Source organism: Burkholderia sp. LS-044, assembly GCF_004803625.1.
In the GTDB taxonomy this organism is placed as follows: Bacteria; Pseudomonadota; Gammaproteobacteria; order Burkholderiales; family Burkholderiaceae; genus Burkholderia; species Burkholderia cepacia.
Window position 1 is genome coordinate 55955 of sequence record NZ_SSWO01000022.1, and the last position, 56138, is coordinate 112092.

General features: G+C 66.3%; 59 protein-coding genes, 1 tRNA gene and 1 riboswitch (2 of these 61 running past the window's edge). Of the genes, 54 read left to right on the plus strand and 6 right to left on the minus strand.

Annotation, left to right across the window (positions count from 1 at the left end):
- The 9 genes from pilQ to ugpQ all read left to right on the plus strand — a co-directional run.
- Window positions 1–152 carry the final stretch of a type IV pilus secretin PilQ gene (pilQ, locus tag E9536_RS36255; protein ID WP_136472468.1) on the plus strand. 1492 nt of this gene lie to the left of the window's left edge, so the window shows 152 of its 1644 coding nt (coding positions 1493–1644); its start codon lies off the left edge, out of view; it ends in the stop codon at window positions 150–152.
- 40 nt (window positions 153–192) lie between these two features.
- Entirely contained in the window at window positions 193–747 is a 555-nt protein-coding gene (gene aroK / locus E9536_RS36260; protein WP_027788566.1) for a shikimate kinase AroK, read from the plus strand.
- Entirely contained in the window at window positions 744–1823 is a 1080-nt protein-coding gene (gene aroB, locus E9536_RS36265; protein WP_027788565.1) for a 3-dehydroquinate synthase, read from the plus strand. The genes aroK and aroB overlap by 4 nt, the downstream gene beginning before the upstream one ends.
- 66 nt (window positions 1824–1889) lie before the next feature.
- Entirely contained in the window at window positions 1890–3074 is a 1185-nt protein-coding gene (locus E9536_RS36270; RefSeq protein ID WP_205713839.1) for a deoxyguanosinetriphosphate triphosphohydrolase, read from the plus strand.
- A gap of 90 nt (window positions 3075–3164) precedes the next feature.
- On the plus strand, window positions 3165–4499 hold the full coding sequence (gene ugpB, locus E9536_RS36275; protein WP_136472470.1) for a sn-glycerol-3-phosphate ABC transporter substrate-binding protein UgpB: 1335 nt from the start codon (window positions 3165–3167) through the stop codon (window positions 4497–4499).
- Between the two features lie 97 nt (window positions 4500–4596).
- Window positions 4597–5481, plus strand: coding sequence for a sn-glycerol-3-phosphate ABC transporter permease UgpA (ugpA, locus tag E9536_RS36280; RefSeq protein ID WP_027788563.1), 885 nt, complete (start codon window positions 4597–4599; stop codon window positions 5479–5481).
- Window positions 5478–6323 (plus strand): sn-glycerol-3-phosphate ABC transporter permease UgpE, encoded by an 846-nt coding sequence (gene ugpE, locus E9536_RS36285; RefSeq protein WP_027788562.1) that lies wholly within the window; start codon window positions 5478–5480, stop codon window positions 6321–6323. The genes ugpA and ugpE overlap by 4 nt, the downstream gene beginning before the upstream one ends.
- Before the next feature lie 32 nt (window positions 6324–6355).
- Complete coding sequence (locus E9536_RS36290; protein WP_042977269.1) at window positions 6356–7441, plus strand: sn-glycerol-3-phosphate import ATP-binding protein UgpC; 1086 nt, start codon at window positions 6356–6358, stop codon at window positions 7439–7441.
- A gap of 28 nt (window positions 7442–7469) precedes the next feature.
- Window positions 7470–8234, plus strand: a complete 765-nt coding sequence (gene ugpQ / locus E9536_RS36295) for a glycerophosphodiester phosphodiesterase (RefSeq protein ID WP_136472472.1) — start codon at window positions 7470–7472, stop codon at window positions 8232–8234.
- Window positions 8235–8398: 164 nt separating this feature from the next.
- On the opposite strand, the gene E9536_RS36300 is transcribed toward ugpQ, so the two are convergent.
- Window positions 8399–9130: an OmpW family outer membrane protein gene (locus E9536_RS36300; protein WP_059698123.1), complete on the minus strand. Its 732-nt coding sequence runs from the start codon at window positions 9128–9130 to the stop codon at window positions 8399–8401.
- Between the two features lie 193 nt (window positions 9131–9323).
- Between E9536_RS36300 and E9536_RS36305 the strand changes: the two genes are divergently transcribed.
- From E9536_RS36305 to thpR, 5 genes are all read left to right on the plus strand, one after another.
- Entirely contained in the window at window positions 9324–10037 is a 714-nt protein-coding gene (locus tag E9536_RS36305; RefSeq protein WP_006477151.1) for a transposase, read from the plus strand.
- 288 nt (window positions 10038–10325) lie between these two features.
- Window positions 10326–15029, plus strand: a complete 4704-nt coding sequence (locus E9536_RS36315) for a glutamate synthase-related protein (protein ID WP_027788558.1) — start codon at window positions 10326–10328, stop codon at window positions 15027–15029.
- A gap of 85 nt (window positions 15030–15114) precedes the next feature.
- The gene (locus tag E9536_RS36320; RefSeq protein ID WP_021162703.1) at window positions 15115–16581 is read left to right on the plus strand and encodes a glutamate synthase subunit beta; all 1467 of its coding nucleotides are present in this window, start codon (window positions 15115–15117) and stop codon (window positions 16579–16581) included.
- 311 nt (window positions 16582–16892) lie between these two features.
- Window positions 16893–18383, plus strand: a complete 1491-nt coding sequence (locus E9536_RS36325) for an alanine/glycine:cation symporter family protein (RefSeq protein WP_136472474.1) — start codon at window positions 16893–16895, stop codon at window positions 18381–18383.
- Window positions 18380–18958, plus strand: a complete 579-nt coding sequence (gene thpR, locus E9536_RS36330; RefSeq protein WP_136472476.1) for an RNA 2',3'-cyclic phosphodiesterase — start codon at window positions 18380–18382, stop codon at window positions 18956–18958. Before E9536_RS36325 ends, thpR begins: the two co-directional genes overlap by 4 nt.
- 142 nt (window positions 18959–19100) lie before the next feature.
- Here thpR and E9536_RS36335 read toward each other — a convergent pair whose 3' ends face one another.
- From E9536_RS36335 to E9536_RS36350, 4 genes are all read right to left on the minus strand, one after another.
- The gene (locus tag E9536_RS36335; RefSeq protein WP_136472478.1) at window positions 19101–20435 is read right to left on the minus strand and encodes a D-amino acid dehydrogenase; all 1335 of its coding nucleotides are present in this window, start codon (window positions 20433–20435) and stop codon (window positions 19101–19103) included.
- A 25-nt stretch (window positions 20436–20460) separates the two neighbouring features.
- The gene (locus E9536_RS36340; protein ID WP_124919742.1) at window positions 20461–21723 is read right to left on the minus strand and encodes an MFS transporter; all 1263 of its coding nucleotides are present in this window, start codon (window positions 21721–21723) and stop codon (window positions 20461–20463) included.
- A 225-nt stretch (window positions 21724–21948) separates the two neighbouring features.
- Window positions 21949–22725: an SDR family oxidoreductase gene (locus tag E9536_RS36345; protein WP_059698117.1), complete on the minus strand. Its 777-nt coding sequence runs from the start codon at window positions 22723–22725 to the stop codon at window positions 21949–21951.
- On the minus strand, window positions 22722–24491 hold the full coding sequence (locus E9536_RS36350; RefSeq protein ID WP_059698116.1) for an ABC transporter ATP-binding protein/permease: 1770 nt from the start codon (window positions 24489–24491) through the stop codon (window positions 22722–22724). The genes E9536_RS36345 and E9536_RS36350 overlap by 4 nt, the downstream gene beginning before the upstream one ends.
- 269 nt (window positions 24492–24760) lie before the next feature.
- Window positions 24761–24884: riboswitch (TPP riboswitch) on the plus strand.
- A 225-nt stretch (window positions 24885–25109) separates the two neighbouring features.
- Between E9536_RS36350 and E9536_RS36355 the strand changes: the two genes are divergently transcribed.
- The 29 genes from E9536_RS36355 (at window position 25110) to tatC (ending at window position 46686) form a co-directional block, all read left to right on the plus strand.
- Window positions 25110–26246, plus strand: coding sequence for an FAD-dependent oxidoreductase (locus tag E9536_RS36355; RefSeq protein ID WP_124546524.1), 1137 nt, complete (start codon window positions 25110–25112; stop codon window positions 26244–26246).
- 32 nt (window positions 26247–26278) lie between these two features.
- Window positions 26279–26476 carry a sulfur carrier protein ThiS gene (gene thiS / locus E9536_RS36360; protein ID WP_011350713.1) on the plus strand — a complete coding sequence of 66 codons (198 nt, stop codon included), beginning with the start codon at window positions 26279–26281 and terminating at the stop codon, window positions 26474–26476.
- 38 nt (window positions 26477–26514) lie between these two features.
- Window positions 26515–27330 carry a thiazole synthase gene (locus E9536_RS36365; protein WP_021163925.1) on the plus strand — a complete coding sequence of 272 codons (816 nt, stop codon included), beginning with the start codon at window positions 26515–26517 and terminating at the stop codon, window positions 27328–27330.
- Window positions 27327–28451, plus strand: a complete 1125-nt coding sequence (gene thiE / locus E9536_RS36370; RefSeq protein ID WP_063807446.1) for a thiamine phosphate synthase — start codon at window positions 27327–27329, stop codon at window positions 28449–28451. Before E9536_RS36365 ends, thiE begins: the two co-directional genes overlap by 4 nt.
- 84 nt (window positions 28452–28535) lie before the next feature.
- Window positions 28536–29357, plus strand: a complete 822-nt coding sequence (locus E9536_RS36375; RefSeq protein ID WP_014898316.1) for an ABC transporter ATP-binding protein — start codon at window positions 28536–28538, stop codon at window positions 29355–29357.
- Complete coding sequence (mlaE, locus tag E9536_RS36380) at window positions 29354–30121, plus strand: lipid asymmetry maintenance ABC transporter permease subunit MlaE (RefSeq protein ID WP_021164333.1); 768 nt, start codon at window positions 29354–29356, stop codon at window positions 30119–30121. The genes E9536_RS36375 and mlaE overlap by 4 nt, the downstream gene beginning before the upstream one ends.
- 24 nt (window positions 30122–30145) lie before the next feature.
- On the plus strand, window positions 30146–30697 hold the full coding sequence (mlaD, locus tag E9536_RS36385; protein ID WP_060082835.1) for an outer membrane lipid asymmetry maintenance protein MlaD: 552 nt from the start codon (window positions 30146–30148) through the stop codon (window positions 30695–30697).
- 31 nt (window positions 30698–30728) lie between these two features.
- Window positions 30729–31694 (plus strand): VacJ family lipoprotein, encoded by a 966-nt coding sequence (locus tag E9536_RS36390; protein WP_136472498.1) that lies wholly within the window; start codon window positions 30729–30731, stop codon window positions 31692–31694.
- Window positions 31695–31805: 111 nt separating this feature from the next.
- On the plus strand, window positions 31806–32435 hold the full coding sequence (locus E9536_RS36395; RefSeq protein WP_027788545.1) for an ABC transporter substrate-binding protein: 630 nt from the start codon (window positions 31806–31808) through the stop codon (window positions 32433–32435).
- Window positions 32432–32707, plus strand: coding sequence for an STAS domain-containing protein (locus tag E9536_RS36400; RefSeq protein WP_027788544.1), 276 nt, complete (start codon window positions 32432–32434; stop codon window positions 32705–32707). The genes E9536_RS36395 and E9536_RS36400 overlap by 4 nt, the downstream gene beginning before the upstream one ends.
- 192 nt (window positions 32708–32899) lie before the next feature.
- Window positions 32900–33826: an ABC transporter ATP-binding protein gene (locus E9536_RS36405; RefSeq protein ID WP_034189820.1), complete on the plus strand. Its 927-nt coding sequence runs from the start codon at window positions 32900–32902 to the stop codon at window positions 33824–33826.
- Window positions 33823–34677: an ABC transporter permease gene (locus E9536_RS36410; protein ID WP_226113712.1), complete on the plus strand. Its 855-nt coding sequence runs from the start codon at window positions 33823–33825 to the stop codon at window positions 34675–34677. The genes E9536_RS36405 and E9536_RS36410 overlap by 4 nt, the downstream gene beginning before the upstream one ends.
- Before the next feature lie 56 nt (window positions 34678–34733).
- Complete coding sequence (locus E9536_RS36415; protein ID WP_006477131.1) at window positions 34734–34973, plus strand: BolA family protein; 240 nt, start codon at window positions 34734–34736, stop codon at window positions 34971–34973.
- Between the two features lie 14 nt (window positions 34974–34987).
- Window positions 34988–36337, plus strand: a complete 1350-nt coding sequence (gene murA, locus E9536_RS36420) for a UDP-N-acetylglucosamine 1-carboxyvinyltransferase (protein ID WP_136472480.1) — start codon at window positions 34988–34990, stop codon at window positions 36335–36337.
- 8 nt (window positions 36338–36345) lie between these two features.
- A complete protein-coding gene (gene hisG / locus E9536_RS36425; protein WP_027788540.1) occupies window positions 36346–36999 on the plus strand; it encodes an ATP phosphoribosyltransferase in 654 nt (217 codons plus the stop codon).
- Window positions 37000–37023: 24 nt separating this feature from the next.
- The gene (hisD, locus tag E9536_RS36430) at window positions 37024–38340 is read left to right on the plus strand and encodes a histidinol dehydrogenase (RefSeq protein WP_059698110.1); all 1317 of its coding nucleotides are present in this window, start codon (window positions 37024–37026) and stop codon (window positions 38338–38340) included.
- Window positions 38341–38485: 145 nt separating this feature from the next.
- On the plus strand, window positions 38486–39559 hold the full coding sequence (hisC, locus tag E9536_RS36435; protein WP_136472482.1) for a histidinol-phosphate transaminase: 1074 nt from the start codon (window positions 38486–38488) through the stop codon (window positions 39557–39559).
- Between the two features lie 65 nt (window positions 39560–39624).
- Window positions 39625–40212: an imidazoleglycerol-phosphate dehydratase HisB gene (gene hisB / locus E9536_RS36440; protein WP_011350728.1), complete on the plus strand. Its 588-nt coding sequence runs from the start codon at window positions 39625–39627 to the stop codon at window positions 40210–40212.
- A 66-nt stretch (window positions 40213–40278) separates the two neighbouring features.
- Entirely contained in the window at window positions 40279–40899 is a 621-nt protein-coding gene (locus tag E9536_RS36445) for a MarC family protein (RefSeq protein ID WP_136472484.1), read from the plus strand.
- A complete protein-coding gene (hisH, locus tag E9536_RS36450; protein WP_027788537.1) occupies window positions 40896–41537 on the plus strand; it encodes an imidazole glycerol phosphate synthase subunit HisH in 642 nt (213 codons plus the stop codon). The genes E9536_RS36445 and hisH overlap by 4 nt, the downstream gene beginning before the upstream one ends.
- A gap of 163 nt (window positions 41538–41700) precedes the next feature.
- Window positions 41701–42456 carry a 1-(5-phosphoribosyl)-5-[(5-phosphoribosylamino)methylideneamino]imidazole-4-carboxamide isomerase gene (gene hisA / locus E9536_RS36455; RefSeq protein ID WP_021161854.1) on the plus strand — a complete coding sequence of 252 codons (756 nt, stop codon included), beginning with the start codon at window positions 41701–41703 and terminating at the stop codon, window positions 42454–42456.
- A gap of 108 nt (window positions 42457–42564) precedes the next feature.
- Complete coding sequence (hisF, locus tag E9536_RS36460) at window positions 42565–43338, plus strand: imidazole glycerol phosphate synthase subunit HisF (RefSeq protein WP_011350732.1); 774 nt, start codon at window positions 42565–42567, stop codon at window positions 43336–43338.
- A complete protein-coding gene (hisI, locus tag E9536_RS36465; protein WP_039366640.1) occupies window positions 43338–43754 on the plus strand; it encodes a phosphoribosyl-AMP cyclohydrolase in 417 nt (138 codons plus the stop codon). Before hisF ends, hisI begins: the two co-directional genes overlap by 1 nt.
- The gene (locus E9536_RS36470) at window positions 43751–44116 is read left to right on the plus strand and encodes a phosphoribosyl-ATP diphosphatase (protein ID WP_006485344.1); all 366 of its coding nucleotides are present in this window, start codon (window positions 43751–43753) and stop codon (window positions 44114–44116) included. The genes hisI and E9536_RS36470 overlap by 4 nt, the downstream gene beginning before the upstream one ends.
- Before the next feature lie 69 nt (window positions 44117–44185).
- A complete protein-coding gene (locus E9536_RS36475) occupies window positions 44186–44578 on the plus strand; it encodes a membrane protein (protein ID WP_011350734.1) in 393 nt (130 codons plus the stop codon).
- A gap of 31 nt (window positions 44579–44609) precedes the next feature.
- Window positions 44610–44975, plus strand: a complete 366-nt coding sequence (locus tag E9536_RS36480) for a histidine triad nucleotide-binding protein (RefSeq protein WP_021161851.1) — start codon at window positions 44610–44612, stop codon at window positions 44973–44975.
- Between the two features lie 93 nt (window positions 44976–45068).
- Window positions 45069–45299, plus strand: coding sequence for a Sec-independent protein translocase subunit TatA (tatA, locus tag E9536_RS36485; protein WP_021161850.1), 231 nt, complete (start codon window positions 45069–45071; stop codon window positions 45297–45299).
- A 26-nt stretch (window positions 45300–45325) separates the two neighbouring features.
- Window positions 45326–45856: a Sec-independent protein translocase protein TatB gene (gene tatB, locus E9536_RS36490; RefSeq protein WP_136472486.1), complete on the plus strand. Its 531-nt coding sequence runs from the start codon at window positions 45326–45328 to the stop codon at window positions 45854–45856.
- 41 nt (window positions 45857–45897) lie between these two features.
- Window positions 45898–46686: a twin-arginine translocase subunit TatC gene (tatC, locus tag E9536_RS36495; RefSeq protein ID WP_136472488.1), complete on the plus strand. Its 789-nt coding sequence runs from the start codon at window positions 45898–45900 to the stop codon at window positions 46684–46686.
- A gap of 203 nt (window positions 46687–46889) precedes the next feature.
- Here tatC and E9536_RS36500 read toward each other — a convergent pair whose 3' ends face one another.
- The gene (locus E9536_RS36500; RefSeq protein ID WP_021161847.1) at window positions 46890–48095 is read right to left on the minus strand and encodes a Do family serine endopeptidase; all 1206 of its coding nucleotides are present in this window, start codon (window positions 48093–48095) and stop codon (window positions 46890–46892) included.
- Window positions 48096–48116: 21 nt separating this feature from the next.
- Between E9536_RS36500 and E9536_RS36505 the strand changes: the two genes are divergently transcribed.
- The 11 genes from E9536_RS36505 to E9536_RS36555 all read left to right on the plus strand — a co-directional run.
- Window positions 48117–48863: a Nif3-like dinuclear metal center hexameric protein gene (locus E9536_RS36505; protein ID WP_027788534.1), complete on the plus strand. Its 747-nt coding sequence runs from the start codon at window positions 48117–48119 to the stop codon at window positions 48861–48863.
- Between the two features lie 218 nt (window positions 48864–49081).
- Window positions 49082–49702 (plus strand): ubiquinol-cytochrome c reductase iron-sulfur subunit, encoded by a 621-nt coding sequence (gene petA / locus E9536_RS36510; protein ID WP_011350741.1) that lies wholly within the window; start codon window positions 49082–49084, stop codon window positions 49700–49702.
- Window positions 49699–51081: a cytochrome bc complex cytochrome b subunit gene (locus tag E9536_RS36515; RefSeq protein WP_091924937.1), complete on the plus strand. Its 1383-nt coding sequence runs from the start codon at window positions 49699–49701 to the stop codon at window positions 51079–51081. Before petA ends, E9536_RS36515 begins: the two co-directional genes overlap by 4 nt.
- Window positions 51082–51102: 21 nt before the next feature.
- Window positions 51103–51861, plus strand: a complete 759-nt coding sequence (locus E9536_RS36520; RefSeq protein WP_021161843.1) for a cytochrome c1 — start codon at window positions 51103–51105, stop codon at window positions 51859–51861.
- Window positions 51862–51954: 93 nt separating this feature from the next.
- On the plus strand, window positions 51955–52566 hold the full coding sequence (locus E9536_RS36525) for a glutathione S-transferase N-terminal domain-containing protein (RefSeq protein WP_006400565.1): 612 nt from the start codon (window positions 51955–51957) through the stop codon (window positions 52564–52566).
- Window positions 52567–52637: 71 nt separating this feature from the next.
- Window positions 52638–53165 (plus strand): ClpXP protease specificity-enhancing factor, encoded by a 528-nt coding sequence (locus E9536_RS36530; protein WP_027788532.1) that lies wholly within the window; start codon window positions 52638–52640, stop codon window positions 53163–53165.
- An 18-nt stretch (window positions 53166–53183) separates the two neighbouring features.
- A tRNA-Thr gene (locus E9536_RS36535) sits at window positions 53184–53259 on the plus strand.
- Window positions 53260–53438: 179 nt separating this feature from the next.
- On the plus strand, window positions 53439–53639 hold the full coding sequence (locus E9536_RS36540; protein ID WP_136472490.1) for a hypothetical protein: 201 nt from the start codon (window positions 53439–53441) through the stop codon (window positions 53637–53639).
- 3 nt (window positions 53640–53642) lie between these two features.
- Window positions 53643–53849, plus strand: coding sequence for a pyridoxal-phosphate dependent enzyme (locus E9536_RS36545; protein ID WP_136472492.1), 207 nt, complete (start codon window positions 53643–53645; stop codon window positions 53847–53849).
- A gap of 644 nt (window positions 53850–54493) precedes the next feature.
- On the plus strand, window positions 54494–55837 hold the full coding sequence (locus E9536_RS36550; RefSeq protein ID WP_136472494.1) for a virulence factor: 1344 nt from the start codon (window positions 54494–54496) through the stop codon (window positions 55835–55837).
- A 300-nt stretch (window positions 55838–56137) separates the two neighbouring features.
- Window position 56138, plus strand: partial view of a type VI secretion system Vgr family protein gene (locus E9536_RS36555; RefSeq protein ID WP_060194605.1) — a 1-nt sliver only. The gene runs 2750 nt beyond the window's last position; only 1 of the gene's 2751 nt is visible here; the start codon is cut by the window's right edge — 1 of its three bases falls inside, at window position 56138; its stop codon lies beyond the right edge, outside the window.

Genomic DNA, 56138 nt, shown 5'->3' on the forward strand with positions numbered 1-56138 from the left:
AACGCGACCAGCGCAGCGAACTGGTCGTCTTCATCACGCCGACGGTCGTCGATGCGCGCTGCGATGCACGCGGCATGGGCAGCGCGGATGCCGATAAAACGGGGCCGGAAGCCGCCGGCGCAGGCTCGACAAGGCAGCCGCTTTGCCAGTAAGCTGCGCCACACACCAGCAAGATTGAAGCAGAGGAAGCCGTTGCAAGCGCGGGACCCACATGCAAACGTATTTTTCGTCGGCCTTATGGGAGCGGGTAAGACCACCGTGGGCCGTGCGGTCGCGCGTCGTCTCGACAGGACGTTCTTCGACTCCGACCACGAAATCGAGGCCCGTACGGGCGCGCGCATTCCGGTGATCTTCGAGCTGGAGGGCGAGGCCGGGTTTCGCGATCGCGAAACGCAGGTCATCGCCGATCTCACGCAGCGCGAGAACATCGTGCTCGCGACGGGCGGCGGCGCGGTGCTGCGCCCGGAAAATCGCGACTGCCTGAAAAGCAACGGTATCGTCGTCTACCTGCGCGCGAACCCGCACGACCTGTGGCTGCGCACGCGCAAGGACAAAAACCGCCCGCTGCTGCAGACCGAAGACCCGAAGGGGCGCCTCGAAGCGCTATATGAAGTGCGCGACCCGCTGTACCGCGAATGCGCGGATTTCGTCATCGAGACCGGCCGTCCGTCGGTCAACGGTCTCGTCAACATGGTGCTGATGCAACTCGAACTGGCGGGCGTCATCGCCAAGCCGCTACAAGCATGATTACTGTCAACGTCGACCTGGGCGACCGCGCCTACCCGATTCACATTGGCGCCGGCCTGATCGGCCGCGCCGAGCTGTTCGCACCTCACATCAAGGGTTCTTCCGTCACGATCGTCACGAACACGACGGTCGATCCGCTCTACGGCGACGCGCTGCGCGCGGCGCTCGCGCCGCTCGGCAAGCGCGTGTCGACGGTCGTGCTGCCGGACGGCGAGGCGTACAAGAACTGGGAGACGCTGAACCTGATCTTCGACGGCCTGCTGACCGACCGCGCGGACCGCAAGACGACGCTCGTCGCGCTCGGCGGCGGCGTGATCGGCGACATGACGGGCTTTGCGGCCGCATGCTACATGCGCGGCGTGCCGTTCATCCAGGTGCCGACGACGCTGCTGTCGCAGGTCGATTCGTCGGTCGGTGGCAAGACGGGCATCAACCACCCGCTCGGCAAGAACATGATCGGCGCGTTCTACCAGCCGCAGGCCGTGATCGCGGACATCGGCGCGCTGACGACGCTGCCCGATCGTGAACTGGCGGCCGGTGTCGCCGAGATCATCAAGACCGGCGCGATCGCCGATGCGGCATTCTTCGACTGGATCGAGGCGAACGTCGACGCGCTGAACCGTCGCGACCCGGCGGCGCTCGCGCACGCGGTGAAGCGCTCGTGCGAGATCAAGGCGAGCGTGGTGGCGGCCGATGAACGCGAAGGCGGCCTGCGCGCGATCCTGAACTTCGGCCACACGTTCGGTCATGCGATCGAGGCCGGGCTCGGCTACGGCGAGTGGCTGCACGGCGAGGCGGTCGGCTGCGGGATGGTGATGGCGGGCGACCTGTCGGTGCGGCTCGGCCTGCTCGACGAAGCGTCGCGGCAGCGCCTCGATGCGGTGATCGCGGCTGCGCACCTGCCGACCCGCGGGCCCGCGCTCGGCGACGCGCGCTACATGGACCTGATGCGCGTCGACAAGAAGGCGGAGGCCGGCGCGATCAAGTTCATCCTGCTGAAGCGATTCGGCGATACGCTGATCACGCAGGCGCCGGACGAAGCCGTATTCGCTACACTGGCGCAGACGACGCGCTAACGGGCGGCCCGGATGCAACGGCGCCCCTGACATGGAGGAGACGTGAGCGAGACATCCAGCAGCACACTGCCCGAAGCCGGCCGCGTATCCGCTGCGCCGGTGGCCGAGCCGCCGACACTGGCGGCGCTGGAAGCCCATCTCGCTCCGTATGCCGCACACGCGTCGCAGTCGCGCGGCCGCCGCCATCCGGAAACACCACCGGCGGCGCGCACCGAATTCCAGCGCGACCGCGACCGCATCGTCCATTCGACCGCGTTTCGCCGGCTCGAATACAAGACACAGGTCTTCGTCAATCATGAAGGCGACCTGTTCCGCACGCGTCTCACGCACAGCCTCGAAGTCGCGCAGATCGCCCGCTCGGTCGCGCGCAACCTGCGCCTGAACGAGGATCTCGTCGAGGCGATCTCGCTCGCGCACGATCTCGGCCATACGCCGTTCGGCCATGCCGGGCAGGACGCGCTGAACGCCTGCATGCGCGAGCATGGCGGCTTCGAGCACAACCTGCAGAGCCTGGCGGTCGTCGACGAGCTCGAGGAGCACTACGGCGCGTTCAACGGGCTGAACCTGTGCTTCGAGACACGCGAAGGCATTCTGAAGCACTGCTCGCGCGAGAATGCGCGCAAGCTCGGTGCGCTCGGCGAGCGCTTCCTGCAGGGCCGCCAGCCGTCGCTCGAAGCGCAGCTTGCCAACATCGCGGACGAGATCGCGTACAACAACCACGACGTCGACGACGGCCTGCGTTCCGGCCTGATCACGATCGAGCAGCTCGCGGAAGTCGAGCTGTGGCAGCGCCACTACGAGGCGGCGCTCGCCGAGTTCCCGCACCTCGAAGGCCGCCGTCTCGTGCACGAGACGGTGCGCCGCATCATCAACACGCTGATCGTCGACCTGATCGACGAAACGACGCGCAATCTCGCGCGCGTCGCACCGGCGTCGCTCGACGACGTGCGCGCGGCGCCGCCGCTCGTGTCGCACAGCGAATCCGTTGCCGCCCAGGCGGCCGCCCTCAAGCGTTTCCTCTTCAAGAACCTCTATCGCCACTACAAGGTGATGCGCATGGCGAGCAAGGCGCAGCGCGTCGTCACCGGGCTGTTCGATGCGTTCATCGACGATCCGCGGCTGCTGCCGCCGCCGTACCAGTCCGACGACGCCGCGCAGCAGCCGCGCCTCGTCGCGCACTACATCGCCGGCATGACCGACCGCTTCGCGCTGAAGGAGTATCAGCGCCTGTTCGTCATCAACGACAACTGACTGTCACAAACGATCACTAGACTTCGCCGGTTCAATGGCGATGGGAATGTTGCACACGCTGTTGGTAACGTTTTCATAGGAGAGAGGTCGATGAAGAAGAAGCCTGCGGGGACACTGGTTCGTTCGATCGCGCTCGGCGGCGCGCTGATGTTCGGGGTGCAGCACGTGGCGCTCGCCGCGACGGAAATCCAGTTCTGGCATGCGATGGAGGCCGCGCTCGGCGAGCGGGTCAACGCGATCGCCGACCAGTTCAACGCGTCGCAGAGCGACTACAAGATCGTGCCGGTCTTCAAGGGCACCTACGACCAGGCGCTCGCGGCCGGCATCGCGGCCTACCGCAGCGGCAATGCGCCGGCGATCCTCCAGGTCTATGAAGTCGGCACGGCCACGATGATGCAGGCGAAGAAGGCCGTCGTGCCCGTCTACGACGTGTTCAGGCAGGCCGGCGTGCAGCTCGACGAAAAGGCGTTCGTGCCGACCATCGCGAGCTACTACAGCGACGCGAAGACGGGCCATCTCGTGTCGATGCCGTTCAACAGCTCGACGCCGGTGCTGTACTACAACAAGGACGCGTTCAAGAAGGCCGGGCTCGATCCGAACCAGCCGCCGAAGACGTGGGCCGACGTGAAGGACGATGCCGAGAAACTGCGCAAGTCGGGGATGGCGTGCGGCTTCACGACCGGCTGGCAGGGCTGGATCCAGCTCGAAAACTACAGCGCGTGGCATGCACTGCCGTTCGCGAGCCGCAACAACGGCTTCGACGGTACGGACGCCGTGCTCGAATTCAACAAGCCGCAGCAGATCGCGCACGTGTCGTTCCTGCAGCAGATGGCGAAGGACGGCACGTTCACGTACGCGGGCCGCAAGGACGAAGCATCGGCGAAGTTCTACAGCGGCGACTGCGGGATCATGACGACGTCGTCGGGCGCGCTCGCGAACCTGCAGAAGTTCGCGAAGTTCAGCTTCGGCACGGGCATGATGCCGTACGACGCGAACGTGAAGGGCGCGCCGCAGAACGCGATCATCGGCGGCGCGAGCCTGTGGGTGCTGGCGGGCAAGGATCCGGCGACCTACAAGGGCGTCGCGAAATTCCTCGCGTTTCTCGCATCGCCGGCCGTCGCCGCTAAGTGGCACCAGGACACGGGTTACCTGCCGGTCACCAAGGCGGCGTACGACCTGACGCGCGAACAGGGCTTCTACGCGAAGAACCCGAGCGCCGAAACCGCGATCAAGCAGATGCTGAACAAGCCGCCGCTGCCGTACACGAAGGGGCTGCGCCTGGGCAACATGCCGCAGATCCGCACGGTCGTCGACGAGGAGTTCGAACAGGTCTGGGCGCAGAAGAAATCGCCGAAGGACGCGCTCGATTCGGCGGCCTCGCGCGGCAACGAGCTGCTGCGCCGCTTCGAGAAGTCGGGCAGCTGAGCGCGCATCGCGTTCGTGCCGCCGGCCGCGCCGCGCAAGTGCGCGGGCCGGCCGGCGGCGCGGTTTCCTTTCCGTTTCGCCTGACCGGATATCCGCGATGCAATCCCGTTCCCGTTTCGGCACGAGCCTGCTGCCGTACCTGCTGATCGCGCCGCAACTCGCGATCACCGCCGTGTTCTTCCTGTGGCCGGCCGGCGTCGCACTGTGGCAGTCGACGCAGATGCAGGACGCGTTCGGCACGTCGAGTGAATTCGTCGGCTTCGCGAACTTCACGCACCTGTTCGCCGATCCGCTGTATCTCGATTCGTTCCGCACGACGCTCGTGTTCAGCACGCTCGTCACGGTGAGCGGGCTCGTCGTGTCGCTGCTGCTCGCCGCGTGCGCCGACCGCGTAACCCGTGGCGCGCGCACATATCGCACGCTGTTGATCTGGCCGTACGCGGTCGCGCCGACGATCGCCGCCGTGCTGTGGGCGTTCCTGTTCAATCCGAGCATCGGCCTGATCACCTATGCGCTCGCGAAGGGCGGCATCGTGTGGAATCACGCGCTGAACGGCGGGCAGGCGATGTTCCTCGTCGTGCTCGCGTCGGTGTGGAAGCAGGTGAGCTACAACTTCCTGTTCTTCTACGCGGGCCTGCAGGCAATTCCGCGTTCGCTGATCGAGGCGGCGGCGATCGACGGCGCGGGGCCGGTGCGACGTTTCTTCAACCTCGTGCTGCCGCTGCTGTCGCCCACCAGTTTCTTCCTGCTGGTCGTCAACCTCGTCTATTCGTTCTTCGACACGTTCCCGGTGATCGACGCGGCCACCGGCGGCGGCCCCGCGCAGAGCACGAAGACGCTGATCTACAAGATCTACGCGGAAGGCTTCCAGGGGCTCGACATCGGCAGCTCCGGCGCGCAGTCGGTCGTACTGATGATCATCGTCGTCGGGCTCACGGTGATCCAGTTCCGTTTCGTCGAACGCAGGGTGCAATACGCATGATCGAAAATCGCAAGGGTTTCGACCTGTTCTGCCACGCGGTGCTGATCGCGGGCGTCGTGCTGATCGTGTTCCCCGTCTACGTCGCGTTCTGTGCGGCGACGATGAGCGCGCAGGAAGTGCTCACGGTGCCGCTGTCGCTCGTGCCGAGCACGCACCTGTTCGAGAACATCGCCTATATCTGGGGCCACGGCAGCGGCGCCGCGACGGCGCCGTTCGGCCGCCTGCTCGTCAACAGCTTCGCGATGGCGCTCGGCATCTCGGTCGGCAAGATCGCGGTGTCGATCCTGTCAGCGTACGCGATCGTCTATTTCCGCTTCCCGTTTCGCAATACGGCGTTCTGGCTGATCTTCGTCACGTTGATGCTGCCGGTGGAAGTGCGGATCTTCCCGACCGTGCAGGTCGTGTCGACGCTGCATCTGACGAACACCTACGCCGGGCTGACGCTGCCGCTGATCGCGTCGGCCACCGCGACGTTCCTGTTCCGGCAGTTCTTCATGACGCTGCCCGACGAACTGATGGACGCCGCGCGCATCGACGGCGCGGGGCCGATGCGCTTCTTCTGGGACGTCGTGCTGCCGCTGTCGAAGACGAGCATCGCGGCGCTGTTCGTGATCACGTTCATCTATGGCTGGAGCCAGTACCTGTGGCCGATCCTGATCACGACGGAGGCATCGCTGTCGACGGCGGTGGTGGGCATCAAGATGATGATCGCGAGCGGCGACGCCGCGACCGAATGGCAATACGTGATGGCGGCGACGCTGCTGGCGATGATTCCGCCGCTCGTCGTCGTGCTGGCGATGCAGCGCTGGTTCGTGCGCGGCCTCGTCGATTCCGAGAAATGAACCACGGACGGTAACCGGGAGAAGGACCAGGTATGGCTGCGCTGAGCTTGAAGGGCGTCAGGAAATCCTACGACGGCAAGCAGCACGTGCTGCATGGCATCGACGTGGAGATCGCCGACGGCGAATTCATCGTGCTGGTCGGCCCGTCGGGCTGCGGCAAGTCGACGTTGCTGCGGATGATCGCGGGGCTCGAGACGGTGACGGACGGCGAGATCGCGATCGGCGAGCGCGTCGTCAACACGCTGGAGCCGAAGGATCGCGACATCGCGATGGTGTTCCAGAACTATGCGCTGTATCCGCACATGACGGTCGCGCAGAACATGGGCTACGGGCTGAAGATCCGCGGGATCGAGCGTGCGACGATCGACTCGCGGGTGGCGGCGGCCGCGAAGATCCTCGAACTCGAGCCGCTGCTCGCGCGGCGCCCGCGCGAGCTGTCGGGCGGCCAGCGGCAGCGCGTCGCGATGGGGCGCGCGATCGTGCGCGAGCCGTCGGTGTTCCTGTTCGACGAGCCGTTGTCGAACCTCGACGCGAAATTGCGCGTGCAGATGCGGCTCGAGATCCAGCGGCTGCATGCGCGGCTCGCGACGACGAGCGTCTACGTGACGCACGACCAGATCGAGGCGATGACGCTCGCGCAGCGCGTGATCGTGATGAACCGCGGCTACGCGGAGCAGATCGGCGCGCCGGTCGACGTGTACGAGAAGCCGGCAACGGTGTTCGTCGCGGGCTTCATCGGCTCGCCCGCGATGAACCTGATGCACGGCCGGCTGTCGGACGACGGCGCGACGTTTACGGTCGCGGGCGGCGGCCCCGCGCTGCCGGTCGCCGGTTCGCCCGGCATCGGCGCCGAGATCGCCACCGGGCGCGACTGGGTGCTCGGCGTGCGTCCGGAGCACATGACACCGCAGCCGGGCGTCGCGCAGGCGACGCTGCCGGTCGACTCGTGCGAGCTGCTCGGCGCGGACAACCTCGCGCACGGCCGCTGGGGCAACCACGACGTCGCGGTGCGCCTGCCGCACGCGGACCGCCCCGCGCGCGGCACGGCGCTGGCCGCCGCACTGCCCGCGCACCGGCTGCATTTCTTCGATCCGGAGACCGGCAAGCGTGCCGGCTGAACCTGCTGCACCTGCCGGGAGACCGACGATGACAACCCGTACCGACTGGCCCTATCCGCGCGTCGTCGCCCATCGCGGCGGCGGCACGCTCGCGCCGGAGAACACGCTCGCCGCGCTCGACGAGGGCGCGCGCCGTGGCCACCGGATGGTCGAATTCGACGCGAAGCTGTCGGCCGACGACGTGACGTTCCTGCTGCACGACGACACGGTCGACCGGACGTCGAACGGTCACGGGCCGGCGGCGGGCATGCGATACGAGGCGCTGGCCGCACTCGATGCCGGCGCGTGGCGCGACGCGCGCTTCGCGGGCGAGCGGATGCCGACGCTCGAGGCGGCGGCGGCGCGCTGCATCGCGCACGGGCTGGCCGCCAACGTCGAGATCAAGCCGTGCCCGGGGCGCGAGCGCGAGACCGGGCGGCGCGTAGCGGCCGACGCGGCCGCGTACTGGCGCGATGCCGCGGTGGAGCCGCTCTTGTCGTCGTTCTCGTTCGATGCGCTGCAACAGGCACGCGCGACGGCGCCGGCGCTGCCGCGCGGGATGCTTTACGAGGCCGTGCCGGACGACTGGCATGCGCAGGTTGTCGGCGCGCTCGGCTGCGTTTCGTTGCATGCAGACCACAAACGGCTGGATGAACCGCTCGTGCGCGCGATCAAGGCGGCCGGCCTGCGCATCCTGGTTTACACGGTGAACGACCTCGAACGGGCTCGCGAACTTGCGCGCTGGGGTGTCGACGCGGTCTGCACGGACCGGATCGACCTGATTGCCCCCGATGCGCTGGACGACATCGCGTAGCGGAATGCCCCGCGCGACGGCGCGTACGGGAAGACCCTGAGACAAAAAAACGACGCCCCGGCGGGATTTCCGCCGGGGCGTTTTACATCGTGGAGACGTTACGTCAGGAAAAATCCGCTACAAATTGCAGCAGGATTAACCATTCCCCAAATATTCGACTACGCTTAGAAGCGGTAGCCGACGTTCAGGTACGTGACGATCGGGTTCAGCGAGATGTGAGCCTTCGACGTTTCGGTCAGCGTGCCGACCTGGGTCCGCTTGGCCGTCGTGAAGGTCGCGGTCACGCTCACCGGGATGTACGACATCGAGAAGCCGGCGAACCAGTGTTTCGTGAAGTTGTACGTGAAGCCGGCGTTGAAGACGGGCGCCCACTGGTTGCTGGTCTGCGCGTTGGTCGGGCCGCCGAGCACGCCGTTCTCGAATGCGCTGTTCGTGATCTTTGCGCCGGTGAACCAGATATACGAAGCGCCGATGCCGACATACGGACGGAACTTCGCGTTGGCGTCGTTGAAGTAGTACTTCAGGAGGAGCGCGGGGCTCCACTGGTACGCACGGCCGAGCGTACCGAATCGCGAGAACTGGCCCTTGCCGGTGATGTCGAACTTCGGCGGGATGCCGGCGATGAACTCGGTAGCGATGTGGTCGGTCACGAAGTAACCGGTTGCCAGTGCGAGCGTGTCGGCGTCGCTGATGCCTGCGCCGGTGTTGGGAACCGACTGGTTGATCGGCGTGCCGCCTACGCCGTACAGGAACAGCGGGTCGCTGCTGTCCTGCGGCGCAAGGTGCAGCCAGCCGGTGCTGACGTAGAAATCACCTGCGGATTGTGCATGTGCCGTACCGCCCGCAAACGTAAATGCGAGCGCTGCAGCCCCCGTAATGGCCAGTTTTCGTTTCATTGTGTCTCCTCCGATCTAAGGCGTGCTCATTATGACGACTGCGTTTAAAACCAAACAAGCTCGTAAGTTAGAGTTTTCACCCTAGGATTAGTACGACCGTACGCATCCGCGCACCGACAGGACGGGCATTCTGTGCAAGTGCGCACTTCCGGACCCTCGGGTATTTCCTAACGCGTTCAAACGGACATTCAGCATGGCACGGTTAGCACGACTCTACGTTCCCGACCAGCCGCAGCACGTGATACTGCGCGGCCTGGATCAGCAACCCGCGTTCGTCGACGACCAGGACTACGAACTCTTCATCGATTGCCTGAAGGCCGCCGCGCGCGATCATCACCTGTCGGTGCACGCCTACGTGCTGCTGCCGCGCCAGGTGCAACTGCTCGTCACGCCGAGCGACGAGGCGAGCCTGCCGAAAGCGATGCAGGCTGTCGGCCGCCGCTACGTCGCGCATTTCAACCGGCGCTATTCGCGGCGCGGCACCCTGTGGGAAGGCCGCTATCGCGCGACCGTGATCGAAGGCGAGCGCTATTTCCTGCTCGCGAGCCGCGTCGTCGAGATGAGCCCGGTGCGCGCGCAGCTGGTCGCGACGCCGGAGGCCTATCGCTGGTCGAGCTACCGGCATCACGTCGGGCTCACCGTCGACAGCCTGATCACCGACCATCCGCTCTACTGGGCGCTCGGCAATACGCCGTTCGACCGCCAGCGCGCGTACAAGGAGCTGTGCGAGCAGCCGCTCGACGAGCGGCAGGCCGACCAGTTGCAGCAGGCGACGCTGAAAGGCTGGGTGCTCGGCGGCGAGAACTATCGCGAATGGGCGGCGCGCACGGCGAACCGGCGCGTGTCGCCGCTGCCGCGCGGACGCCCCAGAAAGGTGCGCGAGAACACGCCGCCGATCCAGCAGTAACGCGGGAAAGGCGGGCCAGAAGCGGCGCTGCGGGCGCCGCTTCTTTTTGCACCAAAACGATGCGGCCCCAATAAAATGGCACCAGATCGAAGCATCCATTTAATTGGGGTTCGATCAAGCGGTTTTTGTTGCTATTCCCTTGATTCGTCGCGTATATTCCGAATTCCGGTGGCCCGGGCGAAGCATGCCCATCCACTGTCGGCCGCGCCGTCTCCCGTCGGGAGCGGGATCGACGGCAACAAGAAAATGGTTCAACGGCCTCCAGGCCCCCTTTACGACGGTGTCCCCATGAACGACCACCAGCAGCCGCTCGCCGCGGTGCCCGCCGCACAAGGTCTGTATGACCCGCAAAACGAACACGACGCCTGCGGCGTCGGCTTCGTCGCTCACATCAAGGGCAAGAAGAGCCACGAGATCATTCAGCAGGGTCTGAAGATCCTCGAGAACCTCGATCACCGTGGCGCGGTCGGTGCCGATCCGCTGATGGGCGACGGCGCGGGCATCCTGATCCAGATTCCGGACGCGTTCTATCGCGAGGAAATGGCGAAGCAGGGCGTGAACCTGCCGCCGGCCGGCGAATATGGGGTCGGCATGATCTTCCTGCCGAAGGAAAACGCATCGCGTCTCGCGTGCGAGCAGGAGCTCGAGCGCACGGTGAAGGCCGAAGGTCAGGTCGTACTCGGCTGGCGCGACGTGCCGGTCGACCACGCGATGCCGATTTCGCCGACCGTGAAGGCGAGCGAGCCGCTGATCCGCCAGATCTTCATCGGCCGCGGCAAGGACATCATGGTGACGGACGCGCTCGAGCGGAAGCTGTACGTGATCCGCAAGACGGCCAGCCACCGCATCCAGGCGCTGAAGCTCAAGCACGGCAAGGAATACTTCGTGCCGTCGATGTCGGCGCGCACGATCGTCTACAAGGGGCTGCTGCTTGCGGGCCAGGTTGGCGTGTACTACCGCGACCTGCAGGACGCGCGCGTCGTGTCGGCGCTCGCGCTCGTGCACCAGCGCTTCTCGACCAACACGTTCCCGGCATGGGAACTGGCTCACCCGTACCGGATGATCGCGCACAACGGCGAGATCAACACCGTGAAGGGCAACGTGAACTGGCTGAACGCGCGTACCGGCGCGATCGCGTCGCACGTGCTCGCCGACGATCTTCCGAAGCTGTGGCCGCTGATCTACCCGGGCCAGTCCGATACGGCCTCGTTCGACAACTGTCTCGAACTGCTGGTGATGGCCGGCTACCCGCTCGTGCACGCGGTGATGATGATGATCCCGGAAGCGTGGGAACAGCACACGCTGATGGACGAGAACCGCCGCGCGTTCTACGAATACCACGCCGCGATGATGGAGCCGTGGGACGGCCCGGCCGCGATCGCGTTCACCGACGGCCGCCAGATCGGCGCGACGCTCGACCGTAACGGCCTGCGTCCGGCGCGCTACATCGTCACCGACGACGACCTCGTCATCATGGCGTCGGAAGCCGGCACGCTGCCGATCCCCGAATCGAAGATCGTCAAGAAGTGGCGCCTGCAGCCGGGCAAGATGTTCCTGATCGACATGGAACACGGCCGCATCATCGACGACAAGGAGCTCAAGGACAACCTCGCGAACGCGAAGCCGTACAAGAGCTGGATCGACGCGGTGCGCATCAAGCTCGACGAGATCGAGCCGAAGGCCGAGGAAGTCGCGGCCGGCCGTACGCAGGGCGCCGCGCTGCTCGACCGCCAGCAGGCGTTCGGCTATACGCAGGAAGACCTGAAGTTCCTGATGGCGCCGATGGCGCAGCAGGGCGAAGAGGCCGTCGGTTCGATGGGCAACGACTCGCCGCTCGCGGTGATGTCGAACAAGAACAAGACGCTCTATCACTACTTCAAGCAGCTGTTCGCGCAGGTCACGAACCCGCCGATCGACCCGATCCGCGAGAACATGGTCATGTCGCTCGTGTCGTTCATCGGCCCGAAGCCGAACCTGCTCGACACGAACAACATCAACCCGCCGATGCGTCTCGAAGTGTCGCAGCCGGTGCTCGACTTCAAGGACATCGCGAAGATCCGCGCGATCGACCAGTACACGGGCGGCAAGTTCAGCGCATACGAACTGAACATCTGCTATCCCGTCGCCTGGGGCAAGGAAGGCATCGAGGCGCGTCTCGCGTCGCTGTGCGCGGAAGCCGTCGACGCGGTGAAGTCGGGCTACAACATGCTGATCGTGTCCGACCGCAAGACGGACGCCGAGCATGTCGCGATCCCGGCGCTGCTCGCCACGTCGGCGATCCACACGCACCTCGTCCAGCAAGGGCTGCGCACGAGCACGGGCCTCGTCGTCGAGACGGGCTCCGCACGTGAGACGCACCACTTCGCGCTGCTCGCGGGCTACGGCGCGGAAGCCGTGCACCCGTACCTCGCGATGGAAACGCTCGCGAAGATGGCCGAAGGCCTGCCGGGCGACCTGTCGCCGGAGAAGGCCGTCTACAACTTCACGAAGGCGGTCGGCAAGGGCCTGCAGAAGGTGATGTCGAAGATGGGCATCTCGACGTACATGTCGTACACGGGCGCGCAGATCTTCGAAGCGCTCGGCCTGTCGAGCGACCTCGTCGAGAAGTACTTCAAGGGCACGGCGTCGAAGGTCGGCGGCATCGGCCTGTTCGAAGTCGCGGAAGAAGCGATCCGCCTGCACCGCGACGCATTCGGCGACAACCCGGTCCTGCGCGACATGCTCGACGCGGGCGGCGAGTACGCGTACCGCGTGCGCGGCGAAGACCACATGTGGACGCCGGATTCGATCGCGAAGCTCCAGCACGCGACGCGCAGCAACTCGTACCAGACGTACAAGGAATACGCGCACCTGATCAACGACCAGACCAAGCGTCACATGACGTTCCGCGGCCTGTTCGAGTTCAAGGTCGAGCCGACCAAGGCGATTCCGATCGACGACGTCGAGCCGGCGAAGGACATCGTCAAGCGCTTTGCGACGGGCGCGATGTCGCTCGGTTCGATCAGCACCGAAGCGCACGCGACGCTCGCGATCGCGATGAACCGGATCGGCGGCAAGTCGAACACCGGCGAAGGCGGCGAGGACGAGAAGCGTTACCGCAACGAGCTGCGCGGCATTCCGATCAAGTCGGGCGAGACGCTGAAGTCGGTGATCGGCGACGAGATCGTCAGCGACATTCCGCTGAAGGACGGCGATTCGCTGCGCTCGAAGATCAAGCAGGTCGCGTCGGGCCGCTTCGGCGTCACCGCCGAGTACCTGGCATCGGCCGACCAGATCCAGATCAAGATGGCGCAGGGCGCGAAGCCGGGCGAAGGCGGCCAGCTGCCGGGCCACAAGGTGTCCGAGTACATCGGCAAGCTGCGTTACTCGGTGCCGGGTGTCGGCCTGATCTCGCCGCCGCCGCACCACGACATCTACTCGATCGAGGATCTGGCGCAGCTGATCCACGACCTGAAGAACGTGAACCCGAGCTCGAGCATCTCGGTGAAGCTCGTGTCGGAAGTGGGCGTGGGCACGGTCGCGGCCGGTGTCGCGAAGGCGAAGGCCGATCACGTCGTGATCGCCGGCCATGACGGCGGCACGGGTGCGTCGCCGCTGTCGTCGGTCAAGCACGCGGGCACGCCGTGGGAACTCGGCCTGGCCGAAACGCAGCAGACGCTGGTGCTGAACCGCCTGCGCGGCCGGATCCGCGTGCAGGCCGACGGCCAGATGAAGACGGGCCGCGACGTCGTGATCGGCGCGCTGCTCGGCGCGGACGAATTCGGCTTCGCGACGGCACCGCTCGTCGTCGAAGGCTGCATCATGATGCGCAAGTGCCACCTGAACACGTGCCCGGTCGGCGTCGCGACGCAGGATCCGGTGCTGCGTGCGAAGTTCAAGGGCCAGCCCGAGCACGTCGTGAACTACTTCTTCTTCGTCGCCGAGGAAGTGCGCGAGATCATGGCGCAGCTCGGCGTCGCGAAGTTCGACGACCTGATCGGCCGTGCCGACCTGCTCGACACCCGCAAGGGCATCGAGCACTGGAAGGCGAAGGGCCTCGACTTCTCGCGCGTGTTCTACCAGCCGGAAGAGTGCGAGGACGTCGCACCGCGTCACGTCGACGTGCAGGATCACGGCCTCGAGCGCGCACTCGACCACGTGCTGATCGAGAAGGCGAAGGCGGCGATCGAGAACGGCGAGCACGTGTCGTTCATCCAGCCGGTGCGCAATGTGAACCGCACGGTCGGCGCGATGCTGTCGGGCGTGATCGCGAAGAAGCACGGCCACGAAGGCCTGGCCGACGACGCGGTGCATATCCAGCTGAAGGGCACGGCCGGCCAGAGCTTCGGCGCGTTCCTCGCGAAGGGCGTGACGCTCGACCTCGTCGGCGACGGCAACGACTACGTCGGCAAGGGCCTGTCGGGCGGCCGGATCATCATCCGTCCGACCAACGACTTCCGCGGCAAGTCCGAGGAAAACATCATCTGCGGCAACACGGTGATGTACGGCGCGATCGAAGGCGAATCGTTCTTCCGCGGCGTCGCGGGCGAGCGCTTCTGCGTGCGCAACTCGGGCGCGACGGCGGTCGTCGAAGGCACGGGCGACCACGGCTGCGAATACATGACGGGCGGTACGGTCGTCGTGCTCGGCGAGACCGGGCGCAACTTCGCGGCCGGCATGTCGGGCGGTCTCGCGTACATCTACGATCCGGAAGGCACGTTCGCGGCGAAGTGCAACAAGTCGATGGTCGCGCTCGAGCCGGTGCTGCAGCAGGCCGAGCAGGAGCGCACGGTCGACCGCGCACTCTGGCACGCAGGCACGACGGACGAAGCGCTGCTCAAGGGGCTCGTCGAGCGTCATTTCCAGTTCACGGGTTCGCCGCGCGCGAAGTCGCTGCTGGAAAACTGGGACGCGGCGCGCCGCCAGTTCGTGAAGGTGTTCCCGCACGAATACAAGCGCGCGCTGGGCGAGATCGGTGCGAAGAAGGCGGCGAAGGAAGAACTGGCCGCCTGAGCGACGAACGACATAGCGAATGCCGCGCGCGCCTGACGGCCGCGCGCGGCTCCCCCACCCGATACACCGAACAGAAGAGCACCTTATGGGCAAGGCAACCGGTTTTCTGGAGTTCGAACGCCGCCACGAGGCGTACGAAGCACCGCTCACGCGCGTGAAGCACTACAAGGAATTCGTCGCGGCACTGACCGACGCGGACGCGAAGGTCCAGGGCGCACGCTGCATGGATTGCGGCATCCCGTTCTGCAACAACGGCTGCCCGGTCAACAACATCATTCCGGATTTCAACGATCTCGTTTACCGCCAGGACTGGCAGCAGGCGATCGAAGTCCTGCACTCGACCAACAACTTCCCGGAGTTCACGGGCCGCATCTGCCCGGCGCCGTGCGAGGCGGCATGCACGCTCGGGATCAACAACGATCCGGTCGGCATCAAGTCGATCGAGCACGCGATCATCGACAAGGCCTGGGCGGAAGGCTGGGTGAAGCCGCTGCCGGCCGAGCACAAGACGGGCAAGAAGGTTGCGGTCGTCGGTTCGGGCCCCGCGGGCCTCGCCGCCGCGCAGCAGCTCGCGCGCGCGGGCCACGACGTGACGGTGTTCGAGAAGAACGATCGTGTCGGCGGCCTGCTGCGTTACGGGATTCCCGACTTCAAGCTCGAGAAGTGGCTGATCGATCGCCGCATGCGCCAGATGGAAGCGGAAGGCGTGACGTTCCGCACCAGCGTGTTCATCGGCAAGGATCCGCTGCCCGAGTCGATCGGCAGCCTCGCGAAGGAAACCATTTCTCCGGACACGCTGAAGGAAGAATTCGACGCGGTCGTGATCGCGGGCGGTTCGGAAACGCCGCGCGACCTGCCGGTGCCGGGCCGCGAGCTCGCCGGCGTGCATTACGCGATGGACTTCCTGCCGCAGCAGAACCGCGTGAACGCGGGCGACAAGCTCGCCGACCAGCTGCTCGCGAAGGGCAAGCACGTGATCGTGATCGGCGGCGGCGATACGGGTTCGGACTGCGTCGGCACGTCGAACCGTCACGGCGCGAAGCAGGTCACGCAGTTCGAGCTGCTGCCGCAGCCGCCGGAAGAGGAGAACAAGCCGCTCGTGTGGCCGTACTGGCCGATCAAGCTGCGCACGTCGTCGTCGCACGAGGAAGGCTGCGAGCGCGACTGGGCGGTCGCGACGAAGCGTCTCGAAGGCAAGAACGGCAAGGTCGAGAAGCTGATCGCCGCGCGCGTCGAGTGGAAGGACGGCAAGATGCAGGAAGTGCCGGGCTCCGAGTTCGAACTGAAGGCCGATCTCGTCCTGCTCGCGATGGGCTTCACGCAGCCGGCGGCGCCGGTGCTCGAAGCGTTCGGCGTCGCGAAGGACGCGCGCGGCAACGCGCGTGCGGCGACCGAAGGCGATCGCTCGTACTACACGTCGGTCGACAAGGTGTTCGCCGCGGGCGACATGCGTCGCGGCCAGTCGCTCGTGGTGTGGGCGATTCGCGAAGGCCGCCAGTGCGCGCGCTCGGTCGATGCGTACCTGATGGGGCATTCGAACCTGCCGCGCTGAGCTGAATATCGCGAGCGGGTTTCGACGAAAGCCGGGCGTCCGAAAGGGCGCCCGGTTTTTTTATGGCCGGCGCCAGCCGGGGCGCGCCGGTTTCGCGTGCGAGACGGCGCCGTCCGATCGGGCTGCCTTGCCGTGCCGACACGCATCATTTTCGCGAAGCGTCGTCTAACCTGATGACATCCGGATGCGATTTCTCGTCATCCCAAATCCTTTCGTTTTGTAATGTTCCTTGGAAACTGTCATATCATGTCGCCCCTCGGGCCGCGTTCGCGGTCGATGCTCATGACTGACCCTATTTACAAGGAAACCGGATGGAAGCACTCCTGCATGGGCTGATCGACGCCGTCAACGGCGTGTTGTGGAACTACGTGCTGATCGCGCTGCTGCTCGGCGCCGGTGCGTGGTTCACGTTGCGGTTCCGGATGATCCAGCTGAAGGCGCTGTTCCTCAGCATGAAACTGGTCGGCAGCAAGGGCGAGCCGGGCAGCATCTCGTCGTTCCAGGCGTTCGCGACCGGGCTCGCGAGCCGTGTCGGCACCGGCAACATCGCGGGCGTCGCGGTGGCGCTGACGGTCGGCGGGCCGGGCGCGATCTTCTGGATGTGGATGACGGCGCTGGTCGGGATGTCGTCCGCGTTCGTCGAGGCGACGCTCGCGCAGATCTTCAAGGTGTCGCACCCGGATGGCAGCTATCGCGGCGGCCCCGCGTACTACATCCAGACGGGCCTGCGCTCGCGCGGCTTCGGCGTGCTGTTCTCGCTGTCGCTGATCCTCGCGTTCGGTTTCGTGTTCAACGCGGTGCAGGCGAACGCGATCGCCGACGCATTCCATACGTCGTTCGGCTGGAGCCGCGAGACGGTCGGCCTCGGCCTCGTGCTGCTGTCCGCGCCGATCATCTTCGGCGGCATCCGCCGCATCGCGACGGTCGCGCAGGTGATCGTGCCGCTGATGGCGATCGGCTATCTCGCGCTCGCGGTCTATGCGGTCGCGACGCACATCGCGCTCGTGCCGGACGTGATCGCGCTGATCGTGAGGAGCGCATTCGGTCTCGAGCAGGCGGCAGGCGGCCTGGCCGGCTACGCGGTCAGCCAGGCAATCGCGATCGGCGTGAAGCGCGGGCTGTTCTCGAACGAAGCGGGGATGGGCAGCGCGCCGAACGCGGCCGCGACCGCGAGCACGCGGCACCCCGTCACGCAGGGGCTGATCCAGATGCTCGGCGTGTTCGTCGACACGATCGTGATCTGTAGCGCGACCGCGTTCGTGATCCTGCTGTCGGGCCAGTACGAAGTCGGCACGGGAATGGAAGGCGCGGCGCTCACGCAGCGCGCGATCTCGAGCCACGTCGGCGACTGGGGCGGCATCTACATGGCCGTCGCGATCTTCTTCCTCGCGTTTTCGTCGGTGATCGGCAACTACGCGTATGCGGAGGGCAACGTCGAATTCATCACGAAGCGGCGCGGCGTGCTGCCGTTGTTCCGTGTCGCGGTGCTCGGCATGGTGATGTTCGGCAGCGTCGGGCAACTGCCGCTCGTCTGGGCGATGGCCGATACGAGCATGGGGTTGATGGCGATCATCAACCTGATCGCGATCCTCGCGCTCGGCAAGCATGCGCACGCCGCGTGGGCCGACTATCGTCGCCAGCGCGCGGCGGGCATCGCCGATCCGGTGTTCACGCGCAACACGATCCCCGAACTCGCGCGTGTGCTGCCGGCCGACGTGTGGGGCGAGCACGGCCCGCTGCCGCAGCGTCCCGCTTCGGCTCAAACGGCACGCGCCCCGCGTGCCGCGGTGAGCGAGTCATGAACGGCGACCGGCTCCGTGCGTTCGTCGCGCTGATGCCCGATGCGGCTTCGCGCGACGCGCTGCACGCGTTGCCGGTCACCCGCGGGGCGCGGCGCACGCAGTCCGCGCAACTGCACATGACGCTCGCGTTCATCGGCGCGATCGAACGGGACCGATGCGAGGCGCTGGCCGCGCATCTGCCCGCGCTCGCGGCCGCCCATGCGCTGCCGTTGCTGCCGGTCGAGCGGATCGCGTGGTGGCCGAGCCTGCCGCGCGCGAGGCTGATCGTCGCGGAGCTCGCGGCCGATCCTGCCTGCCTGGCGCTGTATGCCGGGCTGGTCGCGCTGCTGGGCGAATTCGGCGTGCCGGCCGACCGGCGGCCGTTCCGGCCGCACGTGACGCTCGCGCGGCTGCCGCGCGATGCGGTCGGCCAGCCCGCGCACGGCGGTGCGCCCGGGCGGGCGGTCGCGGTGCGTGTCGAAGCGCTGACGTTGTTCGAAAGCCGGCTGTCGCACGAGGGCGTGTCGCATCGGCCGGTCGCGTCCGCGCCGATCGCATGGGCGGACGGTGAGGCGGACGGTCCGGCGCCGCAGTGAGCGGCTTGCGCGCCGCGGTGTGATTGCCGGACGCGATGTGTATCGCGTCGGCGATATCGTCCGGCCAGCCGGGCCAGCCGGGCCAGCCGGGCCAGCCGGGCCAGCTGGGCCACCGCGCCACCGCGCCACCGCGCCACCGGCCCTACCGGCCGTAGCGCGCGAGCGTCAGGCCCGACAAGTCGATCTCCGGTTCCCGCCCCGTGACGAGATCCGCCACCACCTTCCCCGACCCCATCGACATCGCCCAGCCCGTCGAGCCGTGGCCGACGTTGAGCCAGAGCCCGTCGATCCCGCTCGCGCCGAGCAGCGGCGGCCCGTCGGGCGTCATCGGCCGGCGGCCGACCCAGAAGCGCGCCGATGCGCGATCGGCCGCGTGCGGGAACCAGTCGTCGAGCACCTTCATCAGCGTATCGAGCGCCTGCCGGCGCAGCGCTGCGTGCCGGTTGCCGAGTTCCGCGGTACCCGCGACGCGCAGCGTCGGGCCGAAGCGCGTGATCGCCGTCTTCAGCGATTCGTCCATCAGCGCGGCGTGCGGCGCTTTTTCGTCGTCGACGACGGAGAGCGTCGCCGAGTAACCCTTCACCGGATAGAGCGGCACGTCGATGCCGTGCGGCCGCAGCAGTGCGGCGCTGTCGACGCCGAGCGCGACGACGATCGCGTCGGCGGCGAGCCGCGCGTCGCGTTGCTTGCCGCCGGCGTTCGATGCGAGCGGATGCGCTCGTGCGCGATCCGGCGTATCGCCATCCTCGTTGCCGTTACCGACGATCCGCACGCCGCGCACCCGGCCCGCTTCAACGTCGAGCGTCTGCACGTCCGTGTGAAAGCGGAACGTCACGCCGTTTGCTTCGCACAGCGCCCGCAGTTCACGCGTAAAGCGCGCGCAGTCGCCCGCTTCGTCGTCGGGCAGGTAGATGCCGCCGACGGGCGCCTGCCGCGCCCAGCGCAGTCCCGGCTCGATCGCCGTGCAGCCGGCCGCATCGAGCTCGCGAAACGCGATGCCGGCGTCGCGCAGCACCTTCAGCGCGGGCTGCACCATCTGCACGTCGAACGCGCCGCGCAGCAGCTGGAGGTAGCCCCGGCTCGCGCCGTAGTCGAACGGATGCCGGTCGCGAAACGCGTGCAGGCATGCGCGGCTGTAATAGGCGATGCGCTGCATCCGCTGCTTGTTCACACGAAACCGCTCGAATTCGCATTCGCGCAGCCAGCGCGCGATCCAGCGCCACTGCGCGGCTTCGAGCGTCGGCCGGAAGATCAGCGGCGACGCGGGCTCGAACAGGTACTTGAGGATCTTGCCGGGCATCCCGGGGGCGGCCCACGGCGTCACGTAGCCGGGCGCGATCACGCCCGCGTTGCCGAGGCTCGTCGCCTGCGCGACATCGGCCTCGCGTTCGATCACGGTGACCTCGCAACCGGCTTCGCGCAGGTGCCAGGCAGTGGTGACGCCGATCACGCCGGCGCCGAGAACGATCACATGCATGCGGGTTCCGGAACGTGGCGGTTGCTCAGGACGCGACGGCCGGATCGTCGACGAGCGACTTGCCGCGCGTTTCCGGCAGGACGAGCGCGGCGACGACCACGAGCAGGTAGCCGCCGCCCGCGACGAGGCCGATCGCCTTCACGAGCGACATCGACTGCGACAGCGAGCCGACGAGGATCGGGAAGAACGAGCCGAGCCCGCGCCCGAGGTTGTAGCAGAAACCCTGGCCCGAGCCGCGGATCGCACCGGGATACAGCTCCGACAGGTACGCGCCGACGCCCGCGAAGATCCCTTGCACGACGATCCCGAGCGGGAAGCCGAGCAGCAGCATTGCGGTGTCGGTGATCGGCAGCATCGTGTACGCCATGCCGAGCGAGAACGAGCCGATCGCGAACAGGATGAACGACGCGCGGCGGCCGAGGCGGTCGGACAGGATCGCGCCGACCACGTAGCCCACGAACGAGCCGACGATCAGCACGACGAGATAGCCGCTCGTATTGAACACCGACAGGTGGCGGACGGTTTTCAGGTAGGTGGGCAGCCACGTCGTGATCGCGTAGTAGCCGCCCAGCATCCCGGTGCACAGCGCGCTGCCGAACAGCGTCGCGCGCAGGTGCGGCGGCGAGAAGATCTCGAGGAAGTGGCCCGACACGCGGCCTTCGTCGCGCGCGCGGCGGGTGGCCGTGTAGATGTCCGGATCGCTGACGTTGCGGCGGATGTACAGGATCCACAGCGCGGGCGCGATGCCGATCCAGAAGCATGCGCGCCATGCGACCTGCTCGGGCAGCAGCGCGAAGAACGCCCAGTAGAGGATCGCGGCCGCGCCCCAGCCGAACGACCAGCTGCTCTGCACGGTGCCGACGGCCTTCGCGCGGTGTTCGGGCGAGCGGATCGTCTCGGCCATCATGATCGTCACGACCGACCATTCGCCGCCGAAGCCGAAGCCCTGCAGCGTGCGTGTCGCGAGCAGTTGCCAGAACGAATGGGTGAAGCCGGACAGGCACGTGAACAGCGCGAACGTCGCGATCGTCCACTGCAGCACGCGCACGCGGCCGTAGCGGTCGGCGAGGATGCCGGCGACCCAGCCGCCGAGCGCCGACGAGATCAGCGAGCTCGTCGCGATCATCCCGGCCTCGCTCTTCGTCATGCCCCAGGCTGCGATGAGCGTCGGAATCAGGAACGAATAGATCATGAAGTCGAACGCATCGACCGCGTAGCCGCCGAATCCGGCATACAGCGTCCTGCGTTCGCGTGTCGACAGCTCGTCGAACCACTGGAATGCCTGCATGCTTGCCGTCCCCCCTGTTGTCTCGTCCTGTCTCGCGCTGCCGCGTGGCGGTTATTTTACGGGCGGGGAGCGGGGCGCCAAAAAGACGGGAGCGAGAGCGCGATGGCGCGGCGGGCGGCGAGGGCGGCGGCGTGGAACGGCGGGTGTTCCGGGAACGTGCGAGCGCCACGCCAACGTCGGTGGCAGCGACGTCCCGCGCATCCGCACGACGTACGGCCGCTCGATTCAGAGCGTCAGGCCGCCGTCGATGTGGACGATCTGCCCGGTGATCTGCCGCGCCGCATCCGACAGCAGGAACGCGATCAGCGCGGCGACGTCGTCGGGTTCGGCGATCCGGCCGAGCGGTGTCGCCTGTTCGGCCTGCGCCCACGCGTCGGCGTTGCCGGCGCTCGGCCCGTGGTCCTTGCGCGTGAAGCCCGGCGCGACCGCGTTGACGGTGATGCCGCGCGCGGCGAATTCGGCGGCGGCGGTGCGCACGAGCGATTCGAGCGCGGCCTTCGCGGCAGCGGTGGCCGCGAACGGCGCGTCGGCGCGGTAGCGGTGCGCGACGAACGAACTGACCGCGACGATCCGCGGCGCGGCCGACGCCTCGAGCAGCGGCCGCGCGCGGCCCGCGAGCGCGGAGAACGCGCCGGGCATCGCCGCGAAGGCGGACGCGAGCGCGTCCGTGGAAAGACCGGAAAAGGATTGCCGCGCGGCGAAGCCGGCGTTGGCGACGAGATGATCGAGCCCGCCGAAGCGCGTGGCGGCGGCATCGACGAGCGAGGCGGCCACGCCTGGCTCGCCGAGATCGCCGGTGAGCGTGACGCACTCCGCGCCGGCCGCCGTGCACGCGCGGGCGACTTCGGCGAGCCGCGCGCGTGCCGCTTCGTCCGCGCCGCGTGCGTGCAGCGCCAGCGCGATGCCGGGCGCCGCGAGCCGCCGCGCGAGCGCCGCGCCGATCCCCGAACCGGCGCCGGTGATCAGCGCGATCCGGGCGACGTGCGCGGCGCGTGGCTTCACGCCGCGACCTTGTCGCTGTCGTTCACGCGCTCGACGTTGATCGTGCCGGCGTGGAACGCGGCCAGCGACTCGCGGTGCGCGATGCTGACGATCGCGGCCTTCGGCAGCCGTTCGGCGAACAGGTGGTACAGGCGCGCCTCGTTGTCGGCGTCGAGCGCGCTCGTCGCTTCGTCGAGGAACAGGAAGTCGGGCTTGTGCAGCAGCACGCGCGCGCCGGCAAGGCGCTGCTGTTCGCCCGGCGACAGCACGCGGGTCCAGTGCGCGGTCTCGTCGAGGCGCTCGGCATAATCCTCGAGGCGGCATGCGCGCAGCGCGTCGCGGCAGGCTTCGTCGCTGAACGCGTCGGCGGTCGCCGGATAGGTGAGCGCGGCCTTCAGCGTGCCGATCGGCAGATAGCTCGTTTGCGGCACGAACATCATCCGCGCGCCGACCGGCGCGTCGATCGCGCCGTCGCCGAACGGCCAGAGCCCCGCGAGCGCGCGCATGAACGTGCTCTTGCCGGAACCCGACTTACCGATCACGAGCCAGCGCGAGCCGGGCTCGATCGTGACGCTGCCGATGTTCGCGAGCGCGTTGCCGTTCGGCAGCGCGAGCTTGAGCGACGACGTCGACAGCTTCGCGCCGTCGACGTAATGCAGGTTGATGCCGCCGTGCTCGGTCGCGGGCGACAGACTTTCCTTCAGGTGCGACGTGCCCATCACGCGCTTGAATTCGCGCAGACGGTTGACGGTGGCGCGCCATTCGACGAGGGTCGAGTAACTGTTGATGAACCACGAGAACGAATCGCTGACGGTGCCGAACGCGGACGAGATCTGCATCAGCACGCCGAACGAGAACGCGCCCGCGAAATAGCGCGGCGCGGCGACGACGAGCGGGAAGATGATCGCGATCTGCCCGTAGAAGCTCAGCACGAACGTGAGCCGCTTCGTGTACTTCATCACGCGCCACCAGTTGTCGCGGATGCGCATGAAGAGGTTTTGCGCGTTGCCGGTCTCGGTCTTCTCGCCGTCGTAGAACGCGATCTGCTCGGCGTTCTCGCGCACGCGGATCAGCCCGAAGCGGAAGTCGGCCTCGACGCGCTGCTGCTGGTAGTTGATCGACACGAGCGGGTGGCCGACCTTCTGGATGATCAGCGAGCCGACCACCGCGTACAGCGCCGCCGCCCACACCATGTAGCCGGGGATCGTGATCGGCGTCGCGCCGAGCGAGAACGTCAGCGCGCCGGCGAGCGACCACAGGATCGTGATGAACGACACGAGCGTGACGACCGTCGACAGCAGGTCGAGCGACAGCGCGAGCGTGGTCGTCGAGAACGACTGAAGGTCGTCGGTGATCCGCTGGTCGGGGTTGTCGGCGAGACGGTCACGTTCGATCCGGTAGAACGCGCGATCGCCGAGCCACTGGCCGAGAAAGCGGTCGGTGAGCCACTGGCGCCAGCGGAAGCCGAGCATCTGCCGCAGGTAGCGGCCGTACACGGCGAGGATGATGAAGGCGAACGCGAGCGCGGAGAACTGCATCAGCAGGTTCGGGAAGTCGTGGACGTCCTTCGACTGCAGCGCGTTGTAGAACTCCGCGTTCCACTTGTTGAGCCGGACGTTGATCCAGACCACGCAGAGGTTGATCGCGATGATCGCGACCAGCAGGCCCCATGCGATTTTCCATTCGGACGATACCCAGTAGGGCTTGATGAGGCTCCATGCGGATACCGGGCGCTCGTCCTGCGGCGCGTCGGAGGCGGAGCGGACGGGATCGATCGATTGGGTCATGTGCTTCCTGATGAGTAGCCGGCGCGCGGGCCGGGCGAAGCCGGGCGCGCGCCGCGATACGGCATGCCGGGACGCGGCGCCGACTGACGGCGGGCGTCCGGATGGTCGCCCGCGTGTCTTAAACGGCACTTAAGGCCGGCGGTGACGCGGCAACCGGCCGCTCGCGCGGCCGGCCTGCGGGCATTGTGCCAGAGCGGCGCGGCACGACGGCGAATTTGCCGCAAGGGGGACAGTTTGCGGCGCTTTCCGCTTTTATGGTCTAATGGCCGACGACGAAACAGGGGTGCTTTGTAGCGCGGCCGGCGGATGTTCCGGGCAGCGCAATGAGGCTGAGAAAGACCCTTCGCACCCGATCCGGGTAATACCGGCGAGGGAAGTTTCTGATCCCGCCGGGTCGCGCTGGCTGCCATCCCACATGGTCAGCGCCCGAGTCCCGCCCGGCCGGCCTTTGCTGCCGGTTTCGTCCTTTTGGGTACGCGCATTGCGCGTTACGGAAGGAATGATGACCGCACAATCTTCAGTCTTTTGCATGGTTCCCGGCCCGATGTCGCGTGCATTCGCATGCGGCGGCGCGTGCGCGTCGACGTTCGTCGAGCGCGCCCGTGCGGAGGGGGCGCGATGAACGTCCGGGACACCCGCCCCGATTTCGCGGTGCTCGGCGGCGGCCTTGTCGGCCGCCTGATCGCATGGCGGCTCGCAGGCGACGGCCATCGCGTCGCGCTTTACGAGCGCGGCGGCCCGGACGGCGAGCAGTCGGCCGCGTGGATCGCTGCCGCCATGCTCGCACCGCTCGCGGAAGCGGCGAGCGCGGAGCTGCTGATCACCGAGCTCGGCGCCGCGTCGCTCGCGCGCTGGCCGCAGTGGCTCGCGGAACTGCCCGAACCCGTTTTCTTCCAGCATCACGGCACGCTCGTCGTCTGGCATCACGCGGACCGCGCGGAGGCGCCGCTGTTCGAGCGGCGCGTGCGCGCGAACGCGCCGGCCGGCCTGTTCGACAGCGGTTTCGTGACCCTCGCCGGCGCGCAGGTCGACGCGGCCGAGCCGGTGCTCGCGGGCCGTTTCGCGCGCGGCCTGCTGCTGCCGAACGAAGGCCAGCTCGACAATCGCCAGGCGTTGCGCGCCCTCGCGGCCGGCCTCGCCGAGCGCGGCGTCGACCTGCACTGGCACGTCACGATCGACGATGCGAACCTGCCCGCCGCGCATTTCACGATCGATTGCCGCGGCCTCGGCGCGAAACCCGCGCTGCCCGCGTTGCGCGGCATCCGCGGCGAAGTCGCGCGCGTGCACGCCCCCGGCATCGGGCTCACCCGGCCCGTGCGGCTGCTGCATCCGCGCTACCCGCTCTACATCGCACCGAAGCAGGACGATCTCTACGTGATCGGCGCGACCGAGGTGGAGGGCGAGGACATGTCGCCCGTCAGCGTGCGCTCCGCGCTAGAACTGCTGAGCGCGGCGTTCTCCGTGCATCCGGCGTTTGGCGAGGCGCGCATCCTCGAACTCAATGCGCAGTGCCGGCCGACGCTGCCCGATCATCGCCCGGCGGTGATCTGGGATGGTGCGTCGACGCTCGCCGTCAACGGCCTGTACCGGCACGGCTTCATGATCGCGCCGGAAGTCGCGCACGCGGCCGTCGCGCTTGCCGAAGCCGCGCTCGGCGGCGCGTTCGGCGATCCCGACGCGTTCGCCGCGTGGCGCGACGCCGAGCGCTGGCCGACGCTCCTTCATCACCGCAACGACGCGCGCCAGCCGGCCTGACGCGCACCGCCGACCGAATTCGACGAAGCCTCATGGACATCCAGATCAACCAACAGAACCTGACGTTGCCCGACGGCGCAACGGTGGCCGACGCGCTCGCCGCGTACGGCGCGCGTCCGCCGTACGCGGTCGCGCTGAACGGCAACTTCGTCGCGCGCACGCAGCATGCGGCGCGCGCACTCGCGGCGGGCGACAAGCTCGACGTCGTGCACCCGGTCGCGGGCGGCTGAGCGCCGCCGGTTCGTCCCCGCTCTTTCAGGAAAACGACATGACGTCCCTCACCTCCGCCGACGCGCTGACGCTGTACGGCGAAACCTTCGCAAGCCGCGTGCTGATCGGCACGTCGCGCTATCCGTCGCTGCAGTCGCTGTCCGATTCGATCGCCGCGTCGCGCCCCGGGATGGTGACGGTCGCGCTGCGCCGCCAGATGACGGGCGGCACGGCCGAAGCCGGCTTCTTCGACCTGCTCAAGCGTCACGCGGTGCCGCTCTTGCCGAACACGGCCGGCTGCCAGACCGTCGCGGAAGCCGTGACGACCGCGCACATGGCGCGCGAGGTCTTCGGCACCGACTGGATCAAGCTCGAGCTGATCGGCGACGACTACACGCTGCAGCCCGACCCGGTCGGCCTGATCGAGGCGGCCGCGCAACTGGTCAAGGACGGTTTCAAGGTACTGCCGTACTGCACCGAGGATCTCGTGATCGGCCGGCGCCTGCTCGACGCCGGCTGCGAGGCGCTGATGCCGTGGGGCGCGCCGATCGGCACCGGCAAGGGCGTCGTGAACCCGTACGGGCTGCGCGTGCTGCGCGAGCGCCTGCCGGACGTGCCGCTGATCGTCGACGCCGGGCTCGGCGTGCCGTCGCACGCGTGCCAGGTGATGGAATGGGGCTTCGACGGCGTGTTGCTGAACACGGCCGTGTCGCAGGCCACGCACCCGGAGATCATGGCGCGTGCGTTCGCGCAGGGCGTCGAGGCCGGCCGTGCCGCGTATCTCGCCGGGCCGATGGACGCGCGCGAGACCGCGCACGCCAGCACGCCGGTCGTCGGGATGCCGTTCTGGCACCAGGACGGGGGCGGCGCATGAGCGTGCGTTTCGCCGATGCATTCTGGCCGCCGGCCGACGAACTGGCCGAAGCGGCCGAACGGATTCGCGCCCGGCTGGGCGACTGGCCGGACGCCGCCGCGCCGTGGCGGCTTTGCGTCGCGGTGCCCGACGCGCCGGCCGACGGCGACGTGCTGATCGTATCGGCCGGCGACCGCGCCGCGCAGGCACGCGCGTCGGCCGCGTCGCGGCCCGCGGCGCCGGGCGCGGTCGCGATCGAATTCGACGAGCAGGGCGCGGTGCTGCACACGGCGGGCGCGCGCTACGCGCTCGACGCCGCGCATCCGCTCGCGGACGACTGGATTGCCGCGCTCGCCGCGTTCCTCGACTGCGGCTTTGCGCCGGTCGACGCGCTGGTGCTGGCGCTGGCCTGGCGCGACGGCGACGAAACGCGCGCCGCCGATGCGTGGCCGGTCGACGCCGCGCGGTTCCCGCGTGTCGCCGGGCTGCCGGCCGCGCCGGAACCCGCGTTCGCGCCGTGCCCCGCGCAGCTCGGCCTCTATCCGGTCGTGCCGGACGCCGAATGGGTCGAGCGCGTGCTCGATTGCGGTGTGCGGACCGTGCAACTGCGCGTGAAAGGCGCGACGCCGGACACGTTGCGGCGGGAAATCGCACGCGCGGTCGCGGCCGGGCGCCGCCATCCCGATGCGCGCGTGTTCATCAACGATCACTGGCAGATCGCCGTGGAAGAGGGGGCGTACGGCGTTCATCTGGGCCAGGAAGACCTCGAAACGGCCGATCTGGCCGCGATTGCGCGCGCGGGCCTGCGGCTCGGACTTTCGAGCCACGGTTATTACGAAATGTTGCGGGCATTGCACGAGCGCCCGAGCTACCTCGCGCTCGGCCCCGTGTATGCGACCGCGACCAAGGCCGTCGCCGCGCCGCCGCAGGGCCTGGCGCGGATTGCCCGCTATGCGCGCTTCGCGGGGGCGCGGGCGCCGCTCGTCGCGATCGGCGGGGTGGGGCTCGACGCGCTGCCGGCCGTGCTGGCGACGGGTGTCGGCAGTGTCGCGGTGGTCAGTGCGGTGACGGGCGCGGCCGACTATCGGGCTGCCGTTGTTGCGTTGCAGCAATGTTTTCCCGGACAATTTGACAATCATTGACCGCAGGGCCCGGAACGGCGTCACGACATCATTCCAATGCAGGCCCTATAATTCGGCGTTCTGCGTAAAAGGACTGTCAGCTCCGTGAGCCCCACTCCTACCGAGACCCTGCTGGAACTTCGCGACGTCGACTTTGGCTACGGCGACCGCCTCGTCCTGTCCAACCTGAACCTGCGCTTCGGGCGTGGGCAGGTCGTCGCGGTCATGGGCGGGTCGGGTTGCGGCAAGACGACCGTGCTGCGCCTGATCGGCGGCCTCGTGCGCGCGCGCCGAGGCCAGGTGCTGTTCGACGGCGCCGATGTCGGCGCGCAAACGCGCGACGGCCTGTATGCGCTGCGCCGCAAGATGGGCATGCTGTTCCAGTTCGGCGCGTTGTTCACCGACATGTCGGTGTTCGAGAACGTCGCGTTCGCGCTGCGCGAGCATACCGACCTGCCCGAAGACCTGATCCGCGACCTCGTGCTGATGAAGCTCAACGCGGTCGGGCTGCGCGGCGCGCGCGACCTGATGCCGTCCGAGGTGTCGGGCGGGATGGCGCGCCGCATCGCGCTGGCACGCGCGATCGCGCTCGATCCGCAGCTCATCATGTACGACGAGCCGTTCGCCGGCCTCGATCCGATCTCGCTCGGCATCACCGCGAACCTGATCCGCACGCTGAACGAGGCGCTGGGCGCCACGTCGATCCTCGTCACGCACGACGTGCCCGAATCGTTCGCGATCGCCGACTACGTGTATTTCCTGGCCAACGGCGGCGTGCTCGCGCAGGGGACGCCCGACGAGCTGCGCGCGTCGACCGATCCGAGCGTGCGGCAGTTCATCGACGGCGCGCCGGACGGCCCGTTCAAATTTCATTACACGAGCCCGCCGCTGGCGGCGGATTTCGGGCTCGGCGGAGGGCGCGCATGATCAGCGCGATCGGACGTTACGTCATCGGCGGCCTCGAGCGCGCGGGCTACGGCACGCGGCTGTTCGTGCGCCTCGTGCTGGAATTCTTCCCGCTGCTGCGCCGGCCTCGGCTGGTCACGAAGCAGATCCATTTCCTCGGCAACTATTCGTTCGTGATCATCGCCGTGTCGGGGCTGTTCGTCGGCTTCGTGCTCGGCCTGCAGGGGTACTACACGCTGAACCGCTACGGTTCAGAGCAGGCGCTCGGCCTGCTGGTCGCGCTGTCGCTCGTGCGCGAGCTCGGGCCGGTCGTCACCGCGCTGCTGTTCGCGGGCCGCGCGGGCACGTCGCTCACGGCCGAGATCGGTCTGATGAAAGCCGGCGAGCAGCTCACCGCGCTCGAGATGATGGCGGTGGACCCGATCAAGAACGTGATCGCGCCGCGCCTGTGGGCGGGCATCATCGCGATGCCGCTCCTGGCCGCGATCTTCAACGCGGTCGGCGTGCTCGGCGGGTACTTCGTCGGTGTCGTGCTGATCGGCGTCGATCCGGGTGCGTTCTGGTCGCAGATGCAGGGCGGGGTCCAGGTCTGGGCCGACGTCGGCAACGGCGTGATCAAGAGCATCGTGTTCGGGTTCGCCGTGACCTTCATTGCACTGTTTCAGGGGTATGAAGCGAAGCCCACGCCCGAGGGCGTGTCGCGCGCGACGACCAAGACGGTCGTGTTCGCGTCGCTCGCCGTACTCGGCCTCGATTTCCTGCTGACCGCGCTGATGTTCAGCTAAGCCTCAGCCAAGCCAAATTTTGGGATGACGATGAAAAAGACTGCTCTCGACTTCTGGGTCGGCCTGTTCGTGGTGGTGGGCTTCCTTGCGGTGCTGTTCCTGGCGCTGAAGGTCGGCAACATGAGCTCGTTTTCGTTTCAGCCGACCTACTCGGTGAAGATGAAATTCGACAATATCGGCGGGCTGAAGCCGCGCGCGGCCGTGAAGAGCGCGGGCGTCGTGGTCGGCCGCGTGAAGGCGATCGGTTTCGACACGAACACGTACCAGGCGCTTGTCACGATCGATGTCGACGGCCAGTATCAGTTCCCGAAGGATTCGTCGGCGAAGATCCTGACGTCGGGCCTGCTCGGCGAGCAATATATCGGCCTCGATCCGGGCGGCGACACCGAAATGCTGAAGTCGGGCGATACGATCACGATGACGCAATCGGCGATCGTGCTCGAGAACCTGATCGGCCAGTTCCTTTACAGCAAGGCCGCCGATGCGGGCGGTGCGAAGCCGGCAGCCGGCGCGCCGGCCGCGCCTGCACCGGTGGCGGTGCCGGCGTCGGCGGTGTCCGGTTCCGCGGCCCAATAACCACACGAGAGAATAGAAGAGGGTAATGACCATGCAGACGATCCGCATCAGGCACGCCGCGCTGGCGGTAGCGGCAGTCGCCGCGTTGAGCGGCTGCGCGACCGTGCAGACGCCGACCAAGGGCGATCCGCTCGAAGGCTTCAACCGGACGATGTACAAGTTCAACGACACGGTCGACACGTATGCGCTGAAGCCGGTCGCGAAGGGCTACCAGTACGTGGTGCCGCAGCCGGTGCGCGACAGCGTGACGAACTTCTTCTCGAACATCGGCGACGTCTACATCGCGGCGAACAACATCGTGCAGCTGCGGATCGCGGACGGCGTCGGCGACATCATGCGCGTCGTGATCAACACGGTGTTCGGCGTCGGCGGCCTGTTCGACGTCGCGACGATCGCGAAGCTGCCGAAGCACACGGCCGACTTCGGCATCACGATGGGCCGCTACGGCATGCCGTCGGGCCCGTATCTGGTGCTGCCGCTGCTCGGCCCGAGCACACTGCGCGACACGGCCGGCCTGGGCGTCGACTACGTCGGCAACCCGCTCACCTACGTGAAGCCGGATGGCCTGAGCTGGGGCCTGTTCGGCGTGAACCTCGTCAACACGCGCGCGAACCTGCTCGGCGCGGGCGACGTGCTGGATGCCGCGGCACTCGACAAGTATTCGTTCGTGCGTAACGCGTACCTGCAGCGTCGCCAGATGCTGATCAGCAACGCGCGCGGCGAGGCGGCCGCGACGTCGAGCAACGACGCGCTGCCGAAGTACGACTTGCCGGAAGACGGCGCGGCACCGGCGGCAGCCGGCGCGGCCGGTACGGCGGGCGCGGCAGCGGTGGGCGGCGCGACGGCGCCGGCAGGCGCATCGGGCGCGACGGTGGCCACACCGGCCTCGGGCACGGCCGAATCGCCGAACCCGGCCAGCGAAACGAACGTGCCGCCGATGCAGGTGGCGCCGCCGTCGCCGGGCGGGTTCCGCTTCCCGAGCATTCGTCTGCACTGACGGATTTACATTCGTTACAGCCAGAAACGATTCAGTCGGTAGCGTGCGCGAACTTGCGCGTAAGCTACCTGCTCCAACCTTCGCATCGACATATTCATGCAGGTCACTATGATGAAAAAACTGTTCCTGATCCCCGTTTTCGCGGCGCTGTTCTCGTTCGGCAGCGCAGCCCACGCGCAAGTCGACCAGTCGAACCCGCAGGCGCTGATCAAGACGGCGACGCAGCAGGTGCTCGACGAAGTCAAGCAGCAGACGATCAAGCAGGGCGACACCAACCGCATCATCACGATCGTCAACAAGGACATCCTGCCGTACACCGATTTCCGCCGCACCACGCAGCTCGCGATGGGCCGCAACTGGCGCGCGGCGACGGCCGAACAGCAGCAGCAGGTTCAGGAGCAGTTCAAGCTGCTGCTGATCCGCACGTATTCGGGCGCGCTGGCGCAACTGAAGCCGGACCAGCAGATCCAGTACCCGCCGTTCCGCGCCGATCCGGCCGATACCGACGTCGTGGTCAAGACGGTCGCGATGAACAACGGCCAGCCGGTCCAGATCGACTACCGCCTGTACAAGACGTCGAACGGCTGGAAGGTGTATGACCTGAACGTGCTCGGCGCATGGCTGATCCAGACGTACCAGCAGCAGTTCAACGAGAAGATCCAGCAAAGCGGCGTGGAAGGGCTGATCCAGTTCCTCACGCAGCGCAACCAGCAACTTGCCGCCGGCAAGCAAGCGTCGTGAGCGGCTTCGAAGCCGGCTCCTCGCTGACCGTCGCGAGCGCGAAGTCCGCGCTCGCGGACGGTCTTGCGCGCATCGGCGCGGGCGCGACCGCCGTCGATTGCGCGGCGCTGACGCAGTTCGACTCGTCCGCGCTCGCCGTGCTGCTCGCATGGCAACGTGCCGCCAAGGCGCGCGGCGCGACCCTCGACATCCTCAATCTCCCCCCGAAGCTCGCCAGCCTCGCGCGCGCCTACGGCGTCGACGCGCTCATCGAAGGCACCGGGCGACATTGACCCTGTCCGACCGGAGCCTGCCGCGCCAGCCGGCGCGCGCACGCTTCAGGCCGCGTGCCTCCGGCACCGGCTCCACCAGCCGGTTTGCCCTATAATCAAGCGTTTTGCGGGGCAGCCAATCGGCGTCCGGCCCCCATTTTCATTCGCAGCAAGCACAGAATAGGCGTCGCGGCCCTTGCGCCGCGCACAGTCATGTCAGCCATAGAAATCCGTCACGTCAAGAAGCGCTACAAATCGCTTCAGGCGCTCAAGGGCGTCAGCCTGTCGGTCGAGGAAGGCGAGTTTTTCGGTCTGCTCGGCCCCAACGGCGCAGGCAAGACCACGCTCATCAGTATCCTCGCCGGGCTCGCCCGGGCCGACGAAGGCAGTATCTCGGTGCGCGGTCACGACGTCGTCAAGGACTTCCGTGGCGCGCGCCGCGCGCTCGGTGTCGTGCCGCAGGAACTCGTGTTCGACCCGTTCTTCACCGTCCGCGAGACGCTGCGGATCCAGTCCGGCTATTTCGGGCTGCGCCGCAACGACGACTGGATCGACGAAGTGATGGCCAATCTCGACCTCACCGAGAAAGCCGACGCGAACATGCGCGCGCTGTCCGGCGGGATGAAGCGCCGCGTGCTGGTCGCGCAGGCGCTCGTGCACCGGCCGCCCGTGATCGTGCTCGACGAGCCGACCGCCGGCGTCGACGTCGAATTGCGCCAGACGCTGTGGAAATTCATCTCGCGCCTGAACCGCGAAGGTCACACGATCGTGCTGACCACCCACTACCTCGAGGAAGCCGAGTCGCTGTGCGACCGCATCGCGATGCTGCGCCGTGGCGAAGTCGTCGCGCTCGACCGCACCGACGCGCTGCTGCGCCGCTTCGCGGGGCTGCAGCTGTACCTGCGGCTGGCAACGGGCGCGCTGCCCGCCGAGCTGCGCGGGCTGGAGACCGATCCGGCCGCGCGCGCGCCGGGCGAGCACCTGCTGCGCCTGACGAGCTACGACGATGTCGAGCGGATCCTTGCGCAATGCCGCGCGGCGGGCTGCACATTCGACGAGATCGAGGTCCGCAAGGCCGACCTCGAGGACGTGTTCGTCCAGGTGATGAACGGGGCCGAGGTGATCGAGGGACTGGCATGAATCAACAACCCCCACGCGAACTGCGTTCGCTCGGGGGGGCGAAGCCCCCCCGTTCCCTCCAAACTCCTGAGCCGGGCGCTATCGGGCGAGTGTCGGGTAGCGGTTTTCAAACGCTGTTCTACAAGGAACTGCTGCGTTTCTGGAAGGTGTCGTTCCAGACGGTGCTCGCGCCGATCGTGACGGCGCTGCTGTACCTGACGATCTTCGGCCACGCGCTGTCGGGCCGCGTCGAGGTCTATCCGGGCGTCGAGTACGTGAGTTTTCTCGTACCGGGCCTCGTGATGATGAGCGTGTTGCAGAACGCGTTCGCGAACAGCTCGTCGTCGCTGATCCAGTCGAAGATCACCGGCAATCTCGTGTTCGTGCTGCTGCCGCCGCTGTCGTACCGCGACATCTTCGGCGCGTACGTGCTCGCGTCCGTCGTGCGCGGCCTCGCGGTCGGCACGGGCGTGTTCGTCGTGACGATCTGGTTTATCCCGATGCATTTCGCGGCGCCGCTGTTCATCATTGCGTTCGCGCTGCTCGGCTCGGCGATCCTCGGCACGCTCGGCCTGATCGCCGGGATCTGGGCCGAGAAGTTCGACCAGCTCGCCGCGTTCCAGAACTTCCTGATCATGCCGCTGACGTTCCTGTCCGGCGTGTTCTATTCGACGCACTCGCTGCCGCCCGTGTGGCGCGAGATCTCGCGTCTCAATCCGTTTTTCTACATGATCGACGGCTTCCGTTTCGGGTTCTTCGGCGCGTCCGACATCAACCCGTTCGCGAGCCTCGCGATCGTCACCGGTTTCTTCGTGCTGCTCGCGCTGATCGCGATGCGGCTGCTCGCGACCGGCTACAAACTGCGTCATTGATATCGACAGGCAGCGGCCGCCATGCAGGCGGCGCGCGCCGACAGGAGCCTTACACCATGTTGCCGACTCCCGAACAGGTCAAGCAATACATCGCCGGCGGTCTCGCCTGCACGCATCTAGAAGTCGAAGGCGACGGCCAGCATTTCTTCGCGACGATCGTGTCGGCGGCCTTCGAAGGCAAGCGGCCGATCCAGCGGCACCAGCTCGTCTATGCGGCGCTCGGCGATCGCATGAAGCAGGAAATTCACGCGCTCAGCATGAAGACGCTGACGCCCGCCGAATGGCAGAACGCATAACCGGAACTCACTGAGTGCAAGTCACCGTCAACGAGCGCGACGCCGTCCAGAGCGTCGCCACGGCACACCCGGCCGCCAACGGGGAATCGCATGGCCATGGGATGGACAAGCTCGTGATCGAAGGCGGCCACCGCCTGTCGGGCGAGATCGTCGTGTCGGGTGCGAAGAATGCCGCGCTGCCGATCCTGTGCGCGGGGCTGCTCACCGCCGATCCGGTCGACCTCGACAACGTGCCGAACCTGAAAGACGTGCGCACCACGCTGAAGGTGCTGAACCAGATGGGCGTGAGGAGCGAGACCGACGGCTGCCGCGTGCAGCTCGACGCGTCGCGTGTCGACAACCTCGTGGCGCCGTACGAGCTCGTCAAGACGATGCGCGCGTCGATCCTCGTGCTCGGGCCGCTGCTCGCGCGTTTCGGCGAGGCGAAGGTGTCGCTGCCGGGCGGCTGCGCGATCGGCGCGCGTCCGGTCGACCAGCACATCAAGGGCCTGCAGGCGATGGGCGCCGAGATCAGCATCGAGCACGGTTTCATCGAAGCCCGCGCGAAGCGCCTGAAGGGCGCGCGCATCGTGACCGACATGATCACGGTGACGGGCACCGAGAACCTGCTGATGGCCGCGACGCTGGCAGACGGCGAGACGGTGATCGAAAACGCGGCGCGCGAGCCGGAAGTGAGCGATCTCGCACACTTGCTGGTCGCGATGGGCGCGAAAATCGACGGCGTCGGCACCGATCGCCTCGTGATCCAGGGCGTCGAGCGGCTGCACGGCGCGCGCCATTCGGTGATCCCCGATCGCATCGAGGCCGGCACGTTCCTGTGCGCGGTCGCGGCGGCGGGCGGCGACGTGATGCTGACGGGCGTGCGCCCGCACATCCTCGACGCGGTGATCGACAAGCTGCGCGAAGCCGGCGTGTCGATCGAGGAAGGCGACAGCTGGCTGCGCGTGAAGATGGACCGCCGGCCGTCGGCGGTCACGATCCGCACGTCGGAATACCCGGCGTTCCCGACCGACATGCAGGCGCAGTTCATGGCCCTCAATACGGTCGCGACGGGCACCGCGCAGGTCGTCGAAACCATTTTCGAGAACCGTTTCATGCACGTGCAGGAGCTGAACCGGCTCGGCGCGAACATCACGATCGACGGCAACACCGCGCTCGTGACGGGCGTCGAGAAGCTGTCGGGCGCGAACGTGATGGCGACCGACCTGCGTGCGTCGGCGAGCCTCGTGATCGCCGGGCTGCGTGCCGACGGCGAAACGCTCGTCGACCGCATCTATCACCTGGACCGCGGCTACGACCGCATGGAAGCCAAACTGACCGCCGTCGGCGCGAACGTGCGCCGCCTTTCCGGGAGCCAAGCATGACCGCACCGCTGACCCCGCCGTTGACCCTTGCGTTGTCGAAGGGCCGGATTTTCGAGGAAACCCTGCCGCTGCTCGCCGCCGCCGGCGTGCAGGTGACGGAGGATCCGGAAACGTCGCGCAAGCTGATCCTGCCGACGACGAACCCGGACCTGCGCGTGATCATCGTGCGCGCGAGCGACGTGCCGACCTATGTCGAATACGGCGCGGCCGATTTCGGCGTGGCCGGCAAGGACGTGCTGGTCGAGCACGGCGGCTCGGGCCTGTACCAGCCGATCGACCTGAACATTGCGCGTTGCCGGATGTCGGTGGCCGTATCGGCCGGCTTCGATTACGCGAGCGCCGTGCGCCAGGGCGCGCGGCTGCGCGTCGCGACGAAGTACGTCGAAACGGCGCGCGAACACTTTGCCGCGAAGGGCGTGCACGTCGACCTGATCAAGCTGTACGGCTCGATGGAACTCGCGCCGCTGGTGGGGCTGGCCGACGCGATCGTCGACCTCGTCAGCTCGGGCGGCACGCTGAAGGCGAACAATCTGGTCGAGGTCGAGGAGATCATGGCGATCTCGTCGCGCCTCGTCGTGAACCAGGCTGCGCTGAAGTTGAAGCGCACGGCACTCAAGCCGATCCTCGACGCGTTCGAACGCGCGTCGCAGAATGGCGGTTGAGCGCATCACCGTAACGGAACTCCCATGTCCATCACCATCCGCAAGCTCGATTCGACGAGCGAAGGCTTCGGCGCCGAGCTGCGCGCGCTGCTCGCATTCGAGGCAAGCGAAGACGCGGCGATCGAGCAATCGGTCGCGCAGATCCTCGCCGACGTGAAGTCGCGCGGCGACGCCGCGGTGCTCGAGTACACGAACCGCTTCGACCGGCTGAGCGCGAACAGCGTCGCCGCGCTGGAGCTGCCGCAGGACGCGCTGCAGACGGCGCTCGACGGCCTCGCGCCGAAGGCGCGCGCGGCGCTGGAAGCGGCGGCTGCGCGGGTGCGCGCGTACCACGAGAAGCAGAAGATCGAGTGCGGCACGCATAGCTGGCAGTACACGGAAAGCGACGGTACGGTGCTCGGCCAGAAGGTCACGCCGCTCGACCGCGTCGGCCTGTACGTGCCGGGCGGCAAGGCCGCGTATCCGTCGTCGGTGCTGATGAACGCGATTCCCGCGCGCGTCGCGGGCGTCGGCGAGATCGTGATGGTCGTGCCGACGCCGGACGGCGTGAAGAACGACCTCGTGCTCGCCGCGGCGCTGCTCGGCGGCGTCGATCGCGTGTTCACGATCGGCGGCGCGCAGGCGGTCGGCGCGCTCGCGTACGGCACGGCGACGGTGCCGGCCGTCGACAAGATCTGCGGCCCCGGCAATGCGTACGTCGCGTCGGCGAAGCGCCGCGTGTTCGGCACGGTCGGCATCGACATGATCGCCGGGCCGTCGGAAATCCTCGTGCTGTGCGACGGCACGACCGACCCGAACTGGGTCGCGATGGATCTCTTCTCGCAGGCCGAACACGACGAGCTCGCGCAGTCGATCCTGCTGTGTCCGGACGGTGCGTTCCTCGAGCGCGTCGAGAAGGCGATCAACGAACTGCTGCCGTCGATGCCGCGCCAGGACGTGATCCGCGCGTCGCTCGAAGGCCGCGGCGCGCTGATCAAGGTGCGCGACATGGCCGAAGCCTGCCGGATCGCGAACGACATCGCGCCCGAGCACCTGGAAATTTCCGCGCTGGAGCCGCAGCAATGGGGCCAGCAGATCCGCCATGCGGGCGCGATCTTCCTCGGCCGCTACACGAGCGAGAGCCTCGGCGACTACTGCGCGGGCCCGAACCACGTGCTGCCGACGTCGCGCACCGCGCGTTTCTCGTCGCCGCTCGGCGTGTACGACTTCATCAAGCGCTCGAGCCTGATCGAGGTCAGCGCCGAAGGCGCGCAGACGCTCGGCGAGATCGCATCCGAACTCGCGTACGGCGAGGGGCTGCAGGCGCACGCGAAGAGCGCCGAATTCCGGATGAAGAACTGAGCGCACGCAGCGCGGGGCCGGGGCAGGCGCGAATGTGCCGCCCGGCCCGCACCCCGAAGGCCGGGGCTGGAGACACCTGTGCAGGGCGGCGGCCGCCGCCTTGCCGATCATTTGACGCCGGCGCGACGCACGCCGGCTTGAGATCATGACGACGCCACAAGACATCATTCGCCGCGACGTGCTCGCGATGACGAGCTATCCGGTGCCGGACGCGAGCGGATTCGTGAAGCTCGACGCGATGGAGAACCCGTACCCGCTGCCCGAACCGCTCGCCGCGGCGCTCGGCGAGCGTCTCGCGCAGGTCGCGCTGAACCGCTACCCGGCGCCGCGCCCGGCCGCGCTGATCGACAAGCTGCGCCACGCGATGGGCGTGCCGGCTGCCTGCGACGTGCTGCTCGGCAACGGCTCGGACGAAATCATCAGCATGATGTCGGTGGCCTGCGCGAAGCCGGGCGCGAAGGTGCTCGCGCCGGTGCCGGGCTTCGTGATGTACGAACTGTCCGCCAAGCTCGCGCAGCTCGAATTCGTCGGCGTGCCGCTGAAGGCCGACCTGACGCTCGACGTCGACGCGACGCTCGCGGCGATCGCCGAGCATCGTCCGGCGCTCGTCTATCTCGCCTATCCGAACAACCCGACCGGCACGCTGTACGACGATGCCGACATCGAACGGATCGTCGCCGCCGCGCGGCACAGCCTGATCGTGATCGACGAGGCGTACCAGCCGTTCGCCGGGCGCTCGTGGCTGCCGCGCGCCGCCGAATTCGACAACGTCGTCGTGATGCGCACGGTGTCGAAGCTCGGCCTCGCGGGCATCCGCCTCGGCTATCTGGTCGGTTCGCCCGCATGGCTGACCGAATTCGACAAGGTGCGCCCGCCGTACAACATCAACGTGCTGACCCAGGCGACCGCCGATTTCCTGCTCGACCACCTCGGCGTGCTCGACGCGCAGGCGGCCGATCTGCGGGCGGAACGCGCGCGTCTCGCGCAGGCCGTGGCCGCGCTGCCGGGCGCGACGGTGTTCCCGAGCGCCGGCAATTTCCTGCTGGTGCGGGTGCCGGACGCGGCCGCCGTGTTCGACGCGCTGCTCACCGAGCGGGTTTTGGTCAAAAACGTGAGTAAAATGCATCCGTTGCTGGCTGAATGCGTGCGGCTCACCGTCGGTTCTCCCGACGAAAACGCGCGCCTGCTGGCCGCTTTGAAACTCGCGCTGCCCGGTTGAGCCTGCGGGCGCCGCAGTGCGAAACGATCAATCCCCATTTACATCGACTCAGTCAAGGAATTGCCATGCGTGTGGCGGAAGTCGTTCGCAATACCAGCGAAACGCAGATCCGTGTGAAGCTCAATCTCGACGGCACGGGCCAGCAGAAGCTGGCTACCGGCGTGCCGTTCCTCGACCATATGCTCGACCAGATCGCTCGACACGGTCTGGTCGATCTCGAGGTTGAAGCGCATGGCGATACGCATATCGACGACCACCACACGGTCGAGGATGTCGGCATCACGCTCGGGCAAGCCGTCGCGAAGGCGATCGGCGACCGCAAGGGCATCCGTCGCTACGGCCATTCGTACGTGCCGCTCGACGAGGCGCTGTCGCGCGTCGTGATCGACTTCTCCGGCCGGCCGGGCCTCGAATTCCACGTGCCGTTCACGCGTGCGCGGATCGGCACGTTCGACGTCGACCTGTCGATCGAGTTCTTCCGCGGTTTCGTGAACCACGCGGGCGTCACGCTGCACATCGACAACCTGCGCGGGATCAACGCGCACCATCAGCTCGAGACCGTGTTCAAGGCCTTCGGCCGTGCGCTGCGCGCGGCGGTGGAACTGGACGAGCGTGCGGCGGGGCAGATCCCGTCGACGAAGGGCAGCCTCTGAACCTGAACTGACCGGACGGAGCGTCAAGGACAACCTCACGGCTTCGGCGCGCGGCGCCGGCTTGCGATGGATCTGCTCAAATCGTTCATTTCGCTGCTGGCGCTGATCAACCCGATCGGTGCGGTGCCGTTCTTCCTGAGCCTGACGGCGCAGCAGACGGACATCGAGCGGCGGCGTTCGATCCGGATCGCATCGGTGTCGGTGTTCTGCGTGATGACGGTGACGGCGCTGCTCGGGCAGCAGATCATCGACTTCTTCGGCATTTCGGTCGGGTCGCTCGAGGTGGGCGGCGGGATCATCATGCTGCTGATGGCGATCAACATGCTGAACGCGCAGATCGGCAACACGCGATCGACGCCGGAGGAGCGCCACGAGGCCGAGCTGAAGGACAACATCGCGGTCGTGCCGTTGGCGATTCCGCTGCTCACGGGCCCCGGCTCGATCAGCACGGTGATCATTTACGCGGCGAACTCGCGTCACTGGTATGAGCGGGCCGGGCTGGTCGCGATCGGCGCGGCCCTGGCTTTTCTGTGTTTCGTCGCGATGCGGCTCGCCGAGCCGATCGCGAACTGGATCGGCCGCACGGGCATCAACATCGCCACGCGGCTGATGGGTCTGATGCTGTCGGCGCTGGCGGTGGAATTCATCGTCAATGGACTGAGGGCGCTACTGCCTGCACTGAGATGAAAACTTCGATTGCGATTGTGGATTATGGGATGGGCAACCTGCGCTCGGTCGCGCAGGCGCTCAAGAAGGCCGAACCGGCCGCCGACGTGGCGATCGTCGACACGCCGGCCGCGATCCGCGCGGCCGACCGTGTCGTGCTGCCCGGCCAGGGCGCGATGCCCGACTGCATGCGCTGCCTCGGCGAGTCGGGCTTGCAGGAGGCCGTGATCGAGGCCTCGCGCACGAAGCCGCTGCTCGGCGTGTGCGTCGGCGAGCAGATGCTGTTCGACTGGAGCGCGGAGGGCGACACGAAGGGCCTCGGCCTGTTGCCCGGCAAGGTCGTGCGCTTCGAACTCGACGGCCGCGTGCAGGACGACGGCTCGCGCTTCAAGGTGCCGCAGATGGGCTGGAACCGCGTGCACCAGTCGCAGCCGCATCCGCTGTGGGACGGCGTGCCCGACGACGCGTATTTCTACTTCGTGCACAGCTACTACGTGACGCCGGACAACCCGGCGCATACGGTCGGCGAAACGGCCTACGGCGCGCCGTTTACGTCCGCGGTCGCGCGGGACAACCTCTTCGCGACCCAATTCCACCCCGAGAAAAGCGCGGAGGTCGGGTTGCGTCTGTATCGCAACTTCGTACACTGGAAACCGTGAACGTCGCGTGCGTGCCACAGTCGGCGGGCCGCAGAGGCCCGTCTTACGGGGCTCGCGCGCCTAAGCGCCGAAAGAGTTGTACTAAACTAGCGAGACGGCGCGGTACCGGATTGGCCGGTACGCGCCGGATTCTTTTCTTTTTCCACGACGACACCCGATTGCTATGTTGCTGATTCCGGCCATCGATCTCAAAGACGGTCAGTGTGTGCGCCTCAAACAGGGCGATATGGACCAGGCCACGATTTTCTCCGAGGACCCGGCGGCGATGGCCCGCAAGTGGGTTGATCTCGGCGCCCGGCGGCTCCATCTGGTCGACCTGAACGGCGCGTTCGCCGGCAAGCCGAAGAATCTCGAGGCGATCGAAGCGATCCTCGACGAAGTCGGCGATGAAATCCCCGTACAGCTCGGCGGCGGCATCCGCAGCCTCGAGACGATCGAGAAGTATCTCGACGCGGGCCTGTCCTACGTGATCATCGGCACCGCGGCCGTGAAGGATCCGGGCTTCCTGCAGGACGCGTGCACCGCGTTCGCGGGCAACATCATCGTCGGGCTGGACGCGAAGGACGGCAAGGTCGCGACCGACGGCTGGAGCAAGCTCACGGGCCACGAAGTGGTCGATCTCGCGAAGAAGTTCGAGGACTACGGCGTCGAATCGATCGTCTACACGGACATCGGCCGCGACGGGATGCTGCAGGGCATCAACATCGAGGCGACCGTGAAGCTCGCGCAGGCGGTCGGCATCCCCGTGATTGCCAGCGGCGGCCTGTCGAACCTCACGGACATCGAGAACCTGTGCGAAGTGGAAGAGCACGGCGTCGAAGGCGTGATCTGCGGCCGTGCGATCTACTCCGGCGATCTCGATTTCGCGGCCGCGCAAAAGCGCGCGGACGAACTGAACGGCGAACTCGACAACGCATAAGCGCGCGGTTGTCCCGCTCGCCGGGGCTGCCAGCAGGCGGCCCCAACGGAAGCCTCGCGCGAGGCTTTCCGCAACCGGCCGTCCCATCGCGGCATTTGGCGCAACATCATGGCTCTAGCTAAACGCATCATCCCCTGCCTGGACGTGACTGCCGGGCGTGTCGTCAAGGGCGTCAACTTCGTCGAACTGCGCGATGCCGGCGACCCCGTCGAGATCGCCCGCCGCTACGACGACCAGGGCGCCGACGAACTGACGTTCCTCGACATCACCGCGACGTCCGACCAGCGCGACCTGATCCTGCCGATCATCGAAGCCGTCGCGTCGCAGGTCTTCATTCCGCTGACCGTCGGCGGCGGCGTGCGCGCCGTCGAGGACGTGCGGCGCCTGCTGAACGCGGGCGCGGACAAGGTCAGCATGAATTCGTCGGCGGTCGCAAACCCGCAGCTCGTGCGCGACGCGGCCGACAAGTACGGCTCGCAGTGCATCGTCGTCGCGATCGACGCGAAGCGCGTGTCGGCCGACGGCGAGACGCCGCGCTGGGAAGTCTTCACGCACGGCGGCCGCAAGAACACGGGCCTCGACGCGATCGAATGGGCGCGCAAGATGGCCGAGCTTGGCGCGGGCGAGATCTTGCTCACGAGCATGGATCGCGACGGCACCAAGTCGGGCTTCGACCTCGCGCTCACGCGCGGCGTGTCGGACGCGGTGCCGGTGCCGGTGATCGCGTCGGGCGGTGTCGGCTCGCTGCAGCACCTGGCCGACGGCATCAAGGACGGCCGCGCCGATGCGGTGCTGGCCGCGAGCATCTTCCACTACGGCGAGCACACGGTCGGCGAGGCGAAGCGCTTCATGGCCGACCAGGGCATCCCGGTGAGGCTGTGATGAATACGGAAACGAATGCATTGCCCGCGTGGCTCGACAAGGTCCGCTGGGACGACAACGGCCTCGTGCCGGTGATCGCGCAGGAGGCGTCGACGAACGACGTGCTGATGTTCGCGTGGATGAACCGCGAGGCGCTGGCGAAGACGATCGAGACGCAGCGCGCGGTCTATTATTCGCGTTCGCGCAAGCGCCTGTGGTTCAAGGGCGAGGAGTCGGGCCACGTGCAGCACGTGCACGAAGTGCGGCTCGACTGCGACGAGGACGTCGTGCTGCTGAAGGTCGAGCAGGTGTCGGGCATCGCGTGCCACACCGGCCGGCATTCGTGCTTCTTCCAGAAATTCGAAGGCACCGTCGACAGCGGCGACTGGGTCGCGGTCGAACCGGTGCTGAAAGATCCCGAACACATCTACAAATGACGCAATCGACCGAAGACACGCTGCTGCGCCTCGCGGCCGTGATCGATAGCCGCAAGGGCGGCGACCCCGATCAATCGTACGTATCCCGCCTGTTCCACAAGGGCGACGACGCGGTGCTGAAGAAGATCGGCGAAGAGGCGACGGAAGTCGTGCTGGCCGCGAAGGACGTGCGCCAGGGCGGCGCGCCGACCGCGCTCGTCGGCGAGGTGGCCGACCTGTGGTTCCACTGCCTCGTGATGCTGTCGCATTTCGACCTGAGCCCGGCCGACGTGATCGCCGAGCTCGAGCGCCGCGAAGGGCTGTCGGGGATCGAGGAGAAGGCTCTGCGCAAGCGTCGCGAGCGCGAGGAAAACGGCGGGTGACAGACCCTTGTCGCGGGATGGCCACAGTGCGGTAAGCTGTAAGAATTGTCATCTAACGGGGGTAGCATCATGACCGATACGCCAAGTCAGTTTCCGCCGCCGTCGGTGCCGGGGGCCGCGGACGCCGAACGCTTGAACGGGCTGCGCACGTTGACTCACGTGCTCTACGGCCTCTACGCGTTTCATTGGCTCACGGGCGGCGTCACGGGCATCATCGCGATCATCATCAACTACGTGAAGCGCGACGATGTGGCCGGCACGCCGTATGCCGCCCACTTCGAGTGGCAGATCCGCACGTTCTGGCGCGCGCTGATCGCGTACGTGATCGGGTTCGCGCTGATGTTCGTGGTGATCGGATTCGCAGTGATGTTTGTCACGTGGATTTGGACGCTGTACCGTATCATCAAGGGTTGGCTGTACCTGAACGACAACAAGCCGCTCGATCCGCAGGCCTGGTTCTGACCGGCCGCGTTCGGGCGTCTGCAGGAGCAACATGAGTCACGATCCGAATTGCCTGTTCTGCAAGATCGCGGCAGGCGAGATCCCGAGCACGAAGGTGCACGAGGATGACGAATTCGTCGCGTTCCGCGACATCCGCCCGGCGGCCGAGACGCACGTGCTCGTGATTCCGCGCCAGCACCTGCCGACGCTGTCGGCGGCGAGCGAGGCCGATGCGCCGATGCTCGGCCGGCTGATGCTGCTCGTCTCGCGTCTCGCCGGCCAGCTCGGCGTCGCCTATACGGGCGGCGAAACGGGTTTCCGTACGGTGATCAATACAGGCCCGGGCGGCGGGCAGGAGGTCTACCACCTGCACGCGCATATCCTGGCCGGCCCGCGCCCCTGGCAGCGGATGGGTTGACGGCGCGGGGCGTTTCCCCGCATCGATAGTCGAAGCCGGCACGTTGCCGGCGATTTGCGCCGCGTAGCGGCGTGGTTGAGGAGAGGTTTCATCATGGGTGGATTGAGCATTTGGCACTGGCTGATCGTGCTGCTGATCGTCGCGCTGGTTTTCGGTACGAAGAAGCTGCGCAATATCGGCAACGATCTCGGCAGCGCCGTGAAGGGTTTCAAGGACGGCATGAAGGACGGCGAAGCACCGGCTGACGCGCAGCAACTGCCGCGCTCGGGCTCGGTCGACGTCAACGCGAAGGAAACGACGCGTTCCGATTCGAACAAGGCGTAACGCCGGCACGCTGACAGGCATTCGCGATGCTGGATCTCGGTCTTTCGAAGATGGCGCTGATCGGCGTCGTCGCGCTCGTGGTGCTCGGCCCCGAGCGCCTGCCGCGCGTCGCGCGTACGGCAGGCGCATTGTTCGGCCGCGCGCAGCGGTACATCAACGACGTGAAGGCCGAGGTCTCGCGCGAAATCGAACTCGACGCGCTGCGGACGATGAAGACCGATTTCGAATCGGCTGCGCGCAATGTCGAGACGACGATTCACGACAACCTGCGCGAGCACGAAAAGGAACTGAACGACACGTGGCATTCCGCGGTTGGCGGCCTTGACGAAGCGTCGGGCAGCATCGGGTCCCATGAGTCCGACACGCCCGCGGCGCCGTCGTGGCGCGGCAGTACGGCCGCGCTCGCGCCCAAGCGCCGCAACTGGCGCGTCAAGCAGGCGGCTGCGCCTGTCTGGTACAAGCGCGCGACCATCCGCCGCACGCACGTGCAGTCGGGCGCCGCGCGCGTCGCGCGCCACCAGCCGGCCAGCCTGCGCCGGCCGACGCGCTTCTTCTGAGCCGAGCGCATGCTCGCTCGTCAATCCTACCGAGGGCCGGTGTGAGCGACCCCCAGCAGAACCCGGGCGACGCCCCGGAAGAAACTTTCATTTCCCATCTCGTCGAGCTTCGCGATCGCATCATACGCGCGGGGGCGGCCGTGATCGTCGTGTTCCTCGGGCTCGTCTACTGGGCGCCCGACATCTTCCGGCTGCTTGCGCGGCCGTTGATGGAGAACCTGCCGAAGGACGGCAAGATGATCGTCACCGACGTCACCGGCTCGTTCTTCGTGCCGATGAAGGTCACGATGCTCGTCGCACTGGTGATCGCGCTGCCGATCGTGCTGTACCAGATCTGGGCGTTCGTCGCGCCGGGGCTGTACCAGCACGAGAAAAAGCTCGTCGCGCCGCTCGTCGGCAGCAGCTACTTCCTGTTTCTGTGCGGGATGGCATTCGCGTACTTCCTCGTGTTCCCGACGATCTTCCGCGTGATGGCGCACTACAACGCGCCGCTCGGGGCGGAAATGACCACCGACATCGACAACTACCTGAGCTTCGTGCTCGGGATGTTCATCGCGTTCGGGGTCACGTTCGAGGTGCCGATCGTCGTCGTGCTGCTCGTCCGGATGGGCGTGCTGTCGCTGAGGAAGCTCAAGGAGATGCGGCCGTACGTGATCGTCGGCGCGTTCATCGTCGCGGCGGTCGTTACGCCGCCGGACGTATTCTCGCAACTGATGCTCGCGTTGCCGCTCATCGTGCTGTTCGAGATCGGGTTGCTGGCCGCGCGGTTCTTCGTGCCGAAGAAGCCGGCCGAGGAAGGCGAGGCGGGGAACGGCGAAGCCGCCAGCTGATGGCGGCGTGCCGGGCGATGCACGGCAGGCGGGCTTCCGGCCAGGCCTGAGCGGCCGGGTGGCGTGGCCGGCCGGAACGCGTGCGGCGAGGCCGCCATCCCGGAAAGAAGGTCCTTCGATGCAAAGCAAAAGGGCAGCCATGCGGCTGCCCTTTTTCGTTTCCGGTGGAGTTCGGCACGCGGCTGCGCGCCGCCCGCCCGACGTCATTCGGTATCGCTGTCCTGCTCGTCGAGCGTCTGCTTCGGCGGCGGCGGGCGCTTGCCGATCACGACGTTCATGTCGAACTCCTTGCCCTTGCGGACGACGTGCACCTTGGTCGGCGTGCCCGGCTTGATCTGCGCGACCGTGTTCAACAGCTTCGTCGTGTCGGTGATGTCCTCGCCGTTGACCGAGACCAGGATATCGCCCGGCTTGATGCCGGCCTTGTCGGCCGGGCCGCCCTGCAGCACGCCGGCGACGATCGCGCCCGATTTCTGCTGAAGCCCGAACGATTCGGCGATCTCCGGCGTGACGTCCTGCGGCTCGACGCCGATCCAGCCACGCGTGACCGAGCCCGTCGTGATGATGCTTTCGAGCACCGTGCGCGCGGTCGACACGGGAATCGCGAAACCGATGCCGAGCGAGCCGCCCGAGCGCGAGTAGATCGCGGTGTTGATGCCGAGCAGGTTGCCGTTCACGTCGACCAGTGCGCCGCCCGAGTTGCCGGGGTTGATCGGTGCGTCGGTCTGGATGAAGTTCTCGAACGTGTTGATGCCGAGGTGGTTGCGGCCCAGTGCGCTGATGATCCCCATCGTGACCGTCTGGCCGACGCCGAACGGGTTGCCGATGGCGAGGACGACGTCGCCGACCCGCGACTGGTCGGAGCGGCCGAGCGTGATCGTCGGCAGGTTCGTCATGTTGATCTTCAGCACGGCGAGGTCCGTTTCGGGATCGCTGCCGATCACCTTCGCGGTAGCCGTGCGCCCGTCGGCGAGCGCGACCTCGATCTGGTCGGCGCCGTCCACGACGTGCTGGTTCGTTAGAATGTAACCTTCCGGGCTCACGATAACGCCCGAGCCGAGGTTGGCGGCCGGTTCGTCCTGCTGCTTGCGGGCGTTGCGGTCGCCGAAGAAGTAGCGGAACAGCGGATCTTTCGCGCGCGGATCGGGCGGCAGCGAGCCGTCCTTGCTGGAGAAGACGTTGACGACGGCCGGCATCGCCTTCTGCGCGGCTTCTGCGTACGACGTGGTCGCCGGCGCGCCGCCGATGCCCGGCGCGACTTCCCGCAGCGCAACGATCGGCGTGGCGAGCTGCTTGCCGAGCTGTCCTTGCCGTTGCAGCCATTGCGGCTTGAGCGTCACGACGATGAACATCAGCGCGAGCAGCACGGTAACCGCCTGCGCGAAGAACAGCCAGAAGCGTCTAAGCATCTGAATGGATTAGAGGTTTATATGGATCGGATCGAACTTGAATTGTACTTGAACAATACCCTTGAAACCGCGCGCTTCAAGGACTATTGCCCGAACGGCCTGCAGGTCGAGGGGCGTCGCAAGATCGAGAAGATCGCCACCGGCGTGACGGCGTCGGTCGCGTTTCTTGAAGCCGCGCTCGAATGGGGGGCGGATGCCGTACTCGTCCATCACGGCTATTTCTGGCGCAACGAGCCGCCGCAGATCACGGGCCGCAAGTATCAGCGCCTGAAGCTGCTGCTCGCGAACGACCTGAACCTGTTCGCGTTCCACCTGCCGCTCGACGCGCATCCCGAATTCGGCAACAACGCGCAGCTCGGCGAGCGGCTCGGGCTGATCGGCGAGCAGCGTTTCGGCGAAGGCGACCTCGGCTGGATGGCCACGCTGCCGATGCCCGTCTCGCTCGAGCACTTCGTCGCGAAGGTCGAGCGCACGCTCGGCCGCACTCCGCTCGTGCTCGGCGATCCGGACATGCAGCTGCGGCGCATCGCGTGGTGCACGGGCGCCGCGCAGAGCTATTTCGACGCGGCGATCGATGCCGGCGCGGACGTGTTCCTGACCGGCGAGGTGTCCGAATACGTGACGCACACGGCCGCGGAGAGCGGCGTCGCGTTCGTTGCGGCAGGGCACCATGCGACCGAACGCTATGGAATCCAGGCACTCGGCGCTCACTTGTCCGAAGAATTCGGTATCGAACACCTTTTTATCGATATCCATAACCCGGTCTGAGTGCCGGAATTGCGGCAGCGCATCGAAATTTCTCAATGTAGCGAATGCTTAATAGAGAAATGACTTAATCGCTCCGATAGTGGGGGGAAACCCTTAACTATCAATCACTTCGAAGGGATTTTCATCTCCGGGCCTTGTAAATGGCGACTCCATTCGAGCAAACTAGCGGCGGAATGGAAAGTCGTGACGGAAAATCCAACTCAGAAGTGGGGCGTGTGATGCGAGACAAGGAAGAGAAACGCGTCGACAGCGGCCGCCGTACCTGGCTGATTGCGACATCCGTAGCAGGTGGCGTAGGAGGCGTCGCCACCGTCATACCTTTCGCGGCGTCGCTTGCGCCGTCCGCGAAAGCGAAAGCGGCCGGAGCACCGGTCGAAGTCGACATCAGCGGGCTGAAGCCCGGTGAAATGGTGACCGTGCCGTGGCGCGGCAAGCCGGTGTGGATCCTGAACCGCACCGACGCGATGCTTGCCGACGTGGTCAAGGCAGACAAGGAAGTGGCCGATCCGACCACCGAAAAGCCCTATACGATGCCGTTGCCCGCGTATTGCGCGAACGAATATCGCTCGCGGGCCGATCGCAAGAACATTCTCGTCGTGATGGCCGTGTGTACGCACCTCGGCTGCACGCCAAGCCAGCGCTTCACGCCGGGTCCGCAGCCGAACCTGCCGGACGACTGGCCGGGCGGTTTCCTCTGCCCGTGCCACGGTTCGACCTACGACCTCGCCGGCCGTGTGTTCAAGAACAAGCCGGCGCCTCAGAATCTCGACATCCCGCCCTACATGTTCACGTCGGCGACGACCCTCGTGATCGGCAAGGACGAGAAAGGAGAAGCGTGATGGCCGACAACAAGGAAGTCTCCACGACAGGTCTCACCGGCTGGATCGATCAGCGCTTCCCGCTCACGTCCACCTGGAAAAAGCACGTTTCCGAGTACTACGCGCCGAAGAACTTCAACTTCTGGTACTTCTTCGGCTCCCTCGCGCTGCTGGTGCTCGTCAACCAGATCGTCACCGGCATCTTCCTGACGATGAACTACAAGCCCGACTCGACGCTCGCGTTTGCGTCGGTCGAGTACATCATGCGCGAGGTGCCGTGGGGCTGGCTGATCCGCTACATGCACTCCACGGGCGCGTCGATGTTCTTCGTGGTCGTCTACCTGCACATGTTTCGCGGGCTGCTTTACGGGTCGTACCGCAAGCCGCGCGAACTCGTGTGGATCTTCGGCTGCGCGATCTTCCTGTGCCTGATGGCCGAGGCGTTCTTCGGTTACCTGCTGCCGTGGGGCCAGATGTCGTTCTGGGGCGCGCAGGTGATCGTGAACCTGTTCTCGGCGATCCCGTTCGTCGGCCCGGACCTGTCGCTGTGGATTCGCGGCGACTACGTCGTGTCGGACGTCACGCTGAACCGCTTCTTCGCGTTCCACGTGATCGCGATTCCGCTCGTGCTGGTCGGCCTCGTGATCGCGCACCTCGTGGCGCTGCACGAAGTGGGGTCGAACAACCCGGACGGTATCGAGATCAAGGCGAAGAAGGACGAGAACGGCGTTCCGCTCGACGGCATCCCGTTCCACCCGTACTACTCGGTGCACGATTTCCTCGGCGTGTGCGTGTTCCTGATGGTGTTCGCGCTGATCGTGTTCTTCTCGCCGGAGATGGGCGGCTACTTCCTCGAGGCGAACAACTTCGTCCCGGCGAACCCGTTGCAGACGCCGCCCGAGATCGCGCCGGTCTGGTACTTCACCGCGTTCTACGCGATGCTGCGCGCGACCACCGACCCGTTCAAGATCGTCCTGATGATCGTCATCGCGCTGCTCGGCGTGCTCGCGCTGATCCGCGCGCGCGGCAAGTGGAAGGCCGGGTTGCCGGTGCTGGCCGCGGCGATCGTCGTCTTCATGTACCTGACGGAGTCGAAGTTCTGGGGCGTCGTCGTGATGGGTTCGGCGGTGATCACGCTGTTCTTCCTGCCGTGGCTCGACCGCAGCCCGGTGAAGTCGATCCGCTACCGGCCGCTGTTCCACAAGGTGTTCCTCGGGATCTTCGTCGCGGCGTTCCTGACCCTCGCGTTCCTCGGCACGCGGCCACCATCGCCGGCGGCCACGCTGATCGCGCAGTGTTGCGCGCTGATCTACTTCGCGTTCTTCCTCGGCATGCCCGTCTGGACGCCGCTTGGCACGTTCAAGCAGCCGCCGGAGCGGGTGCGCTTCAAGCCCCATTAACGTGAGCGAGGAGAGAACGACATGAAGAAACTGCTTTCGACACTCGCGCTGATCGGGGCGACCGCGTGTGCGCTGCTGGTGGCGCCGGCGGTGCGGGCGGAAGGTAATTTTCCGCTCGACCGGGCGCCCGATAACACGGAAAATCTCGTTTCGCTTCAGCACGGCGCGCAATTGTTTGTAAACTATTGCCTGAACTGCCACAGCGCGAACCTGATGCGCTACAACCGTCTGACGGATCTGGGCATATCCCAGAAGGAGATCGAAAAGAATCTCCTGTTCACGACCGACAAGGTCGGCAACACGATGTCCGTCGCGATGCGGCCTGAAGACGCGAAGAACTGGCTCGGCACCTCGCCGCCCGACCTGTCGGTCGAGGAGCGCGCGCGCGGCCGCGACTGGCTGTATACGTATCTGCGCAGCTTCTACCGCGACGATACGCGGCCGACCGGCTGGAACAACGCGGTGTTCGAGAACGTCGGCATGCCCCATGTACTGTGGCAGCTGCAGGGGCAGCGCACTGCCAAATTCGAAGACAAGACGGACGAGGAGACGGGCGAGAAGGTCCATACGCTCGTCGGCTTCCAGCAGGTCACGCCGGGGACACTGTCCGCGGTGGATTATGATGCTGCGGTTGCCGACCTGGTGGCGTACATGACCTGGATGTCCGAGCCGGCTCAGCAGACCCGCAAACGCCTCGGCGTATGGGTGCTGATCTTTCTCGGTGTCCTGACTTTCCTGGCCTGGCGGCTCAATGCCGCGTACTGGAAAGATATCAAGTAATCACGCCTGACCGGCGTGGGGCCGGCGCAAGGTGGAACCCCGGAAGGAGGTTCGCCGCGTGCCGGCCCTCGGCTTTTTTGAGGAAACGCAAACATGATGGTTCTGTATTCCGGCACAACTTGCCCGTTCTCCCAGCGTTGCCGGCTGGTGCTGTTCGAGAAGGGCATGGACTTCGAAATCCGTGACGTCGACCTGTTCAACAAGCCGGAAGACATTTCGGTGATGAACCCGTACGGTCAGGTGCCGATCCTGGTCGAGCGCGACCTGATCCTGTACGAATCGAACATCATCAACGAGTACATCGACGAGCGCTTCCCGCACCCGCAACTGATGCCGGCCGACCCCGTGCAGCGCGCACGTGCACGCCTGTTCCTGCTCAACTTCGAGAAGGAACTGTTCGTCCACGTCAGCACGCTCGAGAACGAGAAGGGCAAGGCAGCGGAGAAGAATCACGAGAAGGCACGCCTCGCGATCCGCGATCGCCTGACGCAGCTCGCGCCGATCTTCGTGAAGAACAAGTACATGCTCGGCGAGGAATTCTCGATGCTCGACGTCGCGATCGCGCCGCTGCTGTGGCGTCTGGATCACTACGGCATCGAGCTGTCGAAGAACGCCGCGCCGCTGATGAAGTACGCCGAGCGGATCTTCAGCCGTCCGGCCTATATCGAAGCACTGACGCCGTCCGAAAAGGTCATGCGTCGTTGATGATGCAATGAAGGCAAGACGGGGAGGGCGGCGCGGCGTGCCGCGCGCCCGCTCCGGGTTCGAGGATTGTGATGCAAGAGATTTCAACGAAGCCTTATCTGCTGCGCGCGCTGTACGAGTGGTGCACCGATAACGGTTACACACCGCATATCGCGGTGAGGGTCGACAACTCGACGCGCGTGCCGCGTCAGTTCGTGCGTGACGGCGAGATCGTGCTCAACATCAGCTTCGAGGCGACGAGCCAGTTGCAGATGGGCAACGAGTGGATCGAGTTCACGGCCCGGTTCTCCGGGAAGGCGCACAAGATCGAGATTCCGGTTGCCAACGTGCTCGCGATCTATGCGCGCGAGAACGGGCAGGGGATGGCGTTCCAGGTCGATGCGGTTGCGGGCGAAGGCGAGGATTCGGGCGCGTTCGACGAAGAAGCCGCGCAGGCGGATGACGCGCAGCGCGACGAGTCGCCTGCTGCGTTGACGCCGGTTGCCGACCGCGGCGCGAACGAGGAACCCTCCGAAGGCGCCGACGAACCGCCGAAAACCGACGGCGATGGCGACGGTTCGAAAGGTGGCAACAGACCTCGCCTCAAGATCGTGAAATGAGGTAGAATCTCGCGCTACGCCGGCTTAGCTCATCTGGTAGAGCAGTTGATTTGTAATCATCAGGTGGCGGGTTCGAGTCCTGCAGCCGGCACCAAATTGAACGAAGGGCCGGGAGGTTTTCCTCCCGGCCCTTCGTCGTTTCAGCGCTCACTTTACTGGCCCATGGGTTGTCGTTTGTTCTGTGCAGCGACAGTTAGCCCGGCCAATCGCTTCGGCATTGCCCGATCTGTCCGGCAAATCTCCATAGCAAGAACATTACCGTTCGTCGCGGTGATGTCGAAGGTCAACTCCGAGGAGCGCGCCAGGATGATGCGCGCGTTGTGCGCGGAAGTCATGCGGGTCGATCAGTTGGCGGACTCCGTTCCCGCACAGGTGTCGCAAGGCGATCTCGAACTCATCGACCGCGAAGCTCAGCGTATCGAAGCCGAGCGCGGTGCGTTTCGCTCCGATCAGTTTCATCGCGACGGCAACTGACTCGTGCACTACAGGACGACCGGGGCGGAAATCCGGGAGGCGACCGATGGCCGTATCGACGGGTTCGTCGATTTTGTCTGTTCGGACGGTAGCTTTGTCGGTGTCGGTGTCGGTGTCGGTGTCGGTGTCGGCAAGGCGCTCAAGGAACGGAATTTTGCAGTTCGCTGTTATGCCGTCGAGCCGGTTGGGGCGGCGCCGATCGCGGGGTAACCCGTCACGCGACCCGAGCATCCGATCCAGGGTAGCGCCTATTCGATCAGCGATCTTCCGTTTCTGAACGACATGCGCGCAGACGGTTTTCTGCCGGTTGCAGGGGGGGGGGCGAACCGCTGCGGATCGCACGCGAGCTTGAGTAGAAGGAAGGGATCTTCGGCGGATTTTCGTCAGGCACGAACGTCGTGTCGGCGCGGCAGCTGCTGGCCGGCGAGATGCGTGGCAGGACGATTGCAGTGGTGGTCTGCGATTCGGAATTGAAGTATTTGTCGAAGAACCGCCGGAGCGGCTGATTGTGCGCGGAAGGGGGCGGCTTCGCGAGTGGTGATAGTCGTACCCGGGCGCCACGTTTCGAAACAAAGGGCCATGCGATATTCGCGTGGCCCTTTGTTATATCCAGGGTTTATTTCCTTGCGACGTGTCTGACAACTTGCATTGAGTTTATGGGTAAAGGCTGTTTCTGATACTGGTTTTCAAGTTGTTTGCTTGATATCTGTGAGATTTTTCCAATGATCGGATGGGTAACACTCCGGCTGATCTCGACTCCGTTCCGTTGATTGATTGCCACGATGGGTATGATGTGCAGCTCGAGTGTTTTTGCTGCACGCGGGTTTCGTGACGAATAGAGTTCGGGGGAATGGGTGAATCGATTGTCTACAGGATCGTTCCTGGGTGCGCTTCTGGCGTTTGTTGTGTTGACCGTCGTGATGGTGGTGCCGGTGCAGGCCGATACGGTGATTCAGAAAGATGCCGCTGCGTTGGATACGAGCGAAAGCGCTCAGCCGTTCATCGCACAAGTTGTCGGGTTGGAGTGGCTGAATCCATTGCAGCGGCGCGACTATCCGACGGAGTGGCAGATTCTCTGGACAATGGGTCTTGTTCAGCCGAACAAGACCGACGATATGGTTCGGACGATGCCGCAGAAATTTTCGAAGCTCCAGTCAATAGGCGCGCTCGTATACGGTAACCAAGGGGCGGAAACGTTCAAGGGCTTCTACCACAAATACGTCAGTATGCTTCTTGGCCTGTTCGGCGATCGCTATGTGATGAACGCCAAGTATTTCTACACGGTCAAGTCCAAGAATAAGGATGACTGGCGTGAACTGGCGGGAATGCGTATCGAGTTTGCCATCCCGCAACGACTTGATCCGATAGAGGCGAAGACGTACTTCCAAGGCGAGTTCGTCGACAATTACGAGATTGGAAATCCGTCCGCCAAAGATCTCCGGAGCAAAGACACTCCGCCCGACGTCCACGTCAACCAAGGCGGTGCAAACGCCGGATTCACATCGCTGAACCGCGCACTGGATTACCTGCAGGCGAACCCGGACAAGAGCGCGTGGGTGATGAACTGGGACGCCCCGAGCTTCCCGCCGAAGGACGCGCAGATCAACGAGAACATGGTGGTGCTGTTCCTCGTCGGACCGAACTTCAAGACGGAACGCGAACCGCTGGCCTGGATCGGCCGCGCGGCGACGGGCAACGTCAAGGACTACGAGGCGAAGGCCGGTACCACGCGCACGGTGCAGGCGTGGAAAGCCACGATCGACGGCGCGGCGCGCAACGCGGGCGTGCCGGTGCCGTCGCTGAACTTCGTGGTGCATGACGCGGGCCGGGGCGGCGAAGCGGCGTCGGAGCGGATCGGCGCGTTGTCGCAGACGCTGACGGAAGTGTTGCCGGACTACAACTTCAGCAAGCAGACGTTCAATACGCCGGCGCTGCTGGGCCCGATGGGAGCGGGTACGGCGCTGACGGACGTGGTGCTGGCGATCGGCCGGGCGAATCATCTTGGCGAGAAGGTGCTGGTGGCAGGGACGACGGATGCTCAGCACCCGACAGCGGTGGTGGTGTTGCCGCCGTCGAAAGTCGTGCCGATCGATGCGGACAAGGACTGGTTCCGCGCGCGTGGCGAGAACAATGCGTACCTGCCGTGGTGGGGCCGTCGTCACGACACCAGCTATGGCATGCAGGGCTATTCCTACTGACCGGGAGCTTGGCCATGCGGGGCATCCCCGAGCACGTTCGATCGGCGCAGCCCTTGATGAAAGTCTGGAAATGGACGGCAACGCAACCCGTCGCGGTCACTAGTGGAGATTGCCTGATTCCAGACTCGATTTGCGGATGTATCGCTGCCCGCTTTTCGCGTTAGAGCATCTGCTCTGTGGAATATTGTCAATTCCGGGAGGTGAGAAACTCGTTTTTATGACAATTTGATAAAATCGCGCGAAACAGCGGCAGCGCACCCGAGGTTCGTGCGCCATAACGAATCAAACTGAGAGACCGTCG

Bases quoted from the DNA above. Each gene is read 5' to 3' on its own strand.
- petA (WP_011350741.1), top strand. From the start codon at position 49,082: ATGCGAGACAAGGAAGAGAAACGCGTCGACAGCGGCCGCCGTACCTGG.
- E9536_RS36320 (WP_021162703.1), top strand. From the start codon at position 15,115: ATGGGCAAGGCAACCGGTTTTCTGGAGTTCGAACGCCGCCACGAGGCG.
- mlaE (WP_021164333.1), top strand. From the start codon at position 29,354: ATGATCAGCGCGATCGGACGTTACGTCATCGGCGGCCTCGAGCGCGCG.
- E9536_RS36340 (WP_124919742.1), bottom strand. From the start codon at position 21,723: ATGCAGGCATTCCAGTGGTTCGACGAGCTGTCGACACGCGAACGCAGG.
- E9536_RS36300 (WP_059698123.1), bottom strand. From the start codon at position 9,130: ATGAAACGAAAACTGGCCATTACGGGGGCTGCAGCGCTCGCATTTACG.
- ugpB (WP_136472470.1), top strand. From the start codon at position 3,165: ATGAAGAAGAAGCCTGCGGGGACACTGGTTCGTTCGATCGCGCTCGGC.
- thiE (WP_063807446.1), top strand. From the start codon at position 27,327: ATGAGCGTGCGTTTCGCCGATGCATTCTGGCCGCCGGCCGACGAACTG.
- E9536_RS36315 (WP_027788558.1), top strand. From the start codon at position 10,326: ATGAACGACCACCAGCAGCCGCTCGCCGCGGTGCCCGCCGCACAAGGT.
- E9536_RS36355 (WP_124546524.1), top strand. From the start codon at position 25,110: ATGAACGTCCGGGACACCCGCCCCGATTTCGCGGTGCTCGGCGGCGGC.
- E9536_RS36520 (WP_021161843.1), top strand. From the start codon at position 51,103: ATGAAGAAACTGCTTTCGACACTCGCGCTGATCGGGGCGACCGCGTGT.
- E9536_RS36350 (WP_059698116.1), bottom strand. From the start codon at position 24,491: ATGACCCAATCGATCGATCCCGTCCGCTCCGCCTCCGACGCGCCGCAG.
- E9536_RS36470 (WP_006485344.1), top strand. From the start codon at position 43,751: ATGACGCAATCGACCGAAGACACGCTGCTGCGCCTCGCGGCCGTGATC.
- E9536_RS36305 (WP_006477151.1), top strand. From the start codon at position 9,324: ATGGCACGGTTAGCACGACTCTACGTTCCCGACCAGCCGCAGCACGTG.
- E9536_RS36540 (WP_136472490.1), top strand. From the start codon at position 53,439: ATGTCGAAGGTCAACTCCGAGGAGCGCGCCAGGATGATGCGCGCGTTG.
- E9536_RS36410 (WP_226113712.1), top strand. From the start codon at position 33,823: ATGAATCAACAACCCCCACGCGAACTGCGTTCGCTCGGGGGGGCGAAG.
- E9536_RS36530 (WP_027788532.1), top strand. From the start codon at position 52,638: ATGCAAGAGATTTCAACGAAGCCTTATCTGCTGCGCGCGCTGTACGAG.
- ugpQ (WP_136472472.1), top strand. From the start codon at position 7,470: ATGACAACCCGTACCGACTGGCCCTATCCGCGCGTCGTCGCCCATCGC.
- hisB (WP_011350728.1), top strand. From the start codon at position 39,625: ATGCGTGTGGCGGAAGTCGTTCGCAATACCAGCGAAACGCAGATCCGT.
- tatA (WP_021161850.1), top strand. From the start codon at position 45,069: ATGGGTGGATTGAGCATTTGGCACTGGCTGATCGTGCTGCTGATCGTC.
- hisC (WP_136472482.1), top strand. From the start codon at position 38,486: ATGACGACGCCACAAGACATCATTCGCCGCGACGTGCTCGCGATGACG.
- hisF (WP_011350732.1), top strand. From the start codon at position 42,565: ATGGCTCTAGCTAAACGCATCATCCCCTGCCTGGACGTGACTGCCGGG.
- E9536_RS36365 (WP_021163925.1), top strand. From the start codon at position 26,515: ATGACGTCCCTCACCTCCGCCGACGCGCTGACGCTGTACGGCGAAACC.
- E9536_RS36390 (WP_136472498.1), top strand. From the start codon at position 30,729: ATGCAGACGATCCGCATCAGGCACGCCGCGCTGGCGGTAGCGGCAGTC.
- E9536_RS36500 (WP_021161847.1), bottom strand. From the start codon at position 48,095: ATGCTTAGACGCTTCTGGCTGTTCTTCGCGCAGGCGGTTACCGTGCTG.
- hisD (WP_059698110.1), top strand. From the start codon at position 37,024: ATGTCCATCACCATCCGCAAGCTCGATTCGACGAGCGAAGGCTTCGGC.
- E9536_RS36290 (WP_042977269.1), top strand. From the start codon at position 6,356: ATGGCTGCGCTGAGCTTGAAGGGCGTCAGGAAATCCTACGACGGCAAG.
- ugpA (WP_027788563.1), top strand. From the start codon at position 4,597: ATGCAATCCCGTTCCCGTTTCGGCACGAGCCTGCTGCCGTACCTGCTG.
- tatB (WP_136472486.1), top strand. From the start codon at position 45,326: ATGCTGGATCTCGGTCTTTCGAAGATGGCGCTGATCGGCGTCGTCGCG.
- thpR (WP_136472476.1), top strand. From the start codon at position 18,380: ATGAACGGCGACCGGCTCCGTGCGTTCGTCGCGCTGATGCCCGATGCG.
- thiS (WP_011350713.1), top strand. From the start codon at position 26,279: ATGGACATCCAGATCAACCAACAGAACCTGACGTTGCCCGACGGCGCA.
- mlaD (WP_060082835.1), top strand. From the start codon at position 30,146: ATGACGATGAAAAAGACTGCTCTCGACTTCTGGGTCGGCCTGTTCGTG.
- E9536_RS36395 (WP_027788545.1), top strand. From the start codon at position 31,806: ATGAAAAAACTGTTCCTGATCCCCGTTTTCGCGGCGCTGTTCTCGTTC.
- E9536_RS36445 (WP_136472484.1), top strand. From the start codon at position 40,279: ATGGATCTGCTCAAATCGTTCATTTCGCTGCTGGCGCTGATCAACCCG.
- aroB (WP_027788565.1), top strand. From the start codon at position 744: ATGATTACTGTCAACGTCGACCTGGGCGACCGCGCCTACCCGATTCAC.
- E9536_RS36475 (WP_011350734.1), top strand. From the start codon at position 44,186: ATGACCGATACGCCAAGTCAGTTTCCGCCGCCGTCGGTGCCGGGGGCC.
- E9536_RS36480 (WP_021161851.1), top strand. From the start codon at position 44,610: ATGAGTCACGATCCGAATTGCCTGTTCTGCAAGATCGCGGCAGGCGAG.
- E9536_RS36325 (WP_136472474.1), top strand. From the start codon at position 16,893: ATGGAAGCACTCCTGCATGGGCTGATCGACGCCGTCAACGGCGTGTTG.
- E9536_RS36525 (WP_006400565.1), top strand. From the start codon at position 51,955: ATGATGGTTCTGTATTCCGGCACAACTTGCCCGTTCTCCCAGCGTTGC.
- E9536_RS36335 (WP_136472478.1), bottom strand. From the start codon at position 20,435: ATGCATGTGATCGTTCTCGGCGCCGGCGTGATCGGCGTCACCACTGCC.
- hisA (WP_021161854.1), top strand. From the start codon at position 41,701: ATGTTGCTGATTCCGGCCATCGATCTCAAAGACGGTCAGTGTGTGCGC.
- hisH (WP_027788537.1), top strand. From the start codon at position 40,896: ATGAAAACTTCGATTGCGATTGTGGATTATGGGATGGGCAACCTGCGC.
- hisI (WP_039366640.1), top strand. From the start codon at position 43,338: ATGAATACGGAAACGAATGCATTGCCCGCGTGGCTCGACAAGGTCCGC.
- E9536_RS36505 (WP_027788534.1), top strand. From the start codon at position 48,117: ATGGATCGGATCGAACTTGAATTGTACTTGAACAATACCCTTGAAACC.
- ugpE (WP_027788562.1), top strand. From the start codon at position 5,478: ATGATCGAAAATCGCAAGGGTTTCGACCTGTTCTGCCACGCGGTGCTG.
- E9536_RS36415 (WP_006477131.1), top strand. From the start codon at position 34,734: ATGTTGCCGACTCCCGAACAGGTCAAGCAATACATCGCCGGCGGTCTC.
- E9536_RS36405 (WP_034189820.1), top strand. From the start codon at position 32,900: ATGTCAGCCATAGAAATCCGTCACGTCAAGAAGCGCTACAAATCGCTT.